Source organism: Bradyrhizobium sp. UFLA05-125 (assembly GCF_059803515.1).
The window spans coordinates 1-56984 of sequence record NZ_JBANBJ010000010.1 but is presented as its reverse complement, the minus strand read 5'-3'; the positions used below and the strand labels follow the sequence as shown (position 1 = coordinate 56984).

52 protein-coding genes (1 of these 52 running past the window's edge) are annotated in these 56984 nt (G+C 64.2%); 22 read left to right on the top strand and 30 right to left on the bottom strand.

Features of this window, described 5'->3' with window-relative positions; translation table 11 throughout:
• The 4 genes from SO156_RS12725 to SO156_RS12710 all read left to right on the top strand — a co-directional run.
• Positions 1–2651, top strand: partial view of an AMP-binding protein gene (locus SO156_RS12725; protein WP_498535005.1) — the 3' portion only. 76 nt of this gene lie to the left of the window's left edge; the window shows 2651 of its 2727 coding nt (coding positions 77–2727); the start codon falls outside the window, past its left edge; the stop codon is at positions 2649–2651.
• Positions 2652–2761: 110 nt separating this feature from the next.
• The gene (locus tag SO156_RS12720) at positions 2762–4300 is read left to right on the top strand and encodes a YifB family Mg chelatase-like AAA ATPase (RefSeq protein ID WP_498535004.1); all 1539 of its coding nucleotides are present in this window, start codon (positions 2762–2764) and stop codon (positions 4298–4300) included.
• A gap of 122 nt (positions 4301–4422) precedes the next feature.
• The gene (locus SO156_RS12715) at positions 4423–4890 is read left to right on the top strand and encodes a hypothetical protein (protein ID WP_498535003.1); all 468 of its coding nucleotides are present in this window, start codon (positions 4423–4425) and stop codon (positions 4888–4890) included.
• A gap of 127 nt (positions 4891–5017) precedes the next feature.
• Positions 5018–7252: a PAS domain-containing hybrid sensor histidine kinase/response regulator gene (locus tag SO156_RS12710; protein ID WP_498535002.1), complete on the top strand. Its 2235-nt coding sequence runs from the start codon at positions 5018–5020 to the stop codon at positions 7250–7252.
• A 164-nt stretch (positions 7253–7416) separates the two neighbouring features.
• Here SO156_RS12710 and SO156_RS12705 read toward each other — a convergent pair whose 3' ends face one another.
• The gene (locus SO156_RS12705; RefSeq protein WP_498535001.1) at positions 7417–8580 is read right to left on the bottom strand and encodes a branched-chain amino acid ABC transporter substrate-binding protein; all 1164 of its coding nucleotides are present in this window, start codon (positions 8578–8580) and stop codon (positions 7417–7419) included.
• A 191-nt stretch (positions 8581–8771) separates the two neighbouring features.
• On the opposite strand from SO156_RS12705, the gene SO156_RS12700 reads away from it, so the two are divergent.
• Positions 8772–9428 carry a CGNR zinc finger domain-containing protein gene (locus SO156_RS12700; RefSeq protein ID WP_498535000.1) on the top strand — a complete coding sequence of 219 codons (657 nt, stop codon included), beginning with the start codon at positions 8772–8774 and terminating at the stop codon, positions 9426–9428.
• A 150-nt stretch (positions 9429–9578) separates the two neighbouring features.
• Here SO156_RS12700 and coaA read toward each other — a convergent pair whose 3' ends face one another.
• From coaA to hisB, 7 genes are all read right to left on the bottom strand, one after another.
• On the bottom strand, positions 9579–10535 hold the full coding sequence (gene coaA / locus SO156_RS12695; protein WP_458144562.1) for a type I pantothenate kinase: 957 nt from the start codon (positions 10533–10535) through the stop codon (positions 9579–9581).
• Between the two features lie 107 nt (positions 10536–10642).
• Complete coding sequence (locus tag SO156_RS12690; RefSeq protein WP_458144563.1) at positions 10643–10966, bottom strand: phosphoribosyl-ATP diphosphatase; 324 nt, start codon at positions 10964–10966, stop codon at positions 10643–10645.
• An 81-nt stretch (positions 10967–11047) separates the two neighbouring features.
• Positions 11048–11824 carry an imidazole glycerol phosphate synthase subunit HisF gene (hisF, locus tag SO156_RS12685; RefSeq protein WP_027525124.1) on the bottom strand — a complete coding sequence of 259 codons (777 nt, stop codon included), beginning with the start codon at positions 11822–11824 and terminating at the stop codon, positions 11048–11050.
• Between the two features lie 10 nt (positions 11825–11834).
• Positions 11835–12584, bottom strand: coding sequence for a 1-(5-phosphoribosyl)-5-[(5-phosphoribosylamino)methylideneamino]imidazole-4-carboxamide isomerase (hisA, locus tag SO156_RS12680; protein WP_498534999.1), 750 nt, complete (start codon positions 12582–12584; stop codon positions 11835–11837).
• Positions 12572–13222, bottom strand: a complete 651-nt coding sequence (hisH, locus tag SO156_RS12675) for an imidazole glycerol phosphate synthase subunit HisH (RefSeq protein ID WP_458144566.1) — start codon at positions 13220–13222, stop codon at positions 12572–12574. The genes hisA and hisH overlap by 13 nt, the downstream gene beginning before the upstream one ends.
• A complete protein-coding gene (locus tag SO156_RS12670) occupies positions 13219–13749 on the bottom strand; it encodes a DUF2628 domain-containing protein (RefSeq protein ID WP_458144567.1) in 531 nt (176 codons plus the stop codon). The genes hisH and SO156_RS12670 overlap by 4 nt, the downstream gene beginning before the upstream one ends.
• Positions 13750–13817: 68 nt before the next feature.
• Complete coding sequence (gene hisB, locus SO156_RS12665; protein WP_458144568.1) at positions 13818–14411, bottom strand: imidazoleglycerol-phosphate dehydratase HisB; 594 nt, start codon at positions 14409–14411, stop codon at positions 13818–13820.
• A 189-nt stretch (positions 14412–14600) separates the two neighbouring features.
• Here hisB and hslV point away from each other — a divergent pair, with 189 nt between their 5' ends.
• From hslV to SO156_RS12645, 4 genes are all read left to right on the top strand, one after another.
• The gene (gene hslV, locus SO156_RS12660) at positions 14601–15161 is read left to right on the top strand and encodes an ATP-dependent protease subunit HslV (protein WP_458144569.1); all 561 of its coding nucleotides are present in this window, start codon (positions 14601–14603) and stop codon (positions 15159–15161) included.
• Positions 15162–15342: 181 nt separating this feature from the next.
• A complete protein-coding gene (locus SO156_RS12655; protein ID WP_498535069.1) occupies positions 15343–15960 on the top strand; it encodes a DUF2585 domain-containing protein in 618 nt (205 codons plus the stop codon).
• 53 nt (positions 15961–16013) lie between these two features.
• Positions 16014–17318, top strand: coding sequence for an ATP-dependent protease ATPase subunit HslU (gene hslU / locus SO156_RS12650; RefSeq protein ID WP_498534998.1), 1305 nt, complete (start codon positions 16014–16016; stop codon positions 17316–17318).
• A 202-nt stretch (positions 17319–17520) separates the two neighbouring features.
• On the top strand, positions 17521–18645 hold the full coding sequence (locus tag SO156_RS12645; protein WP_498534997.1) for a hypothetical protein: 1125 nt from the start codon (positions 17521–17523) through the stop codon (positions 18643–18645).
• Positions 18646–18733: 88 nt separating this feature from the next.
• Here the strand turns inward: SO156_RS12645 and SO156_RS12640 are convergent, their stop codons facing one another.
• The 3 genes from SO156_RS12640 to SO156_RS12630 are packed head-to-tail and all read right to left on the bottom strand — an operon-like array spanning position 18734 to position 21559.
• Positions 18734–19324: a Smr/MutS family protein gene (locus SO156_RS12640; RefSeq protein WP_498534996.1), complete on the bottom strand. Its 591-nt coding sequence runs from the start codon at positions 19322–19324 to the stop codon at positions 18734–18736.
• Entirely contained in the window at positions 19321–20877 is a 1557-nt protein-coding gene (gene mltA, locus SO156_RS12635) for a murein transglycosylase A (protein WP_498534995.1), read from the bottom strand. Before mltA ends, SO156_RS12640 begins: the two co-directional genes overlap by 4 nt.
• Positions 20855–21559, bottom strand: a complete 705-nt coding sequence (locus tag SO156_RS12630) for a Tim44/TimA family putative adaptor protein (RefSeq protein WP_458144574.1) — start codon at positions 21557–21559, stop codon at positions 20855–20857. Before SO156_RS12630 ends, mltA begins: the two co-directional genes overlap by 23 nt.
• Positions 21560–21957: 398 nt before the next feature.
• Here SO156_RS12630 and secB point away from each other — a divergent pair, with 398 nt between their 5' ends.
• Positions 21958–22440: a protein-export chaperone SecB gene (gene secB, locus SO156_RS12625; protein ID WP_449380321.1), complete on the top strand. Its 483-nt coding sequence runs from the start codon at positions 21958–21960 to the stop codon at positions 22438–22440.
• A gap of 92 nt (positions 22441–22532) precedes the next feature.
• Here secB and SO156_RS12620 read toward each other — a convergent pair whose 3' ends face one another.
• From SO156_RS12620 to SO156_RS12600, 5 genes are all read right to left on the bottom strand, one after another.
• A complete protein-coding gene (locus tag SO156_RS12620; RefSeq protein WP_498534994.1) occupies positions 22533–24299 on the bottom strand; it encodes a serine hydrolase in 1767 nt (588 codons plus the stop codon).
• A gap of 115 nt (positions 24300–24414) precedes the next feature.
• Positions 24415–25128, bottom strand: a complete 714-nt coding sequence (gene dnaQ, locus SO156_RS12615) for a DNA polymerase III subunit epsilon (RefSeq protein WP_458144576.1) — start codon at positions 25126–25128, stop codon at positions 24415–24417.
• A 28-nt stretch (positions 25129–25156) separates the two neighbouring features.
• Positions 25157–25756: a dephospho-CoA kinase gene (gene coaE / locus SO156_RS12610; RefSeq protein WP_498534993.1), complete on the bottom strand. Its 600-nt coding sequence runs from the start codon at positions 25754–25756 to the stop codon at positions 25157–25159.
• Between the two features lie 22 nt (positions 25757–25778).
• Complete coding sequence (locus SO156_RS12605; RefSeq protein WP_458144578.1) at positions 25779–26387, bottom strand: Maf family protein; 609 nt, start codon at positions 26385–26387, stop codon at positions 25779–25781.
• Positions 26388–26394: 7 nt separating this feature from the next.
• Positions 26395–27234: a pyruvate, water dikinase regulatory protein gene (locus tag SO156_RS12600; RefSeq protein ID WP_458144579.1), complete on the bottom strand. Its 840-nt coding sequence runs from the start codon at positions 27232–27234 to the stop codon at positions 26395–26397.
• Between SO156_RS12600 and SO156_RS12595 the strand changes: the two genes are divergently transcribed.
• From SO156_RS12595 to SO156_RS12560, 8 genes are all read left to right on the top strand, one after another.
• On the top strand, positions 27221–27535 hold the full coding sequence (locus SO156_RS12595; protein ID WP_498534992.1) for a hypothetical protein: 315 nt from the start codon (positions 27221–27223) through the stop codon (positions 27533–27535). The two genes, SO156_RS12600 and SO156_RS12595, sit on opposite strands and share 14 nt — an antisense overlap.
• Before the next feature lie 169 nt (positions 27536–27704).
• On the top strand, positions 27705–28139 hold the full coding sequence (gene hemJ / locus SO156_RS12590) for a protoporphyrinogen oxidase HemJ (RefSeq protein ID WP_498534991.1): 435 nt from the start codon (positions 27705–27707) through the stop codon (positions 28137–28139).
• A gap of 251 nt (positions 28140–28390) precedes the next feature.
• On the top strand, positions 28391–29656 hold the full coding sequence (gene rho, locus SO156_RS12585) for a transcription termination factor Rho (RefSeq protein WP_027525104.1): 1266 nt from the start codon (positions 28391–28393) through the stop codon (positions 29654–29656).
• A 319-nt stretch (positions 29657–29975) separates the two neighbouring features.
• The gene (gene mnmE / locus SO156_RS12580) at positions 29976–31364 is read left to right on the top strand and encodes a tRNA uridine-5-carboxymethylaminomethyl(34) synthesis GTPase MnmE (protein ID WP_498534990.1); all 1389 of its coding nucleotides are present in this window, start codon (positions 29976–29978) and stop codon (positions 31362–31364) included.
• Between the two features lie 410 nt (positions 31365–31774).
• Positions 31775–33658, top strand: coding sequence for a tRNA uridine-5-carboxymethylaminomethyl(34) synthesis enzyme MnmG (gene mnmG, locus SO156_RS12575; protein WP_498534989.1), 1884 nt, complete (start codon positions 31775–31777; stop codon positions 33656–33658).
• 132 nt (positions 33659–33790) lie between these two features.
• Positions 33791–34420: a 16S rRNA (guanine(527)-N(7))-methyltransferase RsmG gene (gene rsmG / locus SO156_RS12570; protein ID WP_498534988.1), complete on the top strand. Its 630-nt coding sequence runs from the start codon at positions 33791–33793 to the stop codon at positions 34418–34420.
• A 33-nt stretch (positions 34421–34453) separates the two neighbouring features.
• Positions 34454–35308, top strand: coding sequence for a ParA family protein (locus SO156_RS12565; RefSeq protein WP_498534987.1), 855 nt, complete (start codon positions 34454–34456; stop codon positions 35306–35308).
• 164 nt (positions 35309–35472) lie between these two features.
• Positions 35473–36357, top strand: a complete 885-nt coding sequence (locus SO156_RS12560) for a ParB/RepB/Spo0J family partition protein (protein WP_498534986.1) — start codon at positions 35473–35475, stop codon at positions 36355–36357.
• A 233-nt stretch (positions 36358–36590) separates the two neighbouring features.
• Here SO156_RS12560 and holA read toward each other — a convergent pair whose 3' ends face one another.
• The 4 genes from holA to SO156_RS12540 all read right to left on the bottom strand — a co-directional run bounded on the left by holA (position 36591) and on the right by SO156_RS12540 (position 42702).
• Positions 36591–37619, bottom strand: a complete 1029-nt coding sequence (gene holA, locus SO156_RS12555; protein WP_498535068.1) for a DNA polymerase III subunit delta — start codon at positions 37617–37619, stop codon at positions 36591–36593.
• Positions 37620–37727: 108 nt separating this feature from the next.
• Complete coding sequence (locus SO156_RS12550; protein ID WP_458144586.1) at positions 37728–38279, bottom strand: LPS assembly lipoprotein LptE; 552 nt, start codon at positions 38277–38279, stop codon at positions 37728–37730.
• Positions 38266–40890, bottom strand: a complete 2625-nt coding sequence (gene leuS / locus SO156_RS12545) for a leucine--tRNA ligase (protein WP_458144587.1) — start codon at positions 40888–40890, stop codon at positions 38266–38268. Before leuS ends, SO156_RS12550 begins: the two co-directional genes overlap by 14 nt.
• Before the next feature lie 114 nt (positions 40891–41004).
• On the bottom strand, positions 41005–42702 hold the full coding sequence (locus SO156_RS12540; RefSeq protein ID WP_498534985.1) for a diguanylate cyclase domain-containing protein: 1698 nt from the start codon (positions 42700–42702) through the stop codon (positions 41005–41007).
• Positions 42703–42813: 111 nt separating this feature from the next.
• Here SO156_RS12540 and SO156_RS12535 point away from each other — a divergent pair, with 111 nt between their 5' ends.
• Positions 42814–43503 (top strand): YggS family pyridoxal phosphate-dependent enzyme, encoded by a 690-nt coding sequence (locus SO156_RS12535; protein WP_458144589.1) that lies wholly within the window; start codon positions 42814–42816, stop codon positions 43501–43503.
• Between the two features lie 195 nt (positions 43504–43698).
• Here SO156_RS12535 and SO156_RS12530 read toward each other — a convergent pair whose 3' ends face one another.
• Both SO156_RS12530 and SO156_RS12525 read right to left on the bottom strand, forming a co-directional pair.
• The gene (locus tag SO156_RS12530; protein WP_498534984.1) at positions 43699–44484 is read right to left on the bottom strand and encodes a 2-keto-4-pentenoate hydratase; all 786 of its coding nucleotides are present in this window, start codon (positions 44482–44484) and stop codon (positions 43699–43701) included.
• A 6-nt stretch (positions 44485–44490) separates the two neighbouring features.
• Positions 44491–45051, bottom strand: a complete 561-nt coding sequence (locus SO156_RS12525) for a L,D-transpeptidase family protein (RefSeq protein WP_498534983.1) — start codon at positions 45049–45051, stop codon at positions 44491–44493.
• Positions 45052–45252: 201 nt separating this feature from the next.
• On the opposite strand from SO156_RS12525, the gene SO156_RS12520 reads away from it, so the two are divergent.
• Together SO156_RS12520 and SO156_RS12515 are read left to right on the top strand one after the other, a co-directional pair.
• Positions 45253–45939, top strand: a complete 687-nt coding sequence (locus tag SO156_RS12520; protein WP_027525091.1) for a response regulator transcription factor — start codon at positions 45253–45255, stop codon at positions 45937–45939.
• A 59-nt stretch (positions 45940–45998) separates the two neighbouring features.
• Entirely contained in the window at positions 45999–46442 is a 444-nt protein-coding gene (locus SO156_RS12515; RefSeq protein WP_458144591.1) for a cyclic nucleotide-binding domain-containing protein, read from the top strand.
• A gap of 110 nt (positions 46443–46552) precedes the next feature.
• Here SO156_RS12515 and SO156_RS12510 read toward each other — a convergent pair whose 3' ends face one another.
• From SO156_RS12510 to SO156_RS12495, 4 genes are all read right to left on the bottom strand, one after another.
• Positions 46553–47368, bottom strand: coding sequence for an exodeoxyribonuclease III (locus tag SO156_RS12510; RefSeq protein WP_498534982.1), 816 nt, complete (start codon positions 47366–47368; stop codon positions 46553–46555).
• A 166-nt stretch (positions 47369–47534) separates the two neighbouring features.
• Entirely contained in the window at positions 47535–48290 is a 756-nt protein-coding gene (locus SO156_RS12505) for an outer membrane lipoprotein carrier protein LolA (protein WP_458144645.1), read from the bottom strand.
• 174 nt (positions 48291–48464) lie between these two features.
• Positions 48465–50945, bottom strand: a complete 2481-nt coding sequence (locus SO156_RS12500; protein WP_498534981.1) for a DNA translocase FtsK — start codon at positions 50943–50945, stop codon at positions 48465–48467.
• Between the two features lie 3 nt (positions 50946–50948).
• Positions 50949–52163 (bottom strand): aminotransferase class I/II-fold pyridoxal phosphate-dependent enzyme, encoded by a 1215-nt coding sequence (locus SO156_RS12495; RefSeq protein ID WP_498534980.1) that lies wholly within the window; start codon positions 52161–52163, stop codon positions 50949–50951.
• Positions 52164–52462: 299 nt separating this feature from the next.
• On the opposite strand from SO156_RS12495, the gene SO156_RS12490 reads away from it, so the two are divergent.
• Positions 52463–53248, top strand: coding sequence for a GGDEF domain-containing protein (locus SO156_RS12490; RefSeq protein ID WP_498534979.1), 786 nt, complete (start codon positions 52463–52465; stop codon positions 53246–53248).
• Positions 53249–53339: 91 nt separating this feature from the next.
• Here the strand turns inward: SO156_RS12490 and SO156_RS12485 are convergent, their stop codons facing one another.
• The 4 genes from SO156_RS12485 to SO156_RS12470 all read right to left on the bottom strand — a co-directional run bounded on the left by SO156_RS12485 (position 53340) and on the right by SO156_RS12470 (position 56848).
• Positions 53340–53744: a GFA family protein gene (locus tag SO156_RS12485; RefSeq protein WP_458144596.1), complete on the bottom strand. Its 405-nt coding sequence runs from the start codon at positions 53742–53744 to the stop codon at positions 53340–53342.
• A 207-nt stretch (positions 53745–53951) separates the two neighbouring features.
• Positions 53952–55400, bottom strand: coding sequence for an ammonium transporter (locus SO156_RS12480; protein ID WP_458144597.1), 1449 nt, complete (start codon positions 55398–55400; stop codon positions 53952–53954).
• Between the two features lie 38 nt (positions 55401–55438).
• Positions 55439–55777 carry a P-II family nitrogen regulator gene (locus SO156_RS12475; protein ID WP_027535364.1) on the bottom strand — a complete coding sequence of 113 codons (339 nt, stop codon included), beginning with the start codon at positions 55775–55777 and terminating at the stop codon, positions 55439–55441.
• 468 nt (positions 55778–56245) lie between these two features.
• A complete protein-coding gene (locus SO156_RS12470) occupies positions 56246–56848 on the bottom strand; it encodes an ATP-dependent Clp protease proteolytic subunit (protein ID WP_498534978.1) in 603 nt (200 codons plus the stop codon).
• Positions 56849–56984 lie beyond the last annotated feature (136 nt).

Genomic DNA, 56984 nt, shown 5'->3' with positions numbered 1-56984 from the left:
ACACGCTGGGCCAAAACACGCTGGGCCAAGTCATCGGTCGGATCGCCAGGCAATCCCCAGAGCAGCCAGCGATCGTCTCCGGCGCCTTTGCGCCTCTGACGTACCACGATCTTCAGCGCCAGTTGGACGATGTCCGCCGGCAGCTGCGTCTGGCCGGGTTCGATTGCAGCGCCCGTATCGGGGTGCTCATGCCGAACGGCCCGCAGGCGATTCTCGCCATCGTAGCAGCGGCATGCTGCTGCATCGCAGTGCCTCTTGATCCGCGGCTTTCTCCGACCGAGATCGATCAGCGCCTCGACATGCTGCGCCTGGACGCTCTTCTCGTACCGCAAGGCAGTAACTCTGAGGCCCGCAAGACCGCTGAGCGGAGAAGGATCGTCGTCATCGAAGCCGTCCCGGCCGGACACGACGAGCTTGGATTCACGATCGCCGTGCAGGTGTCCGCCGCTCCGGCGATCGACGCTGAGCCTGATCCGAGCTCACCGGCCTTCATCCTGCAGACATCGGGTACGACGGCGCAGCCGAAGCTCATTCCATTCAGCCACAGCAATATGCTGGCGGCGGCCGCACGGCTTCAGGCCTGGTTCGACCTCACGTCAAGGGACCGTTGCTTGAGCGTGTCGCCCCCCTACTATTCTCATGGGCTCAAAGTGACGGTCTTCACGCCGCTCCTGACGGGCGGCAGCATTGCTGTCCCTGCGAACAGTGCCATCGTCGCGCTCGACGAGTGGTTCGATGTCTTGCGGCCGACCTGGTATTCGGCCGGCCCCACGCTACACGCTGCCGTGCTGGACAAGGCCAAAAGTCCTCGGGAAGCCGAGGCGGCGCACACCTTGCGGTTCGTCGTATCGGGCGGCGCGCCGCTTCCGAAGGAGGTGCACGACGGCCTGCAGCGCATTTTGGGTGTCCCGGTGCTGGAGCATTACGGCTCCAGTGAAGCCGCGCAGATCGCCGCCAACCTGCCGCCGCCCGGCCCGAACAGGCCAGGGACATGTGGGCAACCTTGGCCGCATACCGTCGCCATCGTTGGTGACGATGGACATCCGCTCCCACTTGGTGCGCGAGGCGAGATCTTGGTGCGCGGCCCCACCGTGATATCCGGCTATCTCGATGCGCCCGATCTCAATCAAGCGTCCTTCGTGCGTGGATGGTTTCGCACCGGCGATATCGGCAGCCTCGACGGAGACGGCTTTCTGTCCGTGCACGGGCGCTTGAGCGAACTGATCAACCGCGGCGGCGAGAAGATCGCGCCGGCCGAGATCGAATCCGTGCTACTCCGCCATCCGGCGGTAGCCGAGGCCGCCGCTTTCGCGATCCGCCATCCACGCCTTGGCGAGGATGTCGCAGCCGCCATTGTTGCCCATCCTCATGCGCAGACGACGACGGCCGAGCTCCGCCAGTTCCTGCAACGCGAGTTGGCCTCGTTCAAGATTCCACGACGCATTCTGATCCTCGACCAACTGCCAAAGGGGACGACGGGAAAGGTCCAGCGGCGACGACTTCGCGAGTCGATCGACACGCGCTCGGACCATGAGGGGACGACGCCCGAGCCCGATGTGAACAGGAGGCCATTGGATCTGGAAGCCGAACTGCTGAGCCTATGGCGGAGGCTGCTCAAGTCCGAAGCGCTGACGGTCGACGATGATTTTTTTGCCAGCGGTGGCGACTCCCTCCTGGCGATGGACATGCTCATTGAGGTCGAGCGGATCATTGGCCAACCCGTACCGGAAACGATCCTGTTCGGGGCAGAGACCATCCGGCAATTTGCTCCCAAAATCGCCGTGCAGGCGGGCACGCCGCCGACGCCCTTGCTGCAGTTTCATGCCCGCGACGATCGGCCCTCCCTGTTCTTCTTCAATGGGGACCTCGTCAGCGGACACGCCTGTGTGCGGCGGATGGTCGAGCTTTTCGGGCCCGATTCCCCGATCACTTCCATCAATCCTCATGGTCTTCGTGGCGAGCCAATTCCGCCGTCGATCGAGACGATGGCGGCCGACCGACTGACGCTGATCCTGGAAAGGCAGGCGAGCGGCCCGTTCCTCCTGGGCGGCAAATGCAACGGCGCCATGGTCGCATTCGAAACGGCTCGTCTGTTGATGGCAGCCGGCCACAGGGTTGAGATGGTTGTGATGGTCGACCCGCCAACCATCAGTGCCCGTGCAGCACCGCAGGCGATCCTCGCGCCGATGAGGCGCTTGGCTTGGCCTTATCTTCTGCGCTGGACGTTTGAACTGATGGCCCGGCTGGAGCGATCCTGCACGGCCTCGACCAGCGGCGATGTTGCCAGGCGGCCAATGCAGGTGTTCGAGACGATCGGCAAGCTGTATCGCGGCTTGTCCAATTCCAAGCTGAATAGCGAGATTCCGCCGGCGCTATGGGATGCTTATTCGATCGCCATGGCGCGATATCGTCCGGCGCCGCTCGAGGTTCCCGTGACCTTTTGCGCCGCTGACCACGACGGTCGGGCGTGGCGGCGCATCAGTTCGCAGCTCGAAGTGATCCGGTTGCCCGGAGGGCATCGTGACTGCCTCATCACTGGCGCAGCCCCGCTGGTTGATCATCTTCGGCAAAGGATTGACGTTCTGGCTGACGATGCGCCTCCGGCGTTGAACCGCACCCATCCGGGGACGCCTGGCCCGATTGCCGCGTGAGATGGCGCGCGGGCACCTGGCTTCGCGACTGCGGCTGCAGCAGAATGTTCCCGTAATGTTCTTGCGCTTCGCGCTCCGGTCCGCTACCCTCGATTGCAACAGGGGGTAGCATGGTCCAACGCGTTTCCACCGTCGCCTTTGAGGGCATCGAGGCCCGCTCGGTGGACGTGCAGGTGCAGGTCGCGCCGGGCCTGCCCGCCTTCGCCATTGTCGGCCTTCCGGACAAGGCGGTGTCGGAGGCGCGCGAGCGGGTGCGTTCGGCGCTGATCGCCTCAGGGCTGGCGCTGCCGGCGCGGCGGATCATCGTCAATCTGGCGCCGGCCGATCTGCCCAAGGAAGGCAGCCATTACGATCTGCCGATCGCGCTGGGGTTGATGGCGGCGATCGGCGCCATCCCGCCGGATGCCCTCACCGGCTTCACGGTTCTTGGTGAGCTCGGCCTCGACGGCTCGATCGCGCCGGTCGCCGGCGTGCTGCCGGCCGCGATCGGCGCCAATGCCCGCGAAGATGGCCTGATCTGTCCGGCGGCCTGCGGCTCGGAGGCCGCCTGGGCGAGCCCGGACATCCAGATCATCGCCGCCAGCTCGCTGATCCAGATCGCCAACCACTTCAAGGGCACGCAGGTGCTGTCGCGGCCCTCGCCGAAGGTGCATGAGGCGGCCGCCTCCCCGCTCGATCTGCGCGACATCAAGGGCCAGGAGAGCGCCAAGCGCGCGCTGGAGATTGCCGCGGCCGGCGGACATCATCTGCTGATGATCGGCGCACCGGGCGCCGGCAAATCGATGCTGGCCGCGCGCCTGCCCTCGATCCTGCCGCCGCTGTCGCCGGGAGAGCTTCTGGAAGTCTCGATGATCGCCTCCGTCGCCGGCGAGATCGAAGGCGGCGCTCTGACCTCGCGGCGACCGTTCCGCTCGCCGCATCATTCCGCCAGCATGGCCGCGCTGACCGGCGGCGGCATGCGGGCAAAACCCGGCGAGATCTCGCTCGCGCATCAGGGCGTGCTGTTTCTCGACGAGCTTCCGGAGTTCGATCCGCGCGTGCTGGATTCGCTGCGCCAGCCGCTGGAAAACGGCGAGGTCTCGGTGTCGCGAGCCAATCACCGCGTCACCTACCCTGCCCGCTTCATGCTGGTCGCGGCAATGAATCCGTGCCGCTGCGGCAACGCGTTCGAGCCCGGCTATGCCTGCAAGCGCGGCCGCATCGACCGCTGCACGGCAGACTACCAGGCGCGCATCTCAGGTCCCCTGATGGATCGCATCGATCTGCGTATCGAGGTGCCTGCTGTGACTGCGGCCGACCTGATCCTGCCGCCGCCAGCGGAAGGGTCAGTCGAAGTCGCCGCGCGCGTCGCCGCGGCCCGTGACATTCAGCGCGCGCGTTATCAGGCCGCGGGATTGCCGAACGTCCGCACCAATGCCGAGGCACCGGCCTCGGTGCTGGAAGAGATCGCAAAGCCCGATGCGCAGGGCCAAAAACTGCTGCGCGATGCCGCCGAGACCATGCGGCTGTCGGCGCGCGGCTATCACCGCGTGCTGCGGGTGGCGCGCACGCTGGCCGATCTCGACAACGCCGACAGAATCGGCCGGCTGCATCTCGCCGAAGCCCTCTCCTACCGCGCACTCGCGGAGGATGTACGCCAGCCGGCGTGACGCGCATCCGTATCAACCCGGCGGTAACGAGTTTCCTTTACGCTCTGCAAACCATAAGGCCCACGCGTTCATCTCGGCCGCTTCACTGGGCCATATGCGAGTCCTTGGGCGAGTAGAGTGTCATGTTGCGTTTCAAGATCCTGGCTTCGGTTGTTCCCTTGATGGCGGCGGCGGTGCTGGCACGCGGCGGGCCTGGATCGGCATCGCATCCCTGCATCGCCTTCGGCGAGACCCCGGTCGAGCTCGCATCGGTTCCCTGGACCGCCGGCCTGCACGTTGCCTTCACAGACGATCCCAACCGCGCCACTGTCCGCGTGCAGATCACCGAGGCGGCGGAGGCTGCGGATTTCGTCCTGGTCGACGACACTCCGACCTCGGAATCGGACGCCTGCCAATCCAGCGCGGCAACGCGCCTCGTCGCGATCGCCGCGCATCCGAGCAGCGATGCCCCGGTGATCTACCTCTCCAGCGAGGGTCCGGCGGACTATCGCATCTATGTACGGTCGAAGACCTTCTCGGCTCGCGATGCCGCCGCGCTGATCGTCGGCGCTGCCGGTGCGCCCCGCCATCTTCAGGCCGCCTCGCTCTGAGGCGTTAACGTCTCATCAACCTTGTTTCGAGCCGGCCACAAAACCTCAAACTGTTCGCAAGGTCGGACGACACATCGTCACCGAGGGCGGGCAAAACAATTTCAGGCGGAGTTGAGGATCTTTGGCGATGGGTCGGTCGTTCCGGATCAAAGTGCGCATGCGCCGCTTCAGGCGCCGTCATCCGAGGATCGCCTTCGCGATCCGCTCCTTCATGATCTTCTCGGCGACGTTCGGCGGCGCCTACGGCTTCATCACCGGCAGCCGGGCCGAGAAGTCCGGCTACGATCCCAACGCCTTTGCGATCGGCGCGAGCTTCCTGTTCGCCCTCGCCTGCCTTGGCCTTGCCACGCTCAGCATGCGGCTGCGCTTCGTCAACAAGCGGCTGCGCACGCTCGCGACGCATAACGAGGCGCTGGTCGATCGCAACTGGGAGCTCAAGGAAGCCGAAGAGCGCGCGCGCAGCATGTTTGAATCGCAAGGCGATCTGATCGTGCTGCGTGACCACCACGGACGCATCACCTTTGCCAACGACGCCTATTGCGAGCTTGCCGGGCGGGCGCGCAGCGCACTTGTCGGCACGCGCTTTAATTTCGACGTGCTGGAGCAGGGCGACAGCGCGCTCGAAAGCAGCGGCACGCGCATGCACGACCAGAGGATCGCGACCCCAATCGGCGCGCGCTGGATCGCCTGGCGCGAGGGCTTCGTGCGACTAGACGCCGGCCAGCCGGCCGAGCTTCAGAGCGTCGGCCGCGACGTCACCGACCGCACCGAGAGCGAACGCGCGCTCTCGGAGGCCCGCGACCAGGCCGACGCGGCCAATCGCGCCAAGTCGCGCTTCCTCGCAATGGCGAGCCACGAGATCCGTACGCCGCTCAACGGCATCATCGGCATGAGCAGCCTGTTGCTCGACACCACGCTGACGCCGGAGCAGACGACCTATGCGCGGGCGGTAAAAACCTCGGGCGAGGCGCTGACCGCGTTGATCGAGGAGCTGCTCGATTATTCCAAGATCGAAGCCGGCAAGCTCGATCTCGAGCAGCGTCCCTTCGCGCTGTCGACCTTGATCGAGGAGATCACCGAGCTGCTCGCGCCGCGCGCGCAGGCAAAAAACCTCGAGATCGCGGCCTATGTCGACGAACGCCTCCCGCTCGACGTGGTCGGCGATGCCGCGCGGCTGCGCCAGGTGCTGCTCAATCTCGCAGGCAATGCCATCAAGTTCACCACGCATGGCGGCGTCGCGCTGATCGTCCAGCCCGGCCTGTGGCCGAACGAGATCAGCTTTCTGGTGCGCGACACCGGCATCGGGATTGCGCCTGAGGCGCAGTCGCGCATCTTCCGCGAATTCGAGCAGGCCGACGAGCGCGTCGCGCGCACCTATGGCGGCACCGGCCTTGGCCTTGCGATCAGCGAGCGCATCGTCAAGCGCATGGGCGGCCGGATCACGCTGGAGAGCGAGCCGGGCAGGGGCTCGACCTTCGAGGTCTCGATTCCGCTTGCGCCGGCCCAAGCCAGCACGGGACAAACCACGTTTGCAAGTCCCGACCTTATCGGAAAATCGATCCTGCTGATCGCCGGCTCCGGCATCGAGGCTTCGCTGATCGCGCAGCGGCTGGAGCGCTGGGGCGGCCAGACCTGCACGGTCTCGGACGTAGACGTCGCGCTGGCATTGCTGCCGGAGCGCTCCTGGCATGCCGTGCTGATCGATCGCGCGCTCGGTCCGGAAGTGGCGGCGCAGCTTGGCGATGCAGCGCGTAGCCATGCCGTGCAGCGGCTGGTGCTGCTCACGCCCGCCACGCGGCACGAACCCTTATCGCCGGCCTTCACGGGTTATCTGGTGAAGCCGCTGCGCGCCGCCTCGCTCGCCGCGCGCCTGTCGCTGACGCCGGAAGTTGCCTCGCCCGAGCTCGCGCCGGAGCCACCCGCCGAGGCGTCGGTCGCGCCCTCCGCTGTGACCAGAGGCTTGTCGATCCTGGTCGCGGAGGACAATGAGATCAACGCGTTGTTGATGCGATCGCTGCTGACGCGGCTTGGGCATCGCGTCGTGATCGCAACCCATGGCGGAGCAGCGCTGGAATCCTGGCTGGCGGCGAAATCCGCGGGCACGCCGTACGATCTCGTGCTGATGGATATCCAGATGCCGCAGCTCGACGGCATCGAAGCCGCCATGCGCATCCGCAACCACGAAGCAGGCGAGGGCGCCGGCCGCACGCCGATCCTGGCGCTGACCGCGAACACGCTGGTGGAAGATCGCTACGCCTGTTTCGAAGCGGGCATGGACGGATTCTTGATCAAGCCGCTCGACCGCGAGAAGCTGGAAGAGGCGCTGGCGGGCCTCGCAGCCTCACGGCACCTGGCGGTGTAACCACGATCGAAGCGGCCGTAGGGTGGGCAAAGGCGCGCTTGCGCCGTGCCCACCATCTCTCCACAAATGCAACCGAAGTGGTGGGCACGGCGCGCGAAGGGCGCGCCTTTGCCCACCCTACGACAGCGGTCATCGGTGCGGGCCTTGCGCAGACGCGGCAAACCTCACTCGCCGATCTGGTCGACCTGCTTGAAATGGTCGCCCTCGACCACGTTGACGAAAATGACGGCCGATTTGTTGTCGCCCTTCTCGGTCCACTGCACCGGCCTTGCATAGGCGATGCCCTGGAAGGTCAAGTTTCGCAGCGCCGCCACGACATCGGCACGCGTTGGCAGGCCTTCCTTCGCCTTGGCGGCATCAGCGATCGCGGCCATCAACACCCGCGCTGAATCATAGGAGCTCGCGGCATAATTGTTGATGGGGCCGTACTTCGCCGTGTACTTGGCGCCGAACTCGGATGAGCCGGGCACGGTGCCGATGGCGGGCGCGGCGGAGAGGATGCGAACGCCTTCGGCCGTCGTCGCCGCGCCGTTGGCGGCCTGGATGAAGGCCTTCGTGTCCCAGCATCCGTCGCCGCAGCTGAACAGCTGGGTCAGGCCCTGCGCGCGCATCTCCTTGAGGATCAGCGCGCCTTCGCGAATGCCGGCAAAGAACAGCACGTCGAAATCCTTCGGCCACGATTTGACGAAATCGGCGAAATCCTTGTCGCCGACCTTGACCGATTTGCGCGCGACCACGGTACCGCCGGCGCCAAAGCCCGCAACGAACTGGTCGGCGAGGCCAACGCCGTAGGACGTTCCGTCGTCGACTACGAGCGCGCGCTTCTTGCCCAGCTTCGCCATCAGATATCGTGCAAGCCCCGGCCCCTTGCGGTCGTCGCGGTTGGTCAGGCGGAAGATGGTGGCAAAGCCGCTCTCCGTCACTTTCGGGTTCGATGCCATCGGCGTGATCACCGCAAGCGAGCAGTCCGCATAGATCTGACCGGTGGCGATGGCGACGCCGCTGTTGACGTGGCCGACCACGCCCAACACGGTCGGATCATCGCAAAACGCCTTGGCGACGGCCTTTCCGGTCTCGGGGTCGGCCTTGTCGTCGATCGCCGTCGCAACGATTTTGGCGCCGGCGACGCCGCCCGCCGCGTTGCGCTCGTCGACTGCAAGGTCCGCCGCCTGTTTCATCTCGACACCGAAACCGGCCGAGGTCGTGGTCAAGGGACCGCCGATGCCGATCTTGACGTCCCTGCCGGCCAGTTGCGCGGTGGACGGGTCCGTCGCCGCAAGAGCGAGAACGGACACGAGCAGGGGGAGAGGGCCGCGACGACAGGTCATGGTAACCTCCAAAGATCGTTTTGCAGGTGACAGGCTGTCACGCACCTCGGCACCAGTCAACAATCGATAGATGGTTACGGCTTTTCCCTTGCGCCGGCCGCCGAAAACGCCTGAGATGAAGCGGCTTCATCACGGGGCAGGCCGGCCCGGCTCGCGGCGGCGAGCTTCCTTGTGCAGTTTGATGGTTACACATGAGCACCATCCCGCGGAACAAAACCGTGCTCCCACCCTCGCGCGCCGGCAGCCTCGATCTCGTCGGCGGCGAACTGGCGTGGGATTTCACCAACACGTCGTCGGCGCGCGGCTCTGCCGCGCACCAGGAGCACCTGAGGGATTTCGACACGCTGATGCAGTGGGTCGAGCATGCCCGCGTCATGCCGCCCTCCGATTGCGCCTACATCCGTGCGCAGCTGTCAGGCCATCCGCGCCGGGCGCGCCACGCCTTCGCGCGCGCGATCGAGCTGCGCGAGCTGATCTGGACGATCGGCACCGCGCTCGCCGAGCAGCGGCCGGTCCCGGCGAGGTCGCTCGACCTTTTGTCAGGCGCGCACGCGGAATACCTGCGCCACGCCGAGATGAGGATGCGCCTCGGCAGCTATATCTGGGTGTTTGATCCGCGCCGCGACATCGAAGCTGCGATCCTCGGCCCCATCGCGCTGTCCGCCTTGACGCTTCTGATGGAGAAGGACCTCTTGCGCACCAGGCGCTGCGCCGGCCAGGAATGCGGTTGGCTGTTCTTCGACACCACCAAGAACAACCGCCGCCGCTGGTGCGAAATGCGCGTCTGCGGCAACCGCGCCAAGGTCCGGGCCGCCCGCGACAGACAGAGACGGACGCGAAAGAGCTGAACGCCATCTGGCGGTGTAGCCACAAAAGACGCAGCCGTAGGGTGGGCAAAGGCGCACTTGCGCCGTGCCCACCATCTCTCCACGCATCCAACAGAAGTGGTGGGCACGGCGCGCGAAGTGCGCGCCTTTGCCCACCCTACAAAGCGACGGCTACAGCCTTCGCAGCGCCACGCTTTCCACCACGTGGTCGGCGCCCTTCTTCAGGATCAGCGTCGCGCGGGGGCGGGTGGGCAGAATGTTGTCCTCGAGATTGGCGAGGTTGGTGCGCTCCCAGATCGCGGTCGCGGTCGCGGTGGCTTCCTCGTCCGACAGCGGCGCATAGCGGTGGAAGTAGGACCTGGGATCGGTGAACGCGGTGTCCCTGAGCGCCAGGAAGCGCTTCACATACCACTGCCGCAGCGCCTCTTCGTCAGCGTCGATATAAACCGAGAAGTCGAAGAAGTCGGAGACGACAGGCACGGCCTTGCCGTCGCGCGGCAGCTTGCCGGTCTGCAGCACGTTGACGCCTTCGACGATCAGGATGTCAGGCTGGTCGATCTCGACCCACTGGTTCGGCACGATGTCGTAGGTCAGATGCGAATAGACCGGCGCGCGTACGGGATGGCGGCCGGACTTGACGTCGGAGAGGAAGCTGAGCAGCAGCGGCAGATCGTAGCTCTCCGGAAAACCTTTTTTCTGTACCAGGTTCTGCCGCTCCAGCACGGCAAGTGGATAGAGAAAACCGTCAGTGGTGATCAGGTCGACCTTGGGCCGCGGTGACCAGCGCGCGAGCAGGGCCTGGAGCACGCGGGCGGTGGTGGACTTTCCGACCGCGACCGAACCCGCGACGCCGATGATGTAGGGCACCTTGCGATCACGGATGCCGAGGAACTGACGCTGGGAATAGTAGAGGCGCTGCATGGCATCGACGTAGATCGACAGCAGGCGCGACAGCGGCAGGTAGATGTCCTCGACTTCCTGAAGGTCGAGGCGATCGTGCATCGAACGCAGGCGATCGAACTCGCCCGGCTCCAGCGTCATCGGCGTATCGTTTCGCAGCTCTGCCCACTGCTCGCGCGTGTAGACGCGGTAGGGATTATAGATCTGCTCGGGTGCGCGGATATCCATGACGCCGCCTTTCCGTTGCGACTCTAGCTCTTTCTTTTGAGCATGATCTTTTCGGAAAACCGCTTCGCACTTTGCGCTAACGCGGCCCTTCGGGTCCGGATCATGCTCTAGTCGCTCTTGCGCGACGCTTTCTCTTCCAACCCTGACATCGAGGTGCGCTTGTCCAGCGCCGCCTCGACCTCTTCCAGCTTTACGCCACGGGCCTTGAGCAGCACAAGGAAGTGGTAGAGCAGGTCGGCGCTTTCAGCGATCAGATGCGCGCGATTGTTTTCGACTGCTGCGATTACGGTTTCGACTGCTTCCTCGCCGAACTTTTTCGCGCAATGTTCCGCGCCTTTGTCCAGGAGCTTGCGGGTATAGGACACCTCGCCACCGGCCGCAGCGCGGGCATCGATGGTTGCGGCCAGATCGTGGATCGTGAAACGCGACATACGAAATACTCAGAAACACACACGCCAGCCTCACAGGCCGGTCCAAGCCTGCCTGTGTAGCATTTTTACGAAGGGGAGTCGTCAGGCATCCAGCCGCATGGGCAGGCCGCGACGGGCCATGTGGTCCTTGGCCTCGCGGATGGTAAATTCCCCGAAGTGGAAGATCGACGCCGCCAGCACCGCGGTGGCATGGCCGTCGCGGATGCCGTCGACGAGATGATCGAGATTGCCGACGCCGCCCGAGGCGATCACGGGAACGGGAACGCTGTCGGCGATCGCCCGGGTCAGCGGGATGTCAAAGCCCTGCCTGGTGCCGTCGCGGTCCATCGAGGTGAGCAAGATTTCACCAGCACCCAGCGACACCACCTCCTGGGCATATTCGATGGCGTCGATGCCGGTCGAGTTGCGCCCGCCATGGGTAAAAATCTCCCAGCGGTCGGAGCCGCCGGGGCGCTTGACGCGCTTGGCGTCGATCGCGACCACCACGCATTGCTCGCCGAACTTTTCGGCGGCTTCCTTGACGAACTCGCGCCGCGACACCGCAGCGCTGTTGATCGAGACCTTATCGGCGCCCGAGCGCAGCAGCGTCTTGATATCATCAACCTTGCGTACCCCGCCGCCGACGGTGACCGGCATGAAGCAGGCTTCCGCGGTGCGCCGGACCACATCCAGCATGATGCCGCGGTTCTCATGGGTCGCCGTGATATCGAGAAAGCAGAGCTCGTCGGCACCGGCGGCGTCATAGGCGATCGCCGCCTCGACGGGATCGCCGGCATCGCGCAGGTCGACGAAATTGACGCCCTTGACGACCCGGCCGTCCTTGACGTCGAGGCAGGGGATCACGCGCACCTTGAACATGTCTCGTCTCCTAAGCGGCAGCGCGTGCGTTGCGGATCAGGGTGAGGGCGCTGGCCGGATCGAGCCGGCCGTCATAGAGCGCACGGCCGGCAATGGCGCCAGCGAGCTTTTTGGCCCGCGGTGCCAGCATGGCCTTCACATCTTCGATCGAGGCGAGGCCGCCGGAGGCGATCACAGGGATGGAGACGGCGTCGGCGAGGGCAATCGTGGCATCAAGATTCAGGCCCTTGAGCAGGCCGTCGCGTGCGATGTCGGTGAAGATGATGGCAGCAACGCCGGCATCCTCGAAACGCTGCGCGATTTCCAGCACGGTCACCTGCGAGGTCTCGGCCCAGCCTTCGACGGCAACCTTGCCATCGCGGGCATCGAGCCCGACGGCGACGCGGCCCGGAAACTTCTTCGCGGCGCTCTTCACCAGCTCCGGATCGCGCACCGCAGCCGTGCCGATGATGACGCGGGTGATGCCCTTGTCGAGCCAGGCTTCGACGGTCGCAAGATCACGAATGCCGCCGCCGAGCTGCACGGGGATATTGATCGTCTTCAGCATGGCTTCCACGGCGTGCGTGTTCACCGGCTTGCCGGCAAAGGCGCCGTCGAGATCGACGACGTGGAGATATTCGAATCCCTGCGCGGCAAAGCTCTGCGCCTGCGCCGCGGGATCGAGGTTGAACACGGTGGCGCGCGCCATGTCGCCTTGCTCGAGGCGCACGCACTGGCCGTTCTTCAGATCGATGGCGGGGAAGAGGATCACGGCTTCCATCTCAAAAAGTTCGAGATCAGGGCGAGGCCGAAGCGCTGGCTTTTCTCGGGGTGAAACTGGGTGCCGATCGCGGTGTCCTTGGCCACGATCGCCGTGACCGGCCCGCCATAGTCGGCGCGCGCGAGCACGTCCGCCTCGTTGGCAGCATTGAGGTGGTAGGAGTGCACGAAATAGGCGTGCTGGCCCTTCGGCCCCAGCGGCAGCTTTTCCAGCACGGGGTGCTCGCGCAGGACGTCGAGCGTGTTCCAGCCCATGTGCGGGATCTTCAGGCTCTCGTCCCGCGGCGTGATCTTCTCGACGTCGCCGGCGATCCAGTTCAGGCCTTCGGTGATAACGTGCTCCTTGCCGCGGCTCGCGAACAGCTGCATGCCGACACAGATGCCGAACATCGGCCGCGCCTTCACGCGCACCGCTTCGGTGATCGCCTCGACCATGCCGTTGACGGCATCGAGCCCGCGCCGGCAATCGGCGAAGGCGCCGACGCCGGGCAGCACGAGGCGATCGGCGCCGTAGGCCTGATCCGGATCGCTCGTCACGAAGACCTTCTGCCCGTCCTTCATGCTGCGCGCGGCGCGCTCGAAGGCTTTTGCGGCAGAATGCAGATTGCCGGAACCGTAATCGATGATGGCGACGCTCATCGCGACCCTCCCGGTTCTGGAAACAATCCAATGATGCCACCGGACGGAAGCGGCGGCGGGTTTGAGAACGGCTGGCCCGGGACGCTCCGGGTCGGCGGCGGACCGCCGCGGTCGACGGCCCATTGATCGTTGACGATGCCGCGCTGCTTCTGGCTCCAGCGCTCGAAGAAGCGACGCTCGGCGGTGTCCTGATCGTCAGCGATGACGACATCGAGCTGACGCCAATTGCCGCGCGACAGTGTCCAACGGCGCAGGCTCGACGCCTCGAGGCCCATCAGGAGGGCCAGGATGATATCGGCAAAGAAGATCGACGAGCGGCCGACGCCGAGGCTCGAAAGCCCAGCCTGGAACGCCGCGAAGAAGATCACCCAGCCGAGCAGCGCCAGCCACAGCCGGTGCCACAACAGCCAGAACGGGCCGAAGATCATCGCCCAGACGTGAAAGCCGTCGCGCACGAAGACGAAGTTGTCCGTCGCGCGCAGGTCCGCGCCGCTGGGGCCGGGAGCATGAACTGTGTAGGCAGGCATGTCGGATGCCCCGTTTCTCAGAGATATTTGATACCGCCGGCGGCGCCCATCGCCGCAAGACGGAGATGTCAGCCGCCAAGCGAGCCCTTGGTGGAGGGCACTTCGCCTGCCGCCCTCGGATCGATCGCCACGGCGGTGCGCAGCGCACGCGCCAGACCCTTGAAGCAGGATTCGGCGATATGGTGGCTGTTCTCGCCATATAGGGTCTCGACGTGGAGAGTCACGCCGGCGTTCATGGCGAAGGCGTTGAACCACTCGCGCACCAGCTCGGTGTCGAACTCGCCGATCTTGTCGCGAGGGAAGTCAGCCTTGAACACCAGGACCGGGCGGCCCGAGATGTCGATCACGACGCGCGACAGCGTCTCGTCCATGGGCATGTGGACGCTGGCATAGCGGGTGATGCCCGCCATGTTGCCGAGCGCCTGCTTGACGGCCTGGCCGAGTGCGATGCCGGTGTCTTCGGTCGTATGGTGATAATCAATGTGCAGGTCGCCCACTGCCTTGACCGTGAGGTCGATGCGGGAATGGCGGGCGAGGAGATCGAGCATATGGTCGAAAAAGCCGATGCCGGTCGCGATGTCAGACACGCCGGATCCATCGAGGTTCACGGATACCTCGATGTCGGTCTCCTTGGTCTTGCGCTTGATCGTCGCTGTACGCATCAAAACTAGCTTTCATCCTAGCTCGGGGCCGAAAACGCGGTCTTTTAACAGCCAAATGACGCCTTCGCTACTGCGGGAAGGCCAGGGCGGGGCTCTACTTCTGCCTATGGTGAGCGGATTTGGTCCAAATGGCGCCCGTTGTGCCCGCAGGCCCGACCCCCTAAATCAGGACCGACAATGAGGTATTTCATGCAGGATTCCCAGAACAGCCTGCCGGTCTGGCACGGCACCACGATTTTGACGGTCCGCAAGGGCGGTAAAGTGGTGGTCGGCGGCGACGGCCAGGTCTCGATCGGCCAGACCGTGATCAAGGCCAACGCCAAGAAGGTCCGCAAGCTCGGGAAGGGCGACGTCATCGGGGGCTTTGCCGGGGCCACGGCCGACGCCTTCACCCTGTTCGAGCGGCTGGAGAGCAAGCTCGAGCAATATCCGGGGCAGCTGACCCGGGCCGCAGTCGAGCTTGCCAAGGACTGGCGCACCGACCGGTACCTGCGGCGGCTCGAGGCCATGATGATCGTGGCCGACAAGGACGTCTCCCTGGTCCTGACCGGGACCGGCGACGTGCTGGAGCCCGAGGCCGGCGTGATGGCGATCGGCTCGGGCGGCAACTACGCGCTGGCGGCGGCCCGCGCCCTGCTCGACACCGACAAGGACGCCGAGACCATCGTCCGCCGCTCGCTCGACATCGCCGCCGACATCTGCGTTTACACCAACCGCAACGTGACGATCGAAAGCCTGTCGAGCGGCTAGAGGATCCATCCGTGGACGAACAACGCGGCTCCGGGCTCGGTCTAACCTCTCCCGCTTGCGGGAGAGGTCGGCGCGTAGCGCCGGGTGAGGGCTCTTTCCTCTTGGGGGTTCTCGCTAGCGGAGACACCCTCTCCCCAACCCTCTGCCGCAAGCGGGAGAGGGAGCGCACCGTCGCTTGGGCATGACGCTCGCGCCCGCCAAGAGCACCAGGACGGCGATCCCGTCGATCTACTGGATCGGCCTCGCGCTGTTGCTGGTCGCGCTGCAGGCCTCGATCCTGTTTGCGATGGGCCGGGTGCCGATCTGCACCTGCGGCTATGTCAAGCTCTGGCACGGCGTGGTGAACAGCTCGGAGAATTCCCAGCACATCGCCGACTGGTACAGCTTCTCCCACATCCTCCATGGCTTCCTGTTCTATGGATTGACGTGGCTGCTGTTCGCCCGCCTGCCGTTCCTGCAGCTGTCCTGGCCAGCACGTCTGATCATCGCCATGCTGATCGAAGGCACCTGGGAGATCGTCGAGAACTCGCCCTTCATCATCGAGCGCTATCGCGCCGGCACGATCTCGCTGGATTATTACGGCGACAGCATCGTCAATTCGGTCTCCGACACGCTGTTCATGGTGCTCGGCTTCCTCGCGGCGCGCCTTCTGCCGGTCACGGCCATCGTCCTGATCGGGCTCTTTTTCGAGACCATGATGGCGCTCCATATTCGCGACAATCTGACGCTTAATATTCTGATGCTGATCCATCCGATCGAGGCCGTGAAACAATGGCAATCCGGTCCGCCAATCATCTGACCCCACCAAAATACGGCTTGTCCCGGCCGGTTTCTGACCCTAGCTAACGTCCCATGACAGACTTCTCTCCCCGCGAAATCGTTTCCGAACTCGACCGTTTCATCGTTGGCCAGTCCGAGGCCAAGCGCGCCGTCTCGATCGCGCTCCGGAACCGCTGGCGGCGCCAGCAGCTCACCGGATCCTTGCGTGAAGAGGTGCTGCCGAAGAACATCCTGATGATCGGCCCGACCGGCGTCGGCAAGACCGAGATCGCGCGGCGGCTGGCCAAGCTCGCCAATGCTCCGTTCCTTAAGGTTGAGGCGACGAAATTCACCGAGGTCGGTTATGTCGGCCGCGACGTCGAGCAAATCGTGCGCGATCTCGTCGAGGTCGCCATCGCCCAGGTGCGCGAGAAGAAGCGCAAGGACGTGCAGGCGCGCGCCCAGCTCGCCGCCGAGGAGCGCGTGCTCGATGCCCTGGTCGGCGCCAATGCGAGCTCCGCGACGCGCGAATCCTTCCGCAAGAAGCTGCGCGCCGGCGAACTCAACGACAAGGAAATCGAAATCGAGACGCAGTCCACCGGCGGCGGCCTTCCGATGTTCGAGATCCCGGGTATGCCGGGCTCGCAGATGGGCGCGATCTCCATCGGCGACATCTTCGGCAAGCTCGGGGGCCGCACCAAGACGCGGCGGCTGACGGTCGAGGGCTCGCACGAGATCCTCGTCAACGAGGAATCCGACAAGCTCCTGGATACCGACCAGCTCACGCTGGAGGCGATCAGCGCGGTCGAGAACAACGGCATCGTGTTCCTGGACGAGATCGACAAGATCTGCGCGCGCGACGGCCGCGTCGGCGGCGACGTCTCGCGCGAGGGCGTGCAGCGCGACCTGCTGCCGCTGATCGAAGGCACCACCGTCTCGACCAAGCACGGTACGGTGAAGACCGACCACATTCTGTTCATTGCATCCGGCGCGTTCCACGTCGCAAAGCCGTCCGACCTGTTGCCGGAGCTGCAGGGCCGCCTGCCGATCCGCGTCGAATTGCAAGCGCTGACGCGCGACGACATGCGGCGCATCCTCACCGAGCCCGAGGCCTCGCTGATCAAGCAATATGTCGCGCTGATGCAGACCGAAGGCGTGACGCTCGACATCACCGACGGAGCCATCGACGCGCTCGCCGACATCGCGGTTGCCGTCAATTCGACGGTCGAGAACATCGGCGCGCGGCGGCTTCAGACCGTGATGGAGCGGGTGCTGGACGAGATCTCCTTCACCGCGCCCGACCGCAACGGCGAAACCATCCGGATCGATGCCGACTTCGTGCAGAAGCATATCGGCGACCTCGCCAAGAACGCCGATCTGAGCCGGTTTATTTTGTAATTCCGGGCGATCGCGCTATTCATGCCGCTGTCGTCCTGGCGAAAGCCAGGACCCATTACCCCGAGCGCTTATTGTTGAAACAGATGGCGGCCCCAATCTCGGCTCAAACGACCTCCTGTGGTTGTGGGTCCCGGATCTGCGCTCGCTTTGTTCGCTTGTCCGGGACGACAGCGGAGACAACCCTCGCCAGTTCCGGTGCGGCGTGACCGCGCGAATCCTTCAAAACCCCTGGCGCCTGCTGCTGGCGATCAACGCCGCCGTGATCGCCGGCGTGTTCATCCACAAAATCCTGCTGCCGCCTTATGTCCCCTACATCCACCTGCTCGTCGACTATCATTTCGGCTTCATCAAGCGCGCGCTGATCGGTGCCATCGTTGGGTTGATCACGACCAAGGTGCCGGTGTGGCTGGTGTTCGCGCTTGGCGGCGTGACGTGGCTGGTGACGCTTGCTCTGTTCGTTCAGCTTTTCCGCAAGGTCTTCGGTCTCAACGAGAAGACGCTGCCGCTGTTCGTGTTCATCGCGGGCTCGCCGTTCTTCCTGAAGAACTTCATGCACACGCTCGGCCATTTCGACATCTATGGCTGCGCGCTCGCGATCGTGCTGCTGTTGATCCCGGCACGATCGCTGCTCTATGTTGCGCTCGCCGCGCTGTTCTCGATCGTGCTGATCCTGATGCACCACATTCATCTCTTGATGTATGTGCCGACGATCATCACGATCGTCGTCGTCAGGCATTATCTTACGCACGGCATCAATCGCGCGAACGTCGCGTTCGGGCTCGTGGCGCTGCTCTGTGTTAGTGCGCTGTTCTTCGCCGCGCAATTCCTGGGAACGATGCCGATACCGGAGGCGGATTTCGTCGCGTACCTCAAGGGCCGGATGGCTGACCCGGCGCGCACCGATCTCCTGCAATTCAGCTACATCTGGTATCAGCCGCTTTCGAAGGAGCTTGCGGATACCTGGGGCCGCATGCCCCACAACATTCTCGGCGTGCCCGTCTTTGCGCTACTGATCTGGCTGCACACGCCGCTCTGGCGTTATTTCGCGGGCCTGACCCGTGCACTCGCCGACGAGACGCACCGGCGTCTCGTCATCACAGGCATCATTGGTGTCAGCCTCGCCGATGTCGTGATGTTCGCGATGGTGTTCGACTATTCGCGCTGGATCTCGAACTGGGCGGTCTGCATGTTCCTGATCCTGCACGCAGTGAAGATGCTGCCGGCCAAGCAGGAAGCAGGGCCGATCCCGTCGGAGGATCGCAAGACGAATGTCTTCGGCCTCATCGTCACGTTGATCCCGCGCGTCGGGATCGTGCGGCCGTTCTGAGGATTCACTACCAGCAGCCGCTTCGCAGGTGCGCGACCTCTCCCGCAAGCGGGAGAGGTTAAGGGAGCCCGCGGCCAAATCCAGTTCTCTAAAACCTCGCGCGTCTGATCCGCACGTAAAGCGCGCCCTGCCCGCCGTGGCCGATATGCGCCTCTTCAAATCCGACGACGAAAGCGCGGAATTCCGGCAGGCTCAGCCATTCCGGCACCTGGCGGCGCAGCACGCCGCTTTCGCCCCCGCTCCGGCCTTTGCCCGTGATGACGAGCACGAAGGTCAGCCCGTCGTGATGGGCGCGCTGGATGAAGCCCGAGAGTGCGCGATGGGCGCGCATCTGGGTCATGCCATGCAGATCAAGCCGCGCGTCGATCTCGCTGCGGCCGCGCGACAGTTTTGTGCGCTCGCGCTTGCCGAGCGGCGCAAGGGGCGGCACAGCCGGCTTTGCCGCGCGGGGCGCCGGCGCTGGGACAATGGGCCTCGCAGATGCCGGATGCCTCGCAACGGGCGCCGCCGGCAAAACTTCGGAGCGCGCCGCCGCCTCCACCTTCGTCACGCGACGTTTTCGGAGCGGCTTGACCTGCTTGGCGACCATGTCCCACAGCGCACGCTCGTCGTCGCTGAGCGCGCGGCGGCGGGGCGAGGGCGGCGGATCCAGGACAGGCGGGCGGGACGATCGCTTCATTGCGGGCTGTTATGACGGCGCACGTGCCTGCGCTGTTCGCGGGCGGGCTTGATGTTGGGACGCGGCTCCGGCAGCGGCACGGGGCTCGCCACCGCGACGGTGGCGCCCTCGGCTTGTGACACGGTGGTTGGCACCGCGCCAGCCTTCCCTGATTCAACGGATTTCGCCGGATCAGTTTGCGGAAACAGCTTTGCGATCTTCGCCGACGGCCGCGGATCGGGCAGGGGCAGCCTCGAACCGCGCGCAACGGGATCGAGGCTTTTCGGCACCAGCATCACGAAATGCATGTTGTGGCGCAGCCGGCCCGAAACGCGGCCGGCTTCCTGGCCGGCACCGAAATAGAGATCGGCGCGCGCGGGGCCGATGATGGCCGATCCCGTGTCCTGCGCGATCATCAGGCGATGGAACGGCGTTTTGGCTTTCTCGGAGTCGATCGGCAGCTCGCCCTCGATGAAGAACGGCGTGCCATAGACATGCAGCGATTTGTCGACCGCGATCGAACGGCCCGCCGTCAGCGGGATGCCCTGCGCACCGACCGCCTCGTCCTTGTCGGACAGATTGATCTGGCGGAAGAAGATGTAGGAGCGGTTCTGGCGGCGAAGCTCCTTGGCGCCGTCGGGATTTTGCGCCATCCACTCCCTGATCTTCTGCATCGACATCTCCTCTTTCGGGATGATGCCGCGCTCGATCAGGATGCGTCCGACCGCCGTATAGGGATAGCCGTTGTAGGCGTCGTAGTTGATACGGATCGAGGAGCCGTCGTCGAATTTGATCCGCGCCGAGCCCTGGATCTGCGCGAACAGAAGATCGGTCGGGTCCTTGAGCCAGGCGAGCTCGAGCCCGCGGCCGGCGATCGCGCCATCCTCGATCTCGCCGCGGTCGTAATAGGGGACGAGCTTGCGGCGGCCGATCTTGCGGTACACCGGGCCCTTGTTGGGCAGGCTCGGCGTGTCCTGCTTGAAGCCGCGCACGAACAGGTTGGAGGGGCGGCGATAGACCGGAACGTTATAGATGTCGGTCTGGACGTGCGAGCCGTCGAGCACGGGCTCGTAATAGCCGGTCACGAAACCGTCGGCCTCGCCGAGCCGCGAGATCCGCAGCGGCGAAAAATGCTCTTCGAAAAACGCCTTGGCCTTGGGCTCGTCGGAAAGCTCGAGCGATTTGGCGATCCGGCACGGCTCGCCGAGCGAACCGCCAATGGGCTTCGGATCAACAACCTTGGGCTCGACGACCGGCGGCTGCTGCGCGGCGATCGATTTGCAGCTCGCGCGAAACGCCTTGTAGGCCGCGAGATGATCGTCATCACTCCAGCCGGCCACCTCGGACCAGGCGAGGGGGAGATATTGCGCGCCGGGAATCTCCAAAGGCAACGCGAGATGAGGATAGGGCAAGGCGCGCGGCGGCGGGGCGGCGATTTCGGGATCAACGCGGCTGTGATGATGACGGCGCGCCGCTTCGGCGCCGAGCGAAAACGACGATAGCACAACGGCACCTGCGCACAGCGCCGTCGCGAAATTTATCAGGGCTGCCTTAATGCGCGCTTCCGGTGCCAACCAGCTTCCAGTTCGGATCGCGAGAGGTGGTGTCGCGGGCGAAGGTCCAGATGTCGGTGATGTCGGCGACCTTGTCGGCGTTGCCGTCGACGATGTTGCCGGCCTTGTCGCGGGTCACCGAAATCATCTGCGAGACGAAGCGGACGGTGAGCTGCGCGGTGCGGTCGCGCATCTCGGCGCCGACCAGCTCGGCCTTGTCGATCGAGACGAAGCGCGTCTCGGTCTTCTGCTCGTTCTTCTCGCGCTCCTTGATCGCGGCGTCGAAGCTCTCGAACACTTCCGAGGACAAGAGGTCGCGCAGCGACCGGCGGTCGCCATTGGCAAAGGCGAGCACGATCATCTCATACGCACTGCGCGCGCCGGACAGGAAGTGGCGCGGATCGAAGGAAGAGTCCTTTTCGACGATCGCGTCCAGCCCCTGGCCCAGGGCAGTGCCGGGTTCGGTCAGGCCCTTCCAGCGGTCGGCAGGCTGCGTGACGTCGGCGGTTGGCGCCAGCGGAGCCTGATCGATCACCTTGCCCGGCATGGTCACGACGTTCTTGTCCTGGGCACCCTGAAGCGCATTGCGAGCGGTCCGGTCGAACGGAGGCCGCTCGTTGCCGGTCCGCTGTCCGAGCACGCTGCGCAGGCGCAGGAAAATGAAGACCGCCAGCGCCAGGAAGATGATGGTGTAGATGTCCACGTCGTGTTCGCTCTCTAGTCTCTGCTCAGGGTCTTCGCCGGGGAAATCAGTCCGGCCAGTCAACCGTTCCATACAGGAACGGCAAAGCCTCATCACCTTTTTAGGTCCGTTCAGATCCAAGCGATGTAGGCACGAAATCTTGCCCGGCCAATGGCGCCTTTTGGCACAGCGCGAATTGTAGCGCGTTTTATCCTTAAGGGGAAATCGGATCCTGACTGGAAATCGCGCATCTTCAATCGTTTAAGATGTACTCCCTCAGGCCAGGACGGGTAAGGGACCACCCTTTTCGATGCTGCCAGGAGGCCGAATCCGTCGCCGTTCGTCCTTGTGGAACGAGGCGGGCCTATGTTAGCCAACCGGCCGCGATATCAGGCCCATTCGGGTAAGGAGACATTTTCATGACCAACGGAAACGGCACCCCCGAGGCAGGCCAAGCTCCGCAGCTCAACGTGCTGGCGCAATATACCAAGGATCTGTCGTTCGAGAATCCGAACGCCCCGGCCTCGCTTCAGCCGCAGAGCCAGCAGCCCCAGATCAACATCCAGATCAACGTCAACGCCAACAACCTGTCGGAACACGAGTACGAGGTCGTGTTGTCGGTCGAGGGCAAGGCCGAGACCGCGGGCAAGGTGATGTTCTCCTTCGAGCTCGCCTATGCCGGCGTGTTCCGCATCGTCAACGTGCCGCAGGAGAACCTGCATCCACTGGTCATGATCGAGTGCCCGCGGCTGTTGTTCCCGTTCGCCCGCGAGATCATTGCCACTGCCGTGCGTGACGGCGGGTTCCCGCCGCTGATGCTGGATCCGGTCGATTTCGTCGGCCTCTACCGACAGAACATGGAGCGGCAGATGGCCGCACAGGGTCAGGTCAAGCCGAGCTGAGGCAGGCTGTAATTTACGGTAAGTTGCCTGCGTTCACCTCTCTTCCCAGCGGGGAGAGGTGATAAAACCGATCGTGCTCTAGCTAACCCACCTTACGAAGCCGCTTCGGCCCGCCTGGCGATGAAGGTGCCGTTCGGCTGATGGTAGACGAGTTCGTCGATGCTGCCCGTTGGGCCGCGGCGGAATTCGACGCGGTAGCCGTCGAGCTGGAGAATCGCGAAGGTTGAGCCCTGATAGGGTCGCAGGCGGTAGAGCGGCTGAAACGGGATTTTCAGCATCAGCTCGCCCTCGGCATCCTCCGTCACGACATGAGTTGCGTCGCCGCGGGTGTAGCTGCCGGCGCAGGCCGCGCGGAAGGCAGGGTCCATGCATTCGCCAGCAGGCGCGCGGGTGAAGACGATGTCGGTGACCAGAACCTCGAGCTGGACCGAGAGGCTCGCGATGTCGCCGTCGCGGTCGGTCGTGAAGGTGACCACGAGATCGTCCGGGTTCAGCTCGCCGTAGATATAGGGCAGCTGGAACGAATCGTAGTGCCGATGGGCCAGAGTAGCCTTCGTGCCGCGCCAGGCCCAGTGCAGGCTGTCGCCACCCAGCGTGATGGCGACACGGCCATAGGCCGGGTGCTCGTAGGTGCCGCAAAAGTCCGCGAGATCATGGCTCGGCCGCGTGTCCGGCTTGCACGCCACCCGCTTTTGCGCCTCGTCCAACTTGTGCTGCGCCAGCGTCTTGCGGCGCATGTCGCGGAAACGGTCCAGCCACGGCACGGGCTGCTTGCCGGCGAGATGATCGTGAATGCGGTTGATCAGGATGCTCGTCACCACATTGCCGCCGTTGTTGGTAAAAACGGCGATGCCGAGCTTCCGCTCGGGCACCAGGCGCATCAGCGTATGCCAGCCGAGCCAGCCGCCGGAATGTCCGACGGCGCGCTCGCCACGATAGGCGGTGTGGTTGAAGCCCAGGCCGTAGTGCCCATGGCCGTATTCCTCGAATTCGGGCGCGCCGCCGAAGACGCGGGGCGACTGCATCTCCCGGATGAGCTGAGGCGAAAGCAGGCGCTGGCCCTCGAATTCGCCTTCGGCCAGCAGAAATTTCATCCAGTTGGCGAGCGCAGCGACGGAGGTGACGATCGCTCCGGCCGCGGTGGTTGCAATGGGGAAGAATTTGGCGCGCCGGCGCTCGTCGCCGCGCTCCAACAAATAGGGAACGGCGGCGTTGTCGGCCGCGGCATGCTCCTCGGTCGAAAAACCGACCGGCATGTGCAGCTTGTCCGTCAGCCGCGAGCGGACGAACTCTTCGTAACTCAGGCCGCTGACGCGCTCTGCGACGATGCCGGCAACGTTGTAGGCGAGGTTGTTGTATTGAAATTCGGTCCGGATATCGCGGGCCGGCTCGATGTGACGAAGCGCCGCCAGCATCTCGCCGCGCGAGAGATCGCCGGGAATCCAGATCCAGTCGTGGCGCGGCAGGCCGGAATGATGGCAGAGCAGGTCGCGCACGGTGACGCGCTCGGTGGCGGCCGGATCGTGCAGGCGGAATTCGGGGATGTAATCGCGGACGGGCTTTCTCCAGTCGAGGCGTCCCTCGTCGACTAGCAGTGCCAGCGCCGTGGCGGTGAAGGTTTTTGTGATCGAGCAGATCAGGAACTGCGTGTCCGGCGTCGCCGGCAGCGCGGCTTCCACATCGCGCTGGCCCCAGGCCCTGAGCAGCACCGTCTCGCCACCCTGCACCACCGCGAGCGTCACGGCCGGCACCTTCCACTCGGCCATTGCCTCCGCGGCGAGGGCATCGAGCTCGTCGACGAGGGTGGCGATGGTGTTGTCTTCTGGGGCAGGCTGGATGGACGCGGATTGGATGGACATTGCCCACTCGCTCTTCGGCCGGAGGTTGCCGGAGGATGAGCCTACCCGAGGTGCGTGACGATTGTCCCTGTCGATATCGTCATCAGCGAATCGGCACGGGGATGGGTTAGCTAAGTCAGGCTGGGCCAGCCGGCGGCTGGGCGAGATATTCGTTCCAGATCGCCTTTTCACCCATCGTCGCGATGAAGGCTCGATGGGCCTCGCGCTCGGCGTCGCTGACGCGTGGGGCCAGCGGTGCCGGTCGCTGCCGCCGCGGCATGTCCCCACTCGTTCCGACACGAATCTCCTCGGATTCCGATGCTAGGATGAGCTGCGACTGCCGGGCGCCGATCAAATCGACATAGACTTCTGCGAGCAGCTCGGAGTCCAGCAACGCACCGTGCTTGGTGCGGTGCGAATTGTCGATCGCATAGCGCGAGCAGAGATCGTCGAGCCGGTTCGACACGCCGGGATGCTTGCGCCGCGCCAGCAGGAGCGTGTCGACCAGCCGCTCGCGCGGGATCGCCACGCGCTTGATGCGGTCGAGCTCGGCATTGATGAAGCTGATGTCGAACGAGGCGTTGTGGATCACCAGCGGCGCATCGCCGATGAATTCCAGGAACTCGTCGACGACTTCGTGAAACAGCGGCTTGGTCGAAAGAAATTCGCTCGACAGGCCGTGCACCGCAAAGGCTTCCGCCGGCATGTCCCTTTCAGGATTGATGTAGCGGTGAAAGGTCTGCCCCGTCGGCATGCGATTGAAGATCTCGACACAGCCGATTTCCACCAGGCGGTCGCCGCGCAGGGGATCAAGGCCGGTGGTTTCAGTGTCGAGAACGATTTCGCGCATGATTTAACGGTGCCGGTGGGTGAGCGAATCAGCTTCGCCGCTGCGGCATCTTAACGACCTCGGCCAGGATCTGCTTGATCTGCGCCCGCACGGGATCGAGCCCGTGCGAGGTATCCACCACGAAATCGGCCCGCTTGCGCTTCTCGGCATCGGGCATCTGCTTGGCTATGATGGCATCGAGCTTCTCGGCATCCATGGTGCCGCGCGCCAGCACACGCTCGCGCTGGAGTTCCGGGGAGGCCGTCACCACGACGACTGCATCGACGCGTTTCTCGCCGCCGGTCTCGAACAGCAGCGGAATGTCCAGCACCACGACGGGCGCCTTCCTGGCCTCGGCATCCGCGAAAAACCTCCCGCGTGAAGCGCCGAGCATCGGATGGACGATCTGCTCGAGCTGCTTCATCGCCGCGGCATCGCCGACCACGCGCGCCGACAGCTTCGCACGATCGACCTTGCCGTTCCCTGTGGTGCCGGGAAAGGCAGCTTCGATCGCAGGAGCCGCCTCACCCTCATAGAGCTGATGGACGGCGGCATCGGCGTCGTAGACGGGGACATCGGCCTCCGCAAACAGTTTTGCGGTGGTGGATTTGCCCATCCCGATCGAGCCGGTCAGTCCGAGAATCAGCATCAGGTCGCAGCCATTTGTCGGTTCACACCGCAACTAGACTCTCGCGCCGCAGGAACGCAAGCAGCGGCAACAGCGGCAGGCCGAGGATGGTGAAATGATCTCCGTCGATCTTCTCGAACAGATGAATCCCGAGACTTTCGAGCTGATACGCGCCGACGCTGGTGGTCACGGCATCGCCGGCGGCATCGAGATAGGCGGAGAGCTCAGCCTCAGTCATTAGTCGCATGGTCATGCGCGCGACCGAAACATCCTCGAACAAGATCGCGCCGTCACGCGCCACGGCAACCGCGGAGTGCAGCGCATGGGTGCGGCCGGCGAGATCATGCAGTTGCGCCATCGCCTGAGCCCGGCCGGACGGCTTTGTGAACAGCCGCTCGCCGAGCGCCAAGGTCTGATCGGCGCCGATAACGTAGCAGCCGGGGTATTGAACGGATACCGCCTTCGCCTTTTCACGCGCCAGGAGCAGCGCGATCTCGCGCGGGCTGGACAGCTTCGAGGCTTCCTGCACGCTGCGCTCATCGATATCGGCAGGTCTTGCTTCGAACGCGAGGCCCGCATTCGCCAGCAGCATTTTTCGTGCCTGGCTTTGCGAGGCCAGGATCAGTGGGGCTTTGCCGCGCCAGAGGGACATAGACGGCCTAGTTCGAGGGACGGTTGCGTTGCCGGTCGGTATAGAGCTTCATGATCGCAGCCGCCGTTTCCTCGATCGAGCGGCGCGTCACCTCGAGCAACGGCCAATTATGCTTGGCGCTGAGCTTTCGTGCGAAGGCAACTTCATCCGCCACCGCCTGCTTGTCGATATAGGTGTCGCTGCTGGTATCGGCGCCCATCGTCAAAAGCCGGTTCTGCCGGACCTGGATCAGCCGCTCCGGCGTCGCGTGCAGGCTCACCACCAGCGGCCGCGTCAACGTCTCCAATTGGGACGGCACAGGAATGCCTGGCACCAGCGGCACGTTGGCGGTGCGGATGCCGCGATTGGCGAGATAAATCGAGGTTGGCGTCTTCGACGTCCGCGACACGCCGACGAGGACGACATCCGCTTCTTCCAGGCCGTCGACGTGCTGCCCGTCATCATGCATCATCGTGTAGTTCAACGCGTCGATGCGCTTGAAATATTCCGCATTGAGCACGTGCTGGGCGCCGACACGACCCGTCGTTGCCGCACCGAGATAAGCCTCGAACAACTGCATCACCGGGCCGATGATCGACAGGCTCGGAACGTTGATCTCCTTGCACTTGTCTTCGAGTCGGGAGACCAGATCCTTCTCCAGCAGCGTGAACAGCACGATCCCCGGCGCTTCCTCGATCTCGTCGAGCACGCGATCGAGCTGCTTCTGGCTGCGCACCAGCGGATAGACATGCTCGACCGGCGTGACGTTGGCGTATTGCGCGGCGACCGCGCGCGCCACGGTGATCAGGGTCTCACCGGTGGAGTCGGAAACCAGATGGAGATGGAAATAATTGTTGGAGGTCGGCACGAAAACTCTTCTGAAGGCTTGGGATGACGGCTGGGCAGTTTGTGAACTTCTGTGGAGCTTAACCCCTCGGAAAGGGATGCGCGACAGGACGAGCGGGATAACGGCCAAGTTTCTTCACATCGCTGCCCGGAAGGACAACTCTCAGGGCAGCGCGAGGCGGAAGCGGGACAGCGCCGGCAAGCCTTTTCATAAGCTGCCGATAATTTCTCACAAGTCTTTGAAGATGGATGAATTATCCGCGTTCGCCGGAACCGCGGCGGATATGTTGATGGATGTGTACAAGCTCCCGCAAAATGCCTGACAGCATTGCGTGAGTCCAATCCACCGTCATTCAGACTCAAACCTTAAGAATCTAAGATTCTAGATTTGAGAAGGGCGCTACGGACGGATATGTGTGCGCTGGAAGAACTTAACGAGTTCTTACTATCCCCAGCGATCCCTGCGCTGGGCTTGAAATTCGGACGTTGGAAATGCTCGACGAGCTCTACCCCTGGATCAAGGCGCTGCATGTGATCGCCGTCATCTCCTGGATGGCCGGCATGCTCTATCTGCCGCGGTTGTTCGTTTATCACTGCGAGGCTGAGGTCGGCTCGAAGCAGTCGGAAACCTTCAAGGTGATGGAACGCCGGCTTCTCAAGGCGATCATCAACCCCGCGATGATCGTGACCTGGCTCGCCGGCCTCTATCTCGCGTGGTCCGGCCATTGGTTCACCTCGCCCTGGTTGCACGTAAAACTGGCACTGGTGCTGGCGATGTCCGCGGTCCACGGCTTTTTTTCCCGCTGGCGCAAGGATTTCGCTGCCGACCTGCGGCCGCAGACCCAGAAATTCTATCGTATTATCAATGAGGTGCCGACGATCCTGATGATCTTCATCGTGATCATGGTGATCGTGAAGCCGTTCTAGGCAAAGTTCGAGGGGCGCCGCTCAGTGCTTCGGCTTGCGGAGGGCCAAGCGATTTTCTATATTATCTCTATCCCCACCCAACGCAGGCGGATGTGGTTGTGTCCGAGCTTCTTCGAAAGCCGGGCGCCGCATCAGGTTTGAAGCCCCACCGGCACTCACCTTGCTAGACCTGCGGACCTTACCTGCTCGCGTCCGCATTTTCGAAGCCTCCTTGCACCCCCCTTCCAAGGTTACCCCACAGGACCACCCCAATGCGGGAAATCAAACTCCAAGACCTCAAGTCCAAAACCCCGGCCGAGCTCGTCTCGTTCGCGGAAGAGAATGGGGTCGAGAATGCCAGCACCATGCGTAAGCAGGAGCTGCTGTTCGCCATCCTCAAACAGCTTTCGCTCGCTGAGACCGACATCGTCGGCGAGGGCGTCGTCGAGGTGCTCTCCGACGGCTTCGGCTTCCTGCGCTCGCCGGACGCCAATTACCTGCCGGGCCCGGACGACATCTACGTCTCGCCGTCGCAGATCCGCCGCTTCGGCCTGCGCACCGGCGACACCATCGAAGGCCACATCCGCAGCCCGAAAGAGGGCGAGCGCTATTTCGCGCTCCTCAAAGTCAACACGCTGAATTTCGAGGATCCGGAAAAAGCCAAGCACAAGGTCAATTTCGACAACCTCACGCCGCTATTTCCCAACCAGCGTTTTCGTATGGAGATCGACGATCCGACGCGGAAGGATCTCTCTGCACGCGTGATCGACATCGTAGCTCCGATCGGCAAGGGCCAGCGCGCGCTGATCGTGGCACCACCACGCACGGGTAAGACCGTGCTGATGCAGAACATCGCGCACTCCATCACTGCCAATCATCCGGACTGCTATCTGATCGTGCTTCTGATCGACGAGCGTCCGGAAGAAGTCACGGACATGCAGCGCTCGGTGAAGGGCGAGGTTGTCTCGTCGACCTTCGACGAGCCGGCGGTGCGTCACGTCCAGGTCGCCGAGATGGTGATCGAGAAAGCCAAGCGCCTGGTGGAGCATGGCCGCGACGTCGTGATCCTGCTCGATTCGATCACCCGTCTGGGTCGCGCCTACAACACCGTGGTGCCGTCATCCGGCAAGGTGTTGACCGGCGGCGTCGACGCCAACGCGTTGCAGCGGCCGAAGCGCTTCTTCGGTGCCGCGCGTAACATCGAGGAGGGCGGCTCGCTGACGATCATCGCGACCGCGCTGGTCGATACGGGCAGCCGCATGGACGAAGTCATCTTCGAAGAGTTCAAGGGCACCGGCAACTCGGAGCTGATCCTCGACCGCAAGGTCTCGGACAAGCGCACCTTCCCGGCGATCGACATCTCGCGCTCCGGCACCCGCAAGGAGGAGCTCATCACCGATCCGCAGGTGCTCAAGAAGATGTACGTGCTCCGCCGCATCCTCAACCCGATGGGCACGATGGACGCGATCGACTTCCTGCTCGACAAGCTGCGCTCGACCAAGAGCAATGCCGAGTTCTTCGATTCGATGAACACCTGATCGGCTGTTGCAGCAATTTCGCGGAGGGCGCCTTTCGGGCGCCCTTTTGCGTTTATGCTGCGGCTTTGCTGCGGGAGATTGCAGCAAAATGTGAATCGAGCTGTCGTCGCCAGACGTACGTTAAATAATTGATATAACGAGATAATTGTCTGATTTGGTCGCTTTGCGCGCCCGCTGGAACCAAAAATATGCAGCAAAATGCTGCGCTTCATAATGCAGTGCGACGTCAGGTGTTTGCTGCACCAGGAAAGCCCTGAAGCTTCCGAAGAGACCCAGAAATCGAGATTTGCGTTTTGGCGGGCGCACGGACAAATAAGCCATGCATCCCCGCGACCAGACCATCTTCGCATTGTCGTCAGGCCGGCCGCCAAGCGCGATCGCGATCGTTCGCGTCTCCGGCGCAGAGGCCGGCCAGGTCCTAACGCGACTTGCGGGCGAAGCGCCGAAGCCGCGGCTTGCACACCGTGTGCTGCTGCGGGACGCAAATGGCCAGGCGATCGATGATGCGGTGGCGCTCTGGTTTCCGGGGCCCGCGAGCGCGACCGGCGAGGACGTCGCCGAATTTCACGTCCATGGCGGTCGCGCCGTGCTCGCCGCGTTGTTCGCTGTAATTTCGCTAATTCCGAATCTACGGGCGGCCGAGCCCGGCGAGTTCACCCGCCGCGCCTTCGAGAATGGCAAGCTCGATCTCACCGAGGCCGAGGGCCTCGACGATCTCATCCACGCCGACACCGATCGGCAGCGTCGGCAGGCGCTGCGACAATTGCGGGGACTGCTTGGCGAGCGTGCGCGCGACTGGCGCGAGCGAATCATCGAGGCGTCCGCGCTGATCGAGGCCGGCATCGACTTCTCCGATGAAGGCGATGTATCGGCGGAATTGCTCGCGCCGGCGCGCGCGAAGATCAAGGCGCTGCAGGACGAGATCGCAAAAGTGCTTGCAGCGCGGGGTCAAGCTGAACGTCTGCGCGATGGCCTCGTGGTCGCGATCGCCGGTCCGCCGAACGTCGGCAAGTCGACGTTGATCAATCAGCTGGCGCGGCGCGAGGTCGCGATCGTCTCGCCGCATGCCGGCACGACGCGCGACGTGATCGAGGTGCAGCTCGATCTCGACGGCTATCCCGTGACCGTGATCGACACCGCCGGCATTCGCGAGACCGATGATCCCGTCGAACAGGAAGGCGTGCGCCGTGCCCGCGCCCGCGCTGCGGACGCCGACCTCGTGTTGTGGCTGGCGGATGCCGATCGCAACGAGGAGGGCCAGCCGATCGGGACCGCGCCGGTCTGGACCGTGCGCAACAAGATCGACCTTGGCCAGGAGAACTTGCAAGAGATATTGAGGGAGACCTCGAGCGCGGCCTTGAGGCCGGAAGCGAACAAGGCTATGGGGCCTGACCCGCGGGCCAGGATGTTTGCGATCTCGGCGCGGCGCGGTGACGGACTGCCCGAGCTGATCGCGGCGCTGGTGGAATTCGCTGGCGAGTTCTTCGGAACGAGCGAGGGCGCGCTGGTCACCCGCGCACGGCAGCGCGACCTGTTGATCCAGGCCGTCGGCTCGCTGCAGCGGAGCCTCGATCTCCTTGGCGAAGGCGAGGAGCTCGCCGCCGAGGAACTCCGCGCCGCCGCTTACGCGCTCGGCCGGCTCCTGGGCCGGGTCGATGTCGAGGACGTCCTCGGGGCCATCTTCCAGAAATTCTGTATCGGAAAGTAGCGCTAGTTCTTCATTGTAGAACTATCGCTTGTTCCACTGCTTTTGTTTCACGTGAAACATGCGCGGGTGCGCGATTGGCCTTGTCGCGCGAGCGGTGATGGTTGTGCGCAAGGCACGCTCATTCAGTCTCGTCAATGCGAGGAGCGCTTGCGACGAAGCAATCCAGGCTGCTTCCGCGGGAAGATTCTGGATTGCTTCGCTGCGCCCGCAATGACGCCGTTTGTCTTCACACCTTTCCCGCCGAGCAGACCCAAGTTGTTTCACGTGAAACAGGGCTCGCTCCGTGTCATCTACTTTGCATGGGGTTGTTTTCGCGAAAACGCTTTGCCCGTGCCCCTGTTTCACGTGAAACAACCGTCTCACCCAGTTTCTTCTTCCGGCTTCTTCATGCCTGAGTTAGAAGTCCGCCTATGCGGACAGAGCGAGAGAGCTTCGACGTCATCGTGATTGGCGGCGGCCATGCCGGCTGTGAGGCCGCGGCTGCGGCCGCCCGGATGGGTGCGGCGACCGCTCTGGTGACGCACCGTTTCTCCACCATCGGCGCGATGTCCTGCAATCCCGCCATCGGCGGACTCGGCAAGGGCCATCTGGTCCGCGAAGTCGATGCGCTCGATGGTCTGATGGGCCGGGTTGCGGATGCTGGCGGCATCCAGTTCCGCATGCTCAATCGCCGCAAGGGCCCGGCAGTTCGCGGTCCCCGGACCCAGGCCGACCGCAAGCTCTATGCTGCCGCAATGCAGGCCGCGATCCAACAGACCGATGGCCTCAGCGTGATCGAAGGCGAGGCGGACGAGCTGATCGTATCGGATGGTCGCGTCACCGGGCTCCGTCTGGCCGATGGCCGCACGATCGGGGCAGGGGCTGTCGTGGTCACCACCGGCACCTTCTTGCGCGGCCTGATCCATCTCGGTGAGAAGAACTGGCCGGCAGGGCGCGTCGGCGAGGCGCCGGCGATGGGTCTGTCGAAGTCTTTTGAGCAGGCCGGCTTCACGCTGGGCCGGCTCAAGACCGGCACGCCGCCGCGGCTCGATGGCACGACGATCGATTGGACGGCGGTCGAGATGCAGCCCGGCGACGATCCGCCGGAGCCGTTCTCGGTGATGACCGAGCGGATCACGACCCCGCAGATCCAGTGCGGCATCACCCGGACGACGGCTGCGACCCATGAGGTGATCCGGGCCAATGTGCATCGCTCGCCGATGTACTCCGGCCAGATCAAGAGCACGGGACCGCGCTATTGCCCGTCGATCGAGGACAAGATCGTCCGGTTCGGCGACCGGGACGGCCACCAGATCTTCCTGGAGCCGGAAGGTCTCGACGATCCGACCGTCTATCCCAACGGCATCTCGACCTCGCTGCCGGAGGAGGTCCAGCTCGCGATCCTCGCCAGCATCCCGGGCCTTGAGCGGGTCAAGATGGTCCGGCCGGGCTACGCCATCGAATACGACCATGTCGATCCCCGGGAGCTTGATCCGACCCTCCAGACCAGGCGGGTACAGGGACTGTTCCTGGCCGGGCAGATCAACGGCACGACGGGATATGAGGAGGCCGCGGCTCAAGGCATTGTTGCCGGCCTGAACGCGGCATTGGCCGCGAGTGGGGCGGCGCTCACGGTATTCGACCGGGCCGACGGCTATCTCGGGGTGATGATCGACGATCTCGTCACTCGCGGCATTTCCGAGCCCTATCGGATGTTCACCTCGCGCGCCGAGTACCGGCTGACGCTGCGGGCGGACAATGCCGACCAGCGCCTGACCGAGAAGGGCATTGACCTGGGATGCGTCGGCAGCGCCCGGACCCAGCACCATCGCGCCAAGATGGCAGCCCTCCAGGCCGCCAAGACGCTGTCGAAATCGCTGACGCTGACGCCGAACGAAGCAGCCAGGCATGGGCTGTCCCTGAACCGGGACGGCCAGCGCCGCTCGGCCTTTGAGCTATTGGCCTATCCGGACGTTGGCTGGAGCCAGGTTCGCGCGATCTGGCCCGAGCTGTCGGCCATTGACCCCGTGATCGCGACCCACCTCGAGATCGACGCCAAGTACGATGTCTACCTGGAGCGCCAGAGCGCCGACGTCGAAGCCTTCCGGCGGGATGAAGGGCTGGTCCTCGCCGATGTCGACTACCAGCTCGTACCCGGGCTCTCGAACGAGGTGCGCGCCAAGCTCGAGAAGGCGAGGCCCTTCACGGTCGGTCAGGCCGGCCGGATCGATGGCATGACGCCGGCGGCGCTGGGCATTCTCGCCGCGTACCTGCGTCGCGAGGCTCGCCGGAAGACCTCCAAGGCGACCGCATAGGCGTTTCACGTGAAACAGCGCGGACCAGCCAAGGGGAAATCCCAGAGGGAATCCTCATCACGGCAACCCGACGCGGGCGAGGGGACTCGGAAGCCCGCGGCTTCGCAAAGCGCCGCGACACGGGACTCGGCGTTGGCGGCGGACAAGGCCGCCGCCCTCAAGCTAGCGCCGGTTTCACGTGAAACGGAGGAACGCCTCGATCGCTACGTCGCGCTGCTTCGGGAGTGGCAGGCCAAGACCAATCTGGTCGCGCCATCGACGCTGTCGCACCTTTGGACCCGCCACATCGCCGATTCGCTCCAACTCGTCTCGCTTGCACCATCAGCGAAGCGCTGGGCCGATCTCGGCAGCGGCGGCGGTTTTCCGGGCGTGGTCCTGGCCTGCGTGATGGCGGAAGTGCCGGGCGCCAGCGTCCACCTCGTCGAGCGCATCGCGAAGAAGGCCGCCTTCCTGCGCGAAGCAATCCGCGTAGCCTGCGCGCCGGGGGTCGTACATCTCGCAGAGATCGGGGATAATGTGGATAGAATCACCGGCCCGGTCGATTGCGTCACCGCGCGCGCACTGGCTCCGCTACATCAACTCATCGGCTTTGCGGAGCCCTCGGTGCGCAGCGGTGCAAAAGCGTTGTTTCCTAAGGGCCAAGATGTAGAGGCTGAATTGACCGAAGCCGCTAAATATTGGACTATTCGTCCTAAGCTCCACCAAAGCCGCACGGGCGACGGTTGGATCGTGGAGCTGGACACTATCCAGCGGCGTGGGTGAGGCCTGGAAAACGGGGTCGAGTGGGGAAGTGGCATGACCGTGATTGACGAACCTCAGCAGGAGCAGACCGAGGCGGTGCCGCAGGGCCATCCGCGGATCCTGGCGCTCGCGAATCAGAAGGGCGGCGTGGGAAAGACAACCACGGCGATCAATCTCGGAACGGCACTCGCAGCGATTGGTGAGCGCGTCCTGATCGTCGATCTCGATCCGCAAGGCAACGCCTCGACGGGTCTCGGCATCGATCGCCGCAACCGTTCCTGCTCAACCTATGACGTGCTGGTCGGCGAAGCCGCGTTGCGTGAAGCGGTGGTGTCGACTGCGGTGCCGCGGCTGCACATCGCGCCCTCGACGATGGACCTCTCCGGCCTCGAGCTCGAGCTGGGCACCACGCCCGGTCGCGCCTTCAAGCTGCGCGATGCGATCGGCTCACTCAACAACAACGTCTCGCCGGATGCCGACTACACCTACGTGCTGATCGACTGCCCGCCCTCGCTCAACCTGCTCACGGTGAATGCGATGGCGGCCTCCGATGCGATCCTGGTGCCGTTGCAATGCGAGTTCTTCGCGCTCGAAGGCCTGTCGCAATTGCTTCAGACCGTCGAGCAGGTGCGCTCGACGCTCAATCCCAATCTGTCGATCCATGGCATCGTGCTGACCATGTTCGACTCGCGCAACAACCTCTCGAACCAGGTCGTCGCCGACGTCCGTCAGTTCATGGGCGAGAAGGTCTACAAGACCATGATCCCGCGCAACGTGCGCATCTCCGAGGCGCCGTCCTACGGCAAGCCGGTGCTGGTCTATGATCTCAAATGCGTCGGCAGCGAAGCCTACTTGCGGCTTGCCACCGAAGTGATCCAGCGCGAGCGCGAGCTGCGCACCACGCATTGAATCCAGGCGACGTCATTCCGGACAATTCGCGGTACGCGAATTGATCCGGAATCTCGAGATTTGAAATTGAACAACGTCGAGATTCCGGGTTCGCGCTTCGCGCGCCCCGGAATGACGAGGACAAAGTAACAGGAGCGTTCGAGTTGAATCCAAGGGAGCTGGCGATGGCCGACGAAGCGCGTTCGCGACTGGGCCGGGGTCTTGCGAGTCTGATCGGTGACGTCGGCGGTGAGGCCGCGCATGTCGAGCGGCCGCGCACGCAGCGCAAGGTGCCGATCGAATTCCTCAAGCCCAATCCGCGCAACCCGCGCCGCACATTTTCGGAAGTAGAGCTCAAGGAGCTCAGCGACTCCATCAAGCAGCACGGCGTGATCCAGCCGATCGTAGTCCGTCCGGTGAAGGGCACGCAGGACCGCTACGAAATCATCGCTGGCGAGCGGCGCTGGCGTGCCTCGCAGCTCGCAGGCCTGCACGAGGTGCCGATCGTTCCAGTCGACATCAGCGACAGCGATGCGCTGGAATTCGCGATCATCGAGAACGTGCAGCGCGAAGACCTCAACCCGATGGAAGAGGCGCAAGGCTATCACGCGCTTGCCAACGAGTTCAAACGCAGCCAGGACGACATCGCAAAAGTCGTCGGCAAGAGCCGCAGCCACGTCGCCAACATGATGCGCCTGACGAAACTGCCGGCGGAGGTGCAGGCCTTGATCGCGACCGGACAGTTGACGGCCGGCCACGCCCGTGCGCTGATCGGCGTGCCTGACCCACTCGCCGCTGCCAAGCGCATCGTGGAAGAGGGCCTCAACGTGCGCCAGGCCGAAGCGCTCGCGCACGAGGAGGGCGTGCCGGAGCGCAAGCCTCAGAAGGCGCGCGTCGGGGCCAAGGAGAAGGATCCCGATACGGTCGATCTGGAGAAGCGCGTCAGCGACGCACTCGGGCTCAAGGTGACCGTCAACCACCGCGATCCCGGCGGCTCCGTCCAGATCAACTACCGCAACCTCGAGCAGCTCGACGAGGTGATGCGACGGCTGGCGAAGGGTGTGCTCTAGACTGAGACCGCGACTTCCTCAGGCGTTGTGGACCAGGCAATCGGCCACACCCTCGGTGTCGTCCTGGCGAAAGCCAGGACCCAGTACCACAGGGAGAAGTTGTGGCGCGAAGCGGGTCACTACGAGTCTTCGCCAAACTATTCCCTGGGTGGATCGGCGCTCGCTCCGCTCGCTTGTCCAGGACGACGTAGGTTGAGGACGGCGCCACAACGACGCGCGGATAGAGCGAGCGCTCAGCCGCGCCGTTTCGCGTTCGCGGCGATCGCCATCAGCGTGCGCTGCGCGATTGCGGCGGCGAGGGACGGCTGCTTGCGGGTGTCGAGGGCTGCGGTTGCAAGCTGTTCGATGATGCCGGCAAGTCGCGCCACGCTGAAATTGCGCAACGCGGTTTCGACCGCGGGCTTTCGCGAAAAATGCAGCCGCGGAAATCCGCCTTCGAGTACGGCCGAGATCGGCGTGCCCTCGGCGACGGTGAGTGCCGACTTGTGCAGCCAGGCCGCCTGGCGCTGCGCGGCGGAGATGATCATGCCGGGATAGGTGCCGGCGATCATCGCCTTGGCGAACTCGCTTTCGACGATGTCGGGGCGTCCGGCGAAGGCGCCGTCGACGATCGGATCGAGCTTCAGCTCGGACGCGTCAGCGACGACCGCCATCACGTCGTCGAGCGTGATCTCGCCCTTGCCGTGAGCATATAGCGTCAGCTTGCGTAGCTCGTTGCGCGAGGCCTGGCGATCGCCGCCGAGGAACGACATCAGCGCAGCGCGGGCGTCCTGCGCGATACGCAGATTGGCAACGCGCAGCTCGTCCTCCATCAGTCTGGCGAGATCGCGCTCGGTGTCGGGATAGCAGCCGATCGCGACCGCCGTCTTGGCGCGTTCGCAAACCTTGCGCAGCGGCGATTCGGGGCGGAGCTCGCCGGCCTCGATCACGATGCGGCAGTCCTTCACGCTCATCTCGGCCAGCGTGTCGACACCGCTGGCAAAGCTGCGCGAGCCGGCGCGCACGCGGATGGCGCGGCGGCCGCCGAATAGCGGCACGGTCATGGCTTCGTCGACGAGGCGCGAGGGTTCAGCCGAGAGCTCATCGCCGTCGAGCTTGACCATCGAGAAGGGGTCGTTGAGATCATCGACCGCGGACGCAATCAGCGCGTCGGCGCGCTCGCGCACCAGGCCGGCATCGGGGCCATAAAGCAGGATGATCGGGCGGCCCGAATCGGGGCGGGCGAGGAAGGCGTCGATCTCTTTTCCGCGCAGCGCGACCATGGGCCAAATCGTCATTCCGGGGCACGCAGCGCGCGAACCCGGAATCCAGAGGTTATGGATCGAGATTCCGAGTTCACGCTTCGCGTGCCCCGGAATGACAAGGAGCAGTTACGTGCCGGCGGTGAAGAACGCGGCGAGGCGGGTCGAGATGTTCTCGGCGACCTCGTTGGCGGCACGGTCTTCCGCATCGCGAACGGCGCGCTGACGGGCGAAGCGCTGGTATGAGCCGGGGATGTCGTAGGACACGCGCGAGAACGTGGTGCCGGTCATCACCGACTGGTTGGTCGCGTTGTCGATCAGATTATACTGAACGTCGATGCCGTAATTCTCGCTCGTCGGAAGGCCGGTTGCGGAGCTGACGATCAACGAGGAGCGGCTGGTCGAGAACCGCAGCACCAGACGGTGGGTCGGCGGCGCACCGGTCGCGGTGCCATAAAGCTTGAAGGCGAGGGCGTTGCGGATTTCCACCCCGACCCGAGCCTCGCGCGAGGCATTGGCCTTGTCGACAGGGGGGATTTCCACCCCCATCAGCTTGTCCCGCAATCCCGGAGTACCGTCGGTATGCTCGGCATACATCGGCTGGAAGCAGCCGGCCGTCATTGCCGCGAGGGCGGCAACCGCGACGAGGCGGGCTGCGATGCGGATCCTAGCCGACAACATTCACGATCCTCTTGGGGACGATGATCACCTTGCGGACGGGCTTGCCGTCCAGGGCCAGTTTTACCGCATCGAGCGCCAAAACGGCAGCCTCGATTTCCGGATTCTGGGCCACTGTTGCAACCGTGACCTCACCCCGCTTCTTGCCGTTGACCTGGACCACCAGGGTCACGGTGTCTTCAACCAGCAAATCGCGTTCGATTTGCGGCCACACGGCCTCCGAGACGAAGCCGCTCTGGCCCAGCACCTGCCAGCACTCCTCGGCCAGATGCGGCATCATCGGGGAAAACAGCTGGACCAGGATGGTCCCGGCCTCCCGGATGGCCCAGCCGAGGTCGTCCGCCGGCTGGCCGGGGCGCTGAAGCACTTCGGACAGGCTATTGGCGAATTCGCGGATATGGGCGAGGCAGACGTTGAAGTGCAGCCGCTCGATTCCGATCGTGACCTTGTCCAGCGCGCCATGAGCCGCCTTGCGCAGGGCGAGCGCATCGGCGTCAAAGCTCGCCGGTCGGGCCGCAGGCGCGCCCTTGGAGGCCTCTGCGGATTCGTTCACCAGCCGCCACAACCGCTGCACGAAGCGCGAGGCGCCCTGGACGCGCTCGTCGCTCCAGATCACGTCGCGGTCGGGCGGTGAGTCCGACAACATGAACCAGCGCGCGACGTCGGCGCCGTAGGTCTCGATGATGTCGTCGGGGTCGACCGTGTTCTTCTTCGACTTCGACATCTTCTCGATCGCGCCGATCTGGATGTCTTCGCCGGTCGCAAGCAGCGTGGCGCGCCGGCCGTTGCTGCCGGTCTCGACCTTCACCTCGACCGGCTGCACATAGGTGCCGTCGGCCTTCTGGTAGGTCTCGTGCACCACCATGCCTTGCGTGAACATGCCGGCGAACGGCTCATCCAGCGCGATGTGGCCGGTTGCCTTCATCGCGCGGGTGAAGAAGCGGCTGTAGAGCAGATGCAGGATCGCGTGCTCGACGCCGCCGATGTACTGGTCGACCGGCAGCATCCGGTTGGCGACTGCAGGCGTCGTCGGCGAGGCCTCGTTCCAGGGATCGGTGAAGCGCGCAAAGTACCAGGACGAATCCACGAAGGTGTCCATGGTGTCGGTTTCGCGTTGTGCCTTGCCGCCGCATTTGGGGCAGGTGACGTGCTTCCAGGTCGGATGATGATCGAGCGCGTTGCCCGGCCTGTCGAAGGTCGCATCATCAGGCAGCTTCACCGGCAGCTCTGAATCCGGCACCGGCACGACGTCGCATTTCGGGCAGTGGATCACCGGAATCGGGCAGCCCCAATAGCGCTGGCGCGAGATGCCCCAGTCGCGCAGGCGGAAATTCACCTGCCGCTCGCCGACGGGCGCGTTGCCGCGCATCTCGTTTTCCAGGCGTTTTGCGATCTCTTCCTTCGCCGCGTCGATGGTCATGCCATCGAGGAAGCGCGAATTGATCATGCGGCCGTCACCGTCATAGGCGGTGTCGGTGATGATAAAAGTCGCCGGATCCTGGCCTTCGGGGCACACCACCGGCGTGACGCCGAGATTGTACTTGTTGACGAAGTCGAGGTCGCGCTGGTCGTGGCCCGGGCAGCCGAAGATCGCGCCGGTGCCGTATTCCATCAGCACGAAGTTCGCGACATAGACCGGCAGCTTCCAGGAGGGATCGAACGGGTGGACCGCGCGGATGCCGGTGTCAAAACCCTGCTTCTCGGCGGTGTCGATGATCTCCTGCGCGGTGCCGATCTTCTTGATCTCGGCGATGAACTCGGCAAGCTTCGGGTTCTTGGCGGCGGCAGCCTGCGCCAGCGGATGATCGGCCGAGATCGCCATGAACTTTGCGCCGAACAGCGTGTCCGGGCGCGTGGTGAAAATCTTCAGCTCGCTCTCGCCGGCGGGCGTCGTTGCCTGATCCAGCGCGAAGCGAATCAGCAGGCCTTCGGACCGACCGATCCAGTTGCGCTGCATCAGCCGCACCTTGTCGGGCCAGCGGTCGAGCGTATCCAGCGCGCTCAGCAGCTCCTGCGAGTACTTCGTGATCTTGAAGACCCACTGGTTCATTTCCCGTTGTTCGACAACGGCGCCCGAACGCCAGCCTCGGCCGTCGATCACCTGCTCATTGGCGAGCACGGTCATGTCGACGGGGTCCCAGTTCACCTTGCGCTTCTCGCGCTCGGCGAGGCCTTCGCGCAGGAAGTCCAGAAACATCTTCTGCTGGTGCTTGTAGTAGGAGGGGTCGCAGGTCGCGATCTCGCGGCTCCAGTCCAGCGACAGCCCGATCGAGCGAAGCTGCTTCTTCATCGCGGCGATGTTGTCGTAGGTCCAGGCTTTCGGCGCGACCTTGCGCTCGATCGCGGCGTTCTCGGCAGGCAGGCCGAAGGCGTCCCAGCCCATCGGGTGCAGCACGTTGAAACCCTTGGCGCGCATGAAGCGGGCCAGCACGTCGCCGAGCGTATAGTTCCGGACATGGCCGATATGGATGCGCCCGGACGGGTAGGGGAACATCTCGAGCACATAGTATTTCGGCCGCGAATCGTCGTTTCGGGAGACGAAGATGGCCTTTTCGTCCCAGGCGGCTTGCCAGCGCGGTTCGGAATCGCGGGCGTTATAACGTTCGGAGGTCATGGAATCGTTGCGGTTTTCTAGGGTTCGGCCGTCGTAAAGACGGCGGACTAGGCCACAAAAACCGCTGTGGGGTCAACGTCTAAGGCCTTCAAAACGGCCTGAGCGTGAGCTGTTTCAGCCCGCCATCGCGATCGCGCCGGCGCCTTCGCTCTCCTGCACCAGACCGTGCTCGACGACGGTGTTGCGGCCGCGATGCTTGGCGGCGTAGAGCGCGGCATCGGCCGCTTCGATCAGGTCGCCCGGACGCAAGGCCTCATTGGGCCGCGCCGCGGCAACGCCGATCGAGACGGTGACGATCATGTGGCTCGAGGTGATATGCGGCAGGCACAGCCGCAGCACCGCAACGCGAACGGTTTCGCCGATCTCTATGGCGCGCGTGAGGTCCGTGTTCGGCAGCAACAGGCAGAATTCCTCGCCGCCATAACGCGCGGCAAAGCCCATGGTGTCGGCCGCAATCCCCGACAGCGTCTCGCCGACCCTGGTCAGGCAGGAATCGCCCTCGAGATGGCCATAGGTGTCGTTGAAGAGCTTGAAATGGTCGACGTCGATCATCAGCAGCGACAGGTCGCTGTCATATTGCTGCGCGCGCATCCATTCGAAGTCGAGGCGGCTCTGGAAGCCGCGGCGGTTGGCAAGGCCCGACAGCATGTCGATCGAGGCCATGACAGTAAGCCGGTCGTTGCTCGCGATCAGCTCGCGCTCGCGCTGGCCGAGTTGGGCTGCCATCGCATTGAAGGCGCGGGCGAGCGGCACGAACTCGGCGGGCAGGCGATTGCGCGCGGCGCGGGCCGAAAGGTCGCCCTGGCCAAAGCGCTTGGCCATGTCGGCGAGCATCTCGATCGGCTTGATCACGAGCTTCTCGGCGGCGATCAGCGCGCCGAGCAGAACGAACACGACGACGAAAGCGAGCTGGAGATAGGCAGTGCGGATGTCGCGGCTGACGGCGGCAGAGACCTTGTCCTCGTCGATGCTGGCAATCAGGCGCGCATTGGTGCCGGCGATGCGCATGTAGCTGACCGCGCGGCGCGAGCCGTCGACCGCCATGAAGGACAGCGATCCTTCGTCCTGGTCCGAGCGGAGCGCCATGTCGGCAATCGCCGACATCAGCGGCAGATTGTCGAGCGGGCGGCCGACCGCGCTGTACTGGTCCGCGGGCGCGGCCAGCACCGTGCCGGCGCTGTCGACCAGCACGGCAGAAATGCCGGAGCGGCCGCCCAGATTGTTCATGATCTTCGACATCCAGTCGAGGTTCACGGTCGCGAGCACGACGGCGTCCGAGGTGCCCGAGAGCGCGGAGACCGGATAGACCGCCATCACGGTTGGCGTTTGCGACGGCTTTGACAGCAGGAAATCGGAGAGCACGAAGCGGCCGGTCTCCTGCGCCTGCTGGAAATAGGGCCGGTCACTCAAGTCGAGGCCGACATACATGTTGTTGGTCGAGCACTGGATGCGGCCGTCCTGGCCGGCGATCAGCAGCGTGCGGATCCAGGGCAGGCTGGCCGGCAGGCTTGCGCGCAGCACGTCGCAGCTCTTGCTGACGCCGCCGGCGGAGGCGCGGATGAAAGCCTCGGATTTCAATATCGTCTCGACCGACGAAATCACCTCGCGCTGTGCGTCCGCGCTGTGTCGCGCGATGGTCGTGAACTCGGTCGTCGCCTGCGCGATCTGCTTGACGCGCGCGTCTTCGAGCGAGCGGATGCGCTCCAGCATCAGGGGTACCACCAGAATCACCGCGAGCAACGCAAGCCGGGCCCGGATTCCGAGAACCTGCTTGAGTTTCGCGCGTTTGCGGTTGAGACTGACGTTGACCATTTTTGTGCTACCCACCCCGCGCGCAACTTAGTTCCAAGGGTTCAAGAAGCCTTTCTTGAAGTCGGTAAAATTGGAACTACCTCGGTAGTCACACGGGTCTCGAGCGACGTCATGACAGAAGCCAACGCCTTGCCGCTAACCGGGCATTCACCAAATGCGCTCGCCGCCGTGGAGCAGGAGATCGCGCGCGCATGCAAGGACGCACAGCGCGATCGCGCCGCGGTAACGCTGATCGCGGTGTCGAAGACGTTCGCTGCGGATGCAATTACACCGGTCATCGACGCGGGGCAGCGCGTATTCGGAGAAAATCGCGTGCAGGAAGCCAAGGCAAAGTGGCCGGCGTTAATTTCGAGTTACTCGGATATCGCGCTGCATCTGATCGGACCGTTGCAGTCGAACAAGGCGAAAGAGGCGGTCGCGCTGTTCGACGCCATTCATTCGGTGGACCGTCCGAGCATTTGCCAAGCGTTAGCCAAGGAAATCGAATCCCAGAACAGGCACCCGCAGCTCTTCGTCCAGATCAACACCGGCGAGGAGCCGCAGAAGGCCGGCGTCGCGCCCGGCGAGGCGGATGCCTTCATCGCAAGCTGCCGCGACAGCTATGGGCTCAACATTTCCGGCCTGATGTGCATCCCGCCCGCGAACGAGCCGCCGGCCGCGCATTTCGCCCTCACCGCCAAGATCGCCGCGCGCAACGGATTGAAAGATCTCTCGATGGGCATGAGCGCCGATTTCGCCACCGCCATCATGCTAGGTGCCACGCATATCCGCGTGGGCTCGGCGATCTTCGGGCATCGGTGATCACGCTGAGTGTATGTAAACGTCGTCGTCCCGGACAAGCATAGCGAAGCGGAGCGCAGATCCGGGACCCATAACCACAGGCAGTAGTTTGGCGAAGACTCGCGGTTGCCAGCTCGCGCCGCAGCTTCTTCCTGTGGTTATGGGTCCCGGGCTCGCGCTTCGCGCGCCCCGGGACGACGGCGGTGTTGGTGGCGCCTACGCGAACCTCACCGATACCTTCCCCAGCGCACCGAAATCCGCGGCGAGATGATCGCCGGCCTCGATCGGCAGCGGCGGATGGCAGGTGCCTGTCGTCACCACCTGCCCTGCTCTCAACGTGATCCCGAGCGCGCGCAGCTCGTTCGCGAGCCAGGCGAGCGCGATACGGGGATCGCCAAGCACGTTCCTGCCATGGCCGACATAGCGCCGGCCGCGCAGCGTGATCTCCGGCCGCTCCTCCACGAGATCACGCGCGCGCCAATCCACTGTGGTCGGCGCGCCCAGTACGAACAGGTGCGCGCAGGCATTGTCGGCGATGAGCTGCGCCTCGCCGGCGCTGACGAAATCGGCAAAGCGCGAGTCCGGAATTTCGATCGCGGGATGCAGCGTATCGACCGCCGCAAGTACCTCGTCGACGCCAAACGGCGAAGACTGCGGCGGCAGGTCGCGCGCCATGCGGAAGGCGAATTCCGGCTCCCCGACCCGCATCTCGTTGCCCCTCATCGAGGCCGTGCCGCCATCGGCGATGACGGTCTCGCTCAGGATGCGTCCGGCCATCGGTCCCCTGACATTGATGTGCCTCTGCCCGGCCTCGCTGGTCGCCGCGATCTTCCACCCGAACAGCGTGCCGCTTGACGCGGATTCGAGCGCAGCCTGGATGGCGTAGCCCTCGCTGCGCGAGTGCGGCCGCAAGGCGTTTTCAAGCGCGTCAAGCTTGGTGCCGGCGCGCCAGTGGCCCGCGAGCACGCGCGAGGCAGCTTTGATTCGGTTCTCGTCGAGCATGGTCCCTCACCCGATGATGATCCTGGTCTTTGGTCCCAGACGCCGCAACAATTGCAGCATTGCCGCTTGTCTCATCGAGACACAGCCCGCCGTGGGTCCGAAATTGTCGCGCGCCAGATGCAAAAACACCGCGCTGCCACGGCCGCGAATGCGTGGCCGTGTGTTGTGGTCGATCTCGACGATGAAGTCGTAGAGCTGGTCGGCGCGCGTGAGCCGGTCGCCGCCCTGCCCCGCCCCGCGCCGGATCGGCCGGTTATAATGGCGGTCGGCGGGATCTTCGCACCAGGCATCCTCGGGCCGAATGGCGCGGACCGGCAGGAAGGTCTGCGGCCGGCCGTAGCGGTCGCCCCGCCACCACAGCTGCCGCGGCCGAAAGCTGCCCTTGGGCGTGCCGCCGTCGCCCTCGCGCTTGTTGGCGCGAATGCCGCCACGGCCCAGCGCCACGGGAATCGTCAGGGGCCCGGCAGTCAGCCAGCCCCGCCGCGGATTACCTGCCGACGCCCTCACCCGGATCGTGGAAAGCGGTCCGTTTTTGGCGTAAGAAATTGATATATATTGTCTTTTCATGTGAAGGCGCGGTGTCGGCTTCATTACAGGACATTCATCGAAAAGCCCTGCTATTCTGCGTTAGAGTAGTTCTGGCTTGAGAATCGGTAGCAGCCCACTACTTCAAGACGAACAACAATAATAACGGCGACCTCTAACTTACCAATCGCAGCTCTCACGCGGCATGCGCGCGTCGGAGTTCGACCCCAAAAGGATGACCCCATGGCCAATGCCCGCAAGATCCTGATCGTGGATGACGATTCCGATCTGCGCGATACGTTGGTGGAGCAATTATCGCTGCACGAAGAGTTCGAAGCCTCGGCCGTCGATACCGGCGCAAAGGGCGCGAGCGCCGCAAAGGCCAATTCCCCCGATCTCGTGCTGATGGATGTCGGCCTGCCCGACACCGACGGCCGCGAGGTGGTGCGCAGCTTGCGCAAGGGCGGCTTCAAGGCCCCGATCATCATGCTGACCGGGCATGATACGGATTCCGACACGATTTTGGGCCTGGAATCCGGTGCCAACGACTATGTGGCAAAGCCCTTCCGCTTCGCGGTGCTGCTGGCGCGCATCCGCGCCCAGCTTCGTCAGCATGAAGCGAGCGAAGACGCGGTGTTCTCGGTCGGGCCCTACAGCTTCCGCCCGGGCTCGAAAATGTTGACCGCCGCCAACGCGCGCAAGGTACGGCTGACCGAGAAGGAAACCGCCATCCTGCGCTTCCTCTACCGGGCCGGCCAGATGCCGGTCTCGCGCGAGACGCTGCTCCAGGAGGTCTGGGGCTATAATTCCGGCGTCACCACCCACACGCTGGAAACCCATATCTACCGTCTCCGGCAGAAGATCGAGAAGGACGCCGCCAACCCGGAAATCCTGGTCACGGAAGCCGGTGGCTACAAGCTGGTGCCGTGATACGCTCCGAAGGCCTCGCGAATCGTTTTAGATTGCGGGCCTTTGAGCCACGGAACTGAATGTCAATCGACGACGACGTAGCGCTGCTCGAGCGTGTCCCGACACTGCGCCTGTTGGGAGAAGCCTCGTTGCGCATGTTGGCGATCGGTTCCGAGCAGCGTGACTTCGTGCGCGGCGATGTCCTCTTCAATAAGGGCGATGACGCGGACGCCGGCTTCGTGGTTCAGCGCGGCGCCTTTCGCGTCGAGGACGGCGCCGGTGCCGAGATGATCGCCGGCCCCGGTACGCTCATCGGCGAGCTTGCGCTGGTGGTGCCGATGAAGCGTCCGTCGAGCGCGATCGCGCTGGAGCACTCCTCCGTCATCCGCGTCGCCCGCAGCCTGTTTCAGCGCGTGCTGGAGAGCGATCCCGCCGCCGCCCTCCGCCTTCGCGACGAGTTCGCGATCCGGTCGAGCCAGATCGCCAGCGATATTCTGATGGCGGGTTCGAAGCTGAATAACTAGCCGTCTTTCGTAGCCCGGATGGAGCGAAGCGCAATCTGGGATTCGTTTCGATCCGGCGCGACTGACCCGGATTTCGCTTCGCTCCATCCGGGCTACGGGCAGCCCTGAGCTCACGCCTCCAGCGTCACCGTCACCGGCACATGATCCGACGGCCGCTCCCAGCTCCGCGCGTCGCGAAGAATCCTGAAATCGCTGACCGCATCCTTGAGCGCGCGCGAGACCCAGATGTGGTCGAGCCTGCGGCCGCGGTCGCCGACGGTCCAGTCGGCGGCGCGGTAGCTCCACCACGTATAGACCTTTTCCGACATCGGAATGTGCTCGCGCGCGACGTCGACCCATTCGCCGGCATCAAGGGCGGCCATCAGCTTCTCGCATTCGATCGGCGTATGCGAGACGACCTTCAGAAGCTGCTTGTGCGACCAGACGTCGTTCTCATGCGGCGCGACATTGAGATCGCCGACCAGGATGTGGCGGTCCTCGCCGCGCGGATGCAGCGGCTCGCACGCCTTCATCTCGTCGAGGAAACGAAGCTTGTGGTCGAATTTCTCGTTCAGCGCGGGATCGGGAATGTCGCCGCCGGCGGGAACGTAGAAATTGTGCAGCACCAGCGGTTTTGCAAGCTGCGCCTTTTCGCCGAACGACACCGAGATGTGGCGCGAATCGATCTTGTCGCAGAAGGTGCGGATGTCGGTATTCTCGAACGGAATTTTCGAGACGATGGCGACGCCGTGATAGCCCTTCTGCCCGTTCAGCGCGACGTGCTCATAGCCGAGCCGCTTGAATCGCTTGAGCGGAAAAGCATCGTCGATGCACTTGGTCTCCTGGAGGCACAGCACGTCCGGCCGCGCGCTCTTGAGGAATTTGGCGACGAGGTCGATGCGCAGCCGCACCGAATTGATGTTCCAGGTTGTCAGGGAGAGACGCATGAGGGATGCGTCATAGCATGGTTTGATGTGGTGGAGAGGTTTGTCCACAGGGCACGAAGCGCTTGTGGTTTCGTAGGGTGGGTTAGCGAAGCGTAACCCACCTCTTTGGTTTCCGCGGCAACGGAAGCGGTGGGTTACGCCTTCGGCTAACCCACCCTACAAGAACTCAACCCGGCGACGGGACGTTGTAGTTGGTGAAGTCGATCTTGAACATGTTCGGATCGAGCTTCTTGGTGCTGTCGAGATTGTAGACCGCGAAGGTGGTGTCGTAGCCCTGCGGGTCGGTCACCGTCCATTGCTTCAACTGGCCGTCCTTGGCGCCGACCATCAGCAGCAGACGGCTGGTGCCGATCAGCGCCTGCTTCTCCTCGATGGTGACGCTGATGAAGAGATCGTCCGCGGTGACGTTGATGACGTTGGTGTCCTTCATCAGGTCGATGCGGTCCGAGAGCAGGAAGCGCAGCGGCGTCTGCGACAGAGGATAGACGTCCTGGGTCGCGAGCTTGCGGTCGCGCACCACGAGCGAGGATCCGTCGGCGATGATGTCGATCGGATTCGGCGGATCGTATTCGACGCGCATCTTGCCGGGCTTCTGGATGTAGAAGTCGCCTTGCGTCTTGCTGCCGTCGGGCCCGACCTGCACGAAATTGCCGACCAGCGTCTGCAACGACGACAGATATGCGCTGACCCTGGCGGCCTGCGCCTTCTGCTTATCGTCAAAGGTCTGGAAGATGCTGCTCGGCACGTTGCGGCGCGGATCCGGAATGATCGGATTGGGCGGCGTCTGGGTGGCGCCCGTCGTGGCGGGCCCGCCGCTCATCTGCCCGCCGTCGCGGCCCTTCGGTGCGGGTTTCGGAACGGGGACGGTCTGCGCGAACGACGTCGCGCTGGCGGCAGCCATCGAAGCGGTGATGACAAGCATGCTCGCCAGCCGCGCGCTGCGCGCGGCGAAGGAGGCAGCCAATCGAATATCTGGATTTCCGGTCAACGCGTCGTCCTGTGTGGCTTGGCGCCCTTTTACCGTGGTTTCGGGCAAAAGCAGATATCGTTTTTGCGTGAAAAACTCATTGTGAGGCCCGGTTCGGCGCCTTTTGCCTCACATATGGCTGTCTTCTTCCTCGACCAGGATCTCGCGTTTGCCGGCATGATTGGCCGGTCCGACAATACCTTCCAGTTCCATGCGCTCCATCAGCGAGGCGGCGCGGTTGTAGCCGATCTGAAGCCGGCGCTGGATGTAGCTGGTGGAGGCCTTGCGGTCGCGTTTGACGATGGCAACGGCTTGCGAGAACAGGTCGCCGCCGCCATCCCCACCCATGCCGGTGGCATCGAAAACCGCGCCGTCTTCGTCCTCGGCAGGTTCTTCCGCGGTGACCGCTTCGAGATATTCCGGCTGTCCCTGCGTCTTGAGGTGACGCACCACCTTCTCGACTTCCTCGTCGGAGGCGAACGGGCCGTGCACGCGGCTGATGCGGCCGCCGCCGGCCATGTAGAGCATGTCGCCCTGGCCGAGCAGCTGCTCGGCGCCCATCTCGCCCAGGATGGTACGGCTGTCGATCTTGGAGGTGACCTGGAAGGCGATGCGGGTCGGGAAGTTCGCCTTGATGGTGCCGGTGATGACGTCGACCGAGGGACGCTGCGTCGCGAGGATCACGTGCAGGCCGGCGGCGCGCGCCATCTGCGCAAGGCGCTGCACCGCGCCTTCGATATCCTTGCCGGCGACCATCATCAGGTCGGCCATTTCGTCGACGATGATGACGATGTAGGGCAGCGGATCGAGCGCGAGCTTTTCTTCCTCGTAGATCGCCTTGCCGGTTTCCTTGTCGAAGCCGGTGTGCACCGTGCGCGTCAGATCCTCGCCCTTGCCCTTGGCCTCGAGCAGGCGCGCATTGTAGCCATCGATGTTGCGCACACCGAGCTTGGCCATGTTCTTGTAGCGCTCTTCCATCTCGCGCACGGCCCATTTCAGCGCGACCACCGCCTTCTTCGGATCGGTTACGACGGGGGTGAGCAGATGCGGGATGCCGTCATAGACGGAGAGTTCGAGCATCTTCGGATCGACCATGATCAGCCGGCACTGATCCGGGCGCAGCCTGTAGACCAGGCTGAGGATCATGGTGTTGATGGCGACCGACTTGCCCGAGCCGGTGGTGCCGGCGATCAGCATGTGCGGCGTGCGCGCCAGATCGATGATGACGGGATCGCCGCCGATGGTCTTGCCGAGGCAGAGCGGCAGTTTTGCCACCGTCTCGGTCGCCTCCTTCGCCACCAGCAGCTCGCGCAAATAAACCTTTTCGCGATGCGCGTTCGGCAGCTCGATGCCGATGGCGTTGCGGCCGGGCACCACGGCGACGCGGGCCGACAGCGCGCTCATGGAGCGCGCGATGTCGTCGGCAAGTCCGATCACGCGCGATGACTTGATGCCGGGTGCCGGCTCCAGCTCGTATAGCGTGACGACCGGACCCGGATTGGCTTTGACGATCTCGCCGCGCACGCCAAAGTCCCCGAGCACGCCTTCGAGCGAACGCGAATTGGTTTCCAGCTCGGCCTTGCTGAGTGGCTGGCGATCGCCGGCCTTCGGCGCAGCCAGCATGGAGACAGAGGGAAGGTCGAACTTGTCGGAAGATTTTTTCGAGGGCGCCTTCGGTGCAGCCTTCTTGCGCGAAGTGCGCGCGGCCGGCGCCTCCTCCTCCTCTTCGTCTTCCTCTTCCTCGTTCTCCTCTTCCTCGTAATCCTCGTCCTCATTGTCGGCATGCGGCGAGATCGAGGGCGCGGCGCGGCCGCCGAGATTGGGCTCCTGGCGATCGAACGAGGCGGTACGTGGCTTTGACCCACTCGAGACCAGCGAGCGATAGGCGGCACCACGCAGCCAGACGATCCGCGCCTTCGTGCTCATCAGCGCATGGAACAGCCAGCCGAGCGACACCGAGCCACGGTCCTCCCCCTCTTCCTCGAACGGGGTGTCGTCGTCCTCGATCTGCGTCAGCTCGTCGTCGTCGCGCGCGCGCGCGCCGAGGCCGCACGCGATCAGGAACGTCGTGGCCATCGCGACGAACAGGATCGTTCCGAACACCATGCGATAGATGGCGCCCGCGGGTCCGAAGATCACGGCCGGTGCGCGCACCAGCGCGTCGCCGACCACGCCGCCGAGCCCGGTCGGCAATGGCCATGCGCCGCCATGCGGCCAGCAGCTCGCAAAACCTGCCGCAATCACCGTGCAGAGGATCCAGCAGCCGAGCCGCAGCGCCTCGCGATCGAACGGGCGGTGGGTCATCATGCGCCAGCCCCACACCGCGACGGTGAGGATCAGCATGATCGCGCCGAGACCGAGAATCTGCATCGCGAGATCGGCGCCGATCGCGCCGGCATAGCCGAGGATGTTGCGGATCGGCCGCGAGGTGGCGTGGCTCAGACTCGGGTCCTGCACCGACCAGGTCATCAGCGCGGTTGCGGCGATGCCCGACAGCGCGATCAGGCCAAGACCGGTGAGCTCGCGCACGCGGCGCGTCAGCGCGTCACGGATCGACGGCGGCAGGTGTCCGACCAGTGGGATGACACGTTCGATTGCCGACATGCTCATCGCCTAACCCAACGTCGTGACCAGCCGGTGCAGCGCCTCGGCGGTGACCTCGCCGTTCTGCACCAGCGCCAGGCGGATGAAGCCCGCGCCCGGATTGAAACCATCCGGCTGGAGCCGCGCCAGATAGCTGCCCGGCACCACGCGCACGCCGGCCTCCTTCCAGAGCTTCAAGGTGACGGCCTCGTCGCTGCCGAGCGGCGAGGTGTCGAGCCAGACGCAGAAGCCACCCGCGGGCCGCCGATAGCCGTAGCGATTGCCGAGGATCTGGTCGGCGAGATCGAACTTGATGCGGTAGAGCCTGCGGTTCTCCTCGACATGCGCCTCGTCGCCATAGGCAACGGTGGCGACATGCTGGAGCGGCACAGGCACCTGTGGTGCGGCAACGCTGCGCAGCTCGAGAAACAGGCTCAGGAATTTCTTGTCGCCGGCGGCGAAGCCGACGCGCAGGCCCGGCAGGTTCGAGCGTTTGGAGAGCGACTGGAAGGCGACGACGCGTGTGAAGTCGGGGCCGGCGTATTCGAGTGCACTGCCCGGCGCTTCCCGCGTGTAGATTTCCGAGTAGCACTCGTCGCTCAGAATGACGAAGCCATAGCGGTCGGTGAGGCCCTTCAGGCGGGTGAAGTAATCGCGCGAGGCGACCGAGCCCTGCGGGTTGGCGGGCGAGGCGATGTAGAAGGCGACGGTGCGCGCCAGCGTCGCCTCGTCGATCGCATCGAGGTCGGGCAGGAAACCGTTCTCGACCGTCGTCGGCAGGTAGACCAGCTCGCAAGCGGCGGCGCGGGCCCCGGCGCCATAGACCGGGTAGAACGGGTTCGGCATCAGGATCGCCGGCTTGCCGGCACGCGGGCCGACATAGCGCGTGGCCGTGATTGCCGCGAAGAACAGCCCTTCGCGGCTGCCATTGAGAACGAGGACCTCGCTCTCGGGATCGACCGGACGGGGCAGGTTGAAGCGATGGCCGAGCCAGCTTGCGGCGGCTTTTCGGAACGGCTCGATGCCATTGTTCAGCGGATAGCGGCCGAAATCGGCGATGTGCTTTGCCAGCACCGGTCCTACGAAGTCGGGCACCGGGTGCTGCGGCTCGCCAACCGCGAGCGTAATCAAAGGCTTACCCGGCTGGTGTGGGGCCAGGAGCTCGTTCAGCCGGACAAATGGCGAGCGTTCGGTATCAGAGCTTCCACTGCCCTGCGGCGCACGGGATGAAGCGGTCATAGCCATACGTTGGGCGCCAGCACTCTTGGAACTGCCGGTTGCAGATCGCACCGGCCGGAAGCGGTTCAGTTCACCATAGATAGGGCGAGGTTAAGACGCGATTAACCATCGGTCGGTCCCCCCGTCCAGTGCCGAATAATTGGCGCCGATAGGAGGGGGATGCGCGGCCACCGACGGTTCCGTTTCCCGGCATTTTAGGCAAGGCCGTCGCGCCCCATTAACCCCCTCCTCCAAGAAGGTTTTCGCGTTGGCGATTCGCTGGTCGCGCCGGTGTTATGGCTACACGCGACAAGCGGGGGCGGTGTGTGACCATTCAGATTGCGACACATGGCGATGTGCTTCGCCATACGGCGAGGCGCGCGGCGATATCAGCGGGCCTGACCATCGTCATGACCGCGTCGACGCTGCTGCTGCATCTCGGCACCGATTTCAGCGCCACGGTGAGCGTCGGCTACATCATCGGCTTCAGCCTCTGCATTGCGACCGCAATCTCGGTCTCGCTGTCCGGCGCGCTCAGCTATCGCTCGGGGCTCGTGATGCAGGAACTGACGCTGACCCGCCGCGAGCTCGCGCGCATGTCGCAGACCGACCAGCTCACCGGCCTCTTCAACCGTCGCGGCTTCGATGACGCGGCGGCGCTCGCGCTGACCTCGGCGCGCCAGCGCAGCGTGCCGGTGACGGTGTTTTTGTGCGACATCGATCACTTCAAGTCGATCAACGACCGCTTCGGCCATGACGCCGGCGACAAGGTGCTGGTCGAGGTCTCCGACGTGCTGCGGCAGCTCGCGCGGACCGAGGGCGTGCTGGTCGCGCGCTATGGCGGCGAGGAGTTTGCCGGCCTCATGGTCGGCGTCACTCGCGATCAGGCTGAACGACACGCGGAGGCGCTGCGCACGACCTGCGCGAGCCGCGAAATCCCGATCGGCGAGAATCTCGAGCGCGTCACCATCAGCCTCGGCTTCACGGTGTCCTGCGCCGATGCCGACCTCGCCGAGCTGATCCGGATTGCCGACCGCGCGCTCTATGCTGCCAAACGCCGCGGTCGTGATCGTGTTGTCGAGGCCGACGAGCGCGCGCTCGTGGCGGCGTGATCGCGTCTCTGCTGGTGGAATAGCGCGATTGGGCCGCGGGCTCGCTCAATCTCTCCCGCAAGCGGGAGAGGGAGCGCACCGACTTTGCGGTCTAGTGCGGTGGCAGCTTCTCGAACGTCGGCATCCCTTCGGGGATCTGGTGGAACTCCTGCTTGTCGCAGGTATAGATCGCGATCTGCGGCTTGAACTGCGCAGGGTCGTCCAGCGTGCCGACCTTCACGATCGCGGCCGGCAGGCCCGGTACCTTCGTCACCAGATGCGTGCCGCATTCGGCGCAGAATTCCCGTGTCACGGCGCGCGCGAGGTCCTTGCGCGTAAACTGCTTGGGCTGGCCGGTGATGTAGGTGAAGCCGGACGCCGGCATCGCGATGAAGGTGTTGGGCTCGCCGCCCGAGATATACTGGCATTCGCGGCAATGGCATTGCGCCTGCATCATCGGATCGCCCTCGGCGACGTAACGCACCTCGCCGCAATAGCATCCACCTTCCAGCCGCATGACGACCTCCCTTTTGTTATTCGTTGAGGTCGTTATTTCGGCGCCGGCCGGCTTCCTTGGCAAGTTTTTCTTTTGTGACACCGCAAAAAAGAAAGGGGCTCCAACTTGCGCTGGAGCCCCTCAACGGTCGGGGCATTGCCGGGTATGTGCCCAAACCGTAGTTCTGGATGCGATCTTCCTTCGAAGATCGCACCCGGGAGGAGAGCGTTACATGTTGTAAGCGCGTTCGGTGTGCTCGGTGATGTCGAGGCCTTCACGCTCGGTCTCGACATTGGCACGCAGGCCGACGATCACGTCGACGACCTTGTAGAGGATCGCCGAGCCGATGCCGGACCACACCAGCGTGGTGGAGACGCCCCAGATCTGGGAGATCATCTGTGCCGCGAAGTCGTAATCGGCAACCTTCGGCGGGATCGCGGTGTAGTCGATGATGCCCGCACCACCCAGCGCCGGGTTGACGAGGATGCCGGTGCCCAGCGCGCCGACGATGCCGCCGACGCAGTGCACGCCGAACACGTCGAGCGAGTCATCGTAGCCGAGGGCGTTCTTCACCACGGTGCAGAAGAACAGGCAGACGACGCCGACGACGAGGCCGAGCACGATCGCACCCATCGGGCCCGAGTAGCCGGCCGCCGGGGTTACCGCCACGAGACCCGCGACCGCGCCGGAGAGCGCGCCGAGCACCGAGGGATGACCCTTCACGATCCACTCCGCGAACATCCACGACAGCGCAGCGGCTGCGGTGGCGACGAAGGAGTTGGTCATGGCGAGGGCTGCGCCGCCGTTGGCTTCCAGGTTGGAGCCGGCGTTGAAGCCGAACCAGCCGACCCAGAGCAGCGAGGCGCCGATCATGGTCATGGTCAGCGAGTGCGGGGCCATCAGCTCCTTGCCGTAGCCGGTGCGCTTGCCGATCAGGAGCGCACCAACGAGACCGGCGATGCCGGCATTGATGTGCACCACGGTGCCGCCCGCGAAGTCGATCGCGCCCTTCTTGAAGACCCAACCAGCGTCGGCGTTGATCGCGTCGAGCTGGGCCTGGGCCGCCGTCTTCGCCGCCGCATCACCCGCAGCAGCCAGAGCCTTGGCGGCATCCTGGATCGCGTCCGGACCCGGCCAGTACCAGACCATGTGCGCGATCGGGAAGTAGATCAGCGTGACCCAGAGCGGAATGAACAGCGCGACCGCCGAAAACTTCATGCGCTCGGCAAAGGCGCCGACGATGAGGGCGGGCGTGATCGCCGCGAAGGTCATCTGGAAGCAGACATAGACGAGCTCCGAAATGTTGGCATCGACGCTGAAGGTCGCCACCTTCGAGTCCGTCGTGATGCCCATCATGAAGGCCTTGGAGAAGCCGCCGATGAAGTCGGAACCGCCGGTGAAGGCGAGGCTGTAGCCGTAGAGGGCCCAGAGCACGGTGACGACGCAGACCGTGTAGAACACCTGGGCGAGAACCGAGAGCATGTTCTTGGAGCGGACGAGGCCGCCATAGAACAGCGCAAGACCCGGGATCGTCATCAACAGCACGAGCACTGTCGATGTCAGCATCCAGGCGTTATCCCCCTTGTTGACCGTTGGCTCGGCGTAGGCTGCGGTCGCAGCGAACATGCCGACTGCGAGGGCGGCCAGTCCCGCGCCATAGGGACGCTTAAACGTCATTTCATTTTCTCCTGATTCGATAAAGGTTGAGCGCGAAATCAAAGTGCCGCGGCGTCGGCCTCGCCGGTGCGGATGCGGACCGCATGGTCGAGGTTGATGACGAAGATCTTGCCGTCGCCGATTTGTCCGGTTTTCGCAGCCGACGTGATGGCGTCGATGGTCTTGTCGACCTGCTCGGAGGCGACGGCGACTTCGATCTTGATCTTGGGCAGGAAGCTCACGGCGTATTCGGCGCCGCGATAGATTTCCGTATGGCCCTTCTGCCGGCCGTATCCCTTGACTTCCGTCACCGTGAGACCGTGAACGCCGATGGCGGTCAGGGCGTCACGGACTTCTTCCAGCTTGAATGGCTTGATAATCGCCATAACAATTTTCATGGGTCCTATCCCCGCTTGGGCCCGGTCCGGACGTGGCCGGGCGTTCTCGACTGGTTCACCACGAGGAGAAGCTTCACACCGCGGGCACAGCCGGGCCCTGAGAATCAAATGCCGTGCCAGATCGATGTCGTTGCCTAACGGACTATGAATGCGAGGCTTTTCCCGCTTTGCGGATGTCACGCTGCACTGCGCTAATAGGTCGCGCCTAAAACATAATCACGTCTGCTCAAATCGAATGCAGAACAGGCTGCCGACACAATGTTGCTCACGTGTCAGGCAGGGAAACGGTATTTTGATACGTGAGAGCGCCTACCGGAGCGCCGCGTCGTGCCGGAAAATGTCGGGTCTTCCAATTCGTGCTCACGCGTGATGCGCAAGCGCGCGACCAGCGCGACCGGGCTGAAGCTCGCAAGCTCCGCTGAGCATGGAACAGCCGGACGGTAGCGGCTGAAGGGCCCTATCGGACCATCAGGCGGCGTCGCGTTCCGCAAAGACCCTGTCGATCAGTCCCCATTCGACCGCCTGTTGCGCGTTCATGAAGTGGTCGCGATCCAGGGTCCGTTCCACCTCCTGTTCAGGGCGCCGGCAATGTTGTGCATAGAGCCGGATAATGCGCCGCTTGGTTTCCTGCATTTCGGTGGCATGGATCAGGATGTCAGACGCCTGGCCCTGAAAGCCGCCGAGCGGCTGATGCACGTGGAGGCTCGCATTGGGCAGCGCGGCGCGGTGACCGGGCTCGCCGGCCATCAGCAGGAACGACCCCATGGAGCGCGCGGTGCCCATGCATAGCGTATGAACCGGCGCCTTGATGAACTGCATGGTGTCGTACATCGCAAGTCCGCTGGTGACCACGCCGCCATAGGAATTGATGTAGAGATTGATCGGCTTGTTCGGGTTCTCCGCCTCCAGGAACAACAGCTGCGCGCAGACGAGCCCGGACATTGCATCATTGACTTCGCCGTTGAGAAAGATGATGCGCTCGCGCAGGAGCCGGGAGTAGATATCGAAGGATCGTTCGCCGCGGCTGGACTGTTCGACGACCATAGGGACGAGCTGCAGCATGTCGCGCATCGGCGACCTCCATTTCCGTAGGTGATGAAGTCGTTCTGCTTGCTAACGCGCGATGAGATCAGGCCGCGCGCATCAGGCAGCAGTTGGTGTTGGCCGCCTGCGGCCGCTTTGCTCTGATGTCGCAGGCTTCCTGGAT

Bases quoted from the DNA above. Each gene is read 5' to 3' on its own strand.
- SO156_RS12480 (WP_458144597.1), bottom strand. From the start codon at position 55,400: ATGACGTTTAAGCGTCCCTATGGCGCGGGACTGGCCGCCCTCGCAGTC.
- SO156_RS12485 (WP_458144596.1), bottom strand. From the start codon at position 53,744: ATGCGGCTGGAAGGTGGATGCTATTGCGGCGAGGTGCGTTACGTCGCC.
- hslV (WP_458144569.1), top strand. From the start codon at position 14,601: ATGCAGGATTCCCAGAACAGCCTGCCGGTCTGGCACGGCACCACGATT.
- hemJ (WP_498534991.1), top strand. From the start codon at position 27,705: ATGCTCGACGAGCTCTACCCCTGGATCAAGGCGCTGCATGTGATCGCC.
- hisA (WP_498534999.1), bottom strand. From the start codon at position 12,584: ATGGAAGCCGTGATCCTCTTCCCCGCCATCGATCTGAAGAACGGCCAG.
- SO156_RS12620 (WP_498534994.1), bottom strand. From the start codon at position 24,299: ATGTCCATCCAATCCGCGTCCATCCAGCCTGCCCCAGAAGACAACACC.
- rho (WP_027525104.1), top strand. From the start codon at position 28,391: ATGCGGGAAATCAAACTCCAAGACCTCAAGTCCAAAACCCCGGCCGAG.
- SO156_RS12475 (WP_027535364.1), bottom strand. From the start codon at position 55,777: ATGAAAATTGTTATGGCGATTATCAAGCCATTCAAGCTGGAAGAAGTC.
- mnmE (WP_498534990.1), top strand. From the start codon at position 29,976: ATGCATCCCCGCGACCAGACCATCTTCGCATTGTCGTCAGGCCGGCCG.
- SO156_RS12705 (WP_498535001.1), bottom strand. From the start codon at position 8,580: ATGACCTGTCGTCGCGGCCCTCTCCCCCTGCTCGTGTCCGTTCTCGCT.
- SO156_RS12565 (WP_498534987.1), top strand. From the start codon at position 34,454: ATGACCGTGATTGACGAACCTCAGCAGGAGCAGACCGAGGCGGTGCCG.
- coaE (WP_498534993.1), bottom strand. From the start codon at position 25,756: ATGCTGATTCTCGGACTGACCGGCTCGATCGGGATGGGCAAATCCACC.
- secB (WP_449380321.1), top strand. From the start codon at position 21,958: ATGACCAACGGAAACGGCACCCCCGAGGCAGGCCAAGCTCCGCAGCTC.
- SO156_RS12690 (WP_458144563.1), bottom strand. From the start codon at position 10,966: ATGTCGCGTTTCACGATCCACGATCTGGCCGCAACCATCGATGCCCGC.
- SO156_RS12520 (WP_027525091.1), top strand. From the start codon at position 45,253: ATGGCCAATGCCCGCAAGATCCTGATCGTGGATGACGATTCCGATCTG.
- SO156_RS12560 (WP_498534986.1), top strand. From the start codon at position 35,473: ATGGCCGACGAAGCGCGTTCGCGACTGGGCCGGGGTCTTGCGAGTCTG.
- SO156_RS12525 (WP_498534983.1), bottom strand. From the start codon at position 45,051: ATGAAAAGACAATATATATCAATTTCTTACGCCAAAAACGGACCGCTT.
- SO156_RS12550 (WP_458144586.1), bottom strand. From the start codon at position 38,279: ATGTTGTCGGCTAGGATCCGCATCGCAGCCCGCCTCGTCGCGGTTGCC.
- SO156_RS12510 (WP_498534982.1), bottom strand. From the start codon at position 47,368: ATGCGTCTCTCCCTGACAACCTGGAACATCAATTCGGTGCGGCTGCGC.
- SO156_RS12670 (WP_458144567.1), bottom strand. From the start codon at position 13,749: ATGCCTGCCTACACAGTTCATGCTCCCGGCCCCAGCGGCGCGGACCTG.
- SO156_RS12515 (WP_458144591.1), top strand. From the start codon at position 45,999: ATGTCAATCGACGACGACGTAGCGCTGCTCGAGCGTGTCCCGACACTG.
- SO156_RS12535 (WP_458144589.1), top strand. From the start codon at position 42,814: ATGACAGAAGCCAACGCCTTGCCGCTAACCGGGCATTCACCAAATGCG.
- SO156_RS12495 (WP_498534980.1), bottom strand. From the start codon at position 52,163: ATGGCTATGACCGCTTCATCCCGTGCGCCGCAGGGCAGTGGAAGCTCT.
- leuS (WP_458144587.1), bottom strand. From the start codon at position 40,890: ATGACCTCCGAACGTTATAACGCCCGCGATTCCGAACCGCGCTGGCAA.
- SO156_RS12710 (WP_498535002.1), top strand. From the start codon at position 5,018: ATGGGTCGGTCGTTCCGGATCAAAGTGCGCATGCGCCGCTTCAGGCGC.
- coaA (WP_458144562.1), bottom strand. From the start codon at position 10,535: ATGGATATCCGCGCACCCGAGCAGATCTATAATCCCTACCGCGTCTAC.
- mnmG (WP_498534989.1), top strand. From the start codon at position 31,775: ATGCGGACAGAGCGAGAGAGCTTCGACGTCATCGTGATTGGCGGCGGC.
- SO156_RS12720 (WP_498535004.1), top strand. From the start codon at position 2,762: ATGGTCCAACGCGTTTCCACCGTCGCCTTTGAGGGCATCGAGGCCCGC.
- SO156_RS12500 (WP_498534981.1), bottom strand. From the start codon at position 50,945: ATGAGCATGTCGGCAATCGAACGTGTCATCCCACTGGTCGGACACCTG.
- SO156_RS12715 (WP_498535003.1), top strand. From the start codon at position 4,423: ATGTTGCGTTTCAAGATCCTGGCTTCGGTTGTTCCCTTGATGGCGGCG.
- SO156_RS12655 (WP_498535069.1), top strand. From the start codon at position 15,343: ATGACGCTCGCGCCCGCCAAGAGCACCAGGACGGCGATCCCGTCGATC.
- SO156_RS12540 (WP_498534985.1), bottom strand. From the start codon at position 42,702: ATGGTCAACGTCAGTCTCAACCGCAAACGCGCGAAACTCAAGCAGGTT.
- dnaQ (WP_458144576.1), bottom strand. From the start codon at position 25,128: ATGCGCGAAATCGTTCTCGACACTGAAACCACCGGCCTTGATCCCCTG.
- SO156_RS12470 (WP_498534978.1), bottom strand. From the start codon at position 56,848: ATGCGCGACATGCTGCAGCTCGTCCCTATGGTCGTCGAACAGTCCAGC.
- hisB (WP_458144568.1), bottom strand. From the start codon at position 14,411: ATGCGTACAGCGACGATCAAGCGCAAGACCAAGGAGACCGACATCGAG.
- SO156_RS12505 (WP_458144645.1), bottom strand. From the start codon at position 48,290: ATGCTTGTCATCACCGCTTCGATGGCTGCCGCCAGCGCGACGTCGTTC.
- SO156_RS12700 (WP_498535000.1), top strand. From the start codon at position 8,772: ATGAGCACCATCCCGCGGAACAAAACCGTGCTCCCACCCTCGCGCGCC.
- hisF (WP_027525124.1), bottom strand. From the start codon at position 11,824: ATGTTCAAGGTGCGCGTGATCCCCTGCCTCGACGTCAAGGACGGCCGG.
- hisH (WP_458144566.1), bottom strand. From the start codon at position 13,222: ATGAGCGTCGCCATCATCGATTACGGTTCCGGCAATCTGCATTCTGCC.
- SO156_RS12640 (WP_498534996.1), bottom strand. From the start codon at position 19,324: ATGAAGCGATCGTCCCGCCCGCCTGTCCTGGATCCGCCGCCCTCGCCC.
- hslU (WP_498534998.1), top strand. From the start codon at position 16,014: ATGACAGACTTCTCTCCCCGCGAAATCGTTTCCGAACTCGACCGTTTC.
- SO156_RS12530 (WP_498534984.1), bottom strand. From the start codon at position 44,484: ATGCTCGACGAGAACCGAATCAAAGCTGCCTCGCGCGTGCTCGCGGGC.
- holA (WP_498535068.1), bottom strand. From the start codon at position 37,619: ATGGTCGCGCTGCGCGGAAAAGAGATCGACGCCTTCCTCGCCCGCCCC.
- SO156_RS12605 (WP_458144578.1), bottom strand. From the start codon at position 26,387: ATGTCCCTCTGGCGCGGCAAAGCCCCACTGATCCTGGCCTCGCAAAGC.